Annotated in this window: 44 protein-coding genes, 1 tRNA gene and 1 pseudogene (1 of these 46 running past the window's edge); 21 read left to right on the plus strand and 25 right to left on the minus strand. The window is 71.2% G+C overall.

Features of this window, described 5'->3' with window-relative positions:
• The 3 genes and pseudogenes from G6O68_RS06720 to G6O68_RS33505 form a co-directional block, all read left to right on the plus strand.
• Positions 1-1,425 (plus strand): DUF3987 domain-containing protein (locus tag G6O68_RS06720; RefSeq protein ID WP_165246168.1); only part of this gene is annotated, 1,425 nt, incomplete at its 5' end.
• A gap of 108 nt (positions 1,426-1,533) precedes the next feature.
• The gene (locus G6O68_RS06725) at positions 1,534-2,703 is read left to right on the plus strand and encodes a CHC2 zinc finger domain-containing protein (RefSeq protein WP_165246170.1); all 1,170 of its coding nucleotides are present in this window, start codon (positions 1,534-1,536) and stop codon (positions 2,701-2,703) included.
• 376 nt (positions 2,704-3,079) lie between these two features.
• A pseudogene (locus tag G6O68_RS33505) lies at positions 3,080-3,787 on the plus strand (tyrosine-type recombinase/integrase); the annotation flags it as partial.
• Between the two features lie 341 nt (positions 3,788-4,128).
• On the opposite strand, the gene G6O68_RS06735 reads toward G6O68_RS33505, so the two are convergent.
• Positions 4,129-4,201, minus strand: a tRNA-Lys gene (locus G6O68_RS06735).
• A 194-nt stretch (positions 4,202-4,395) separates the two neighbouring features.
• Here G6O68_RS06735 and G6O68_RS06740 point away from each other — a divergent pair.
• Entirely contained in the window at positions 4,396-5,160 is a 765-nt protein-coding gene (locus G6O68_RS06740) for a UvrB/UvrC motif-containing protein (RefSeq protein WP_165246172.1), read from the plus strand.
• Positions 5,161-5,191: 31 nt separating this feature from the next.
• On the opposite strand, the gene G6O68_RS06745 is transcribed toward G6O68_RS06740, so the two are convergent.
• The gene (locus G6O68_RS06745; RefSeq protein ID WP_165246174.1) at positions 5,192-6,085 is read right to left on the minus strand and encodes a dihydroorotate dehydrogenase electron transfer subunit; all 894 of its coding nucleotides are present in this window, start codon (positions 6,083-6,085) and stop codon (positions 5,192-5,194) included.
• Positions 6,082-8,046, minus strand: a complete 1,965-nt coding sequence (locus G6O68_RS06750) for a pseudouridine synthase (protein ID WP_165246176.1) — start codon at positions 8,044-8,046, stop codon at positions 6,082-6,084. The genes G6O68_RS06745 and G6O68_RS06750 overlap by 4 nt, the downstream gene beginning before the upstream one ends.
• 707 nt (positions 8,047-8,753) lie before the next feature.
• On the opposite strand from G6O68_RS06750, the gene G6O68_RS06755 reads away from it, so the two are divergent.
• Positions 8,754-9,224: a nucleoside deaminase gene (locus tag G6O68_RS06755; protein ID WP_165246178.1), complete on the plus strand. Its 471-nt coding sequence runs from the start codon at positions 8,754-8,756 to the stop codon at positions 9,222-9,224.
• Between the two features lie 280 nt (positions 9,225-9,504).
• On the opposite strand, the gene G6O68_RS06760 is transcribed toward G6O68_RS06755, so the two are convergent.
• The 3 genes from G6O68_RS06760 to G6O68_RS06770 all read right to left on the minus strand — a co-directional run bounded on the left by G6O68_RS06760 (position 9,505) and on the right by G6O68_RS06770 (position 12,944).
• Positions 9,505-9,816 (minus strand): hypothetical protein, encoded by a 312-nt coding sequence (locus tag G6O68_RS06760; RefSeq protein WP_165246180.1) that lies wholly within the window; start codon positions 9,814-9,816, stop codon positions 9,505-9,507.
• 307 nt (positions 9,817-10,123) lie between these two features.
• A complete protein-coding gene (locus G6O68_RS06765) occupies positions 10,124-10,894 on the minus strand; it encodes a Calx-beta domain-containing protein (RefSeq protein WP_165246182.1) in 771 nt (256 codons plus the stop codon).
• Between the two features lie 1,420 nt (positions 10,895-12,314).
• A complete protein-coding gene (locus G6O68_RS06770) occupies positions 12,315-12,944 on the minus strand; it encodes a hypothetical protein (protein WP_165246184.1) in 630 nt (209 codons plus the stop codon).
• Between the two features lie 626 nt (positions 12,945-13,570).
• Between G6O68_RS06770 and G6O68_RS06775 the strand changes: the two genes are divergently transcribed.
• The 3 genes from G6O68_RS06775 (at position 13,571) to G6O68_RS32330 (ending at position 18,780) form a co-directional block, all read left to right on the plus strand.
• The gene (locus G6O68_RS06775; protein WP_240911085.1) at positions 13,571-16,510 is read left to right on the plus strand and encodes a zinc-dependent metalloprotease; all 2,940 of its coding nucleotides are present in this window, start codon (positions 13,571-13,573) and stop codon (positions 16,508-16,510) included.
• 94 nt (positions 16,511-16,604) lie between these two features.
• Positions 16,605-17,879, plus strand: a complete 1,275-nt coding sequence (locus G6O68_RS06780) for a hypothetical protein (RefSeq protein WP_165246186.1) — start codon at positions 16,605-16,607, stop codon at positions 17,877-17,879.
• Positions 17,880-18,309: 430 nt separating this feature from the next.
• Positions 18,310-18,780 carry a ribosomal protein L7/L12 gene (locus G6O68_RS32330; protein ID WP_206108034.1) on the plus strand — a complete coding sequence of 157 codons (471 nt, stop codon included), beginning with the start codon at positions 18,310-18,312 and terminating at the stop codon, positions 18,778-18,780.
• Positions 18,781-18,796: 16 nt separating this feature from the next.
• Here G6O68_RS32330 and G6O68_RS06790 read toward each other — a convergent pair whose 3' ends face one another.
• Positions 18,797-19,822, minus strand: coding sequence for an SDR family NAD(P)-dependent oxidoreductase (locus G6O68_RS06790; RefSeq protein WP_165246188.1), 1,026 nt, complete (start codon positions 19,820-19,822; stop codon positions 18,797-18,799).
• A 137-nt stretch (positions 19,823-19,959) separates the two neighbouring features.
• A complete protein-coding gene (locus G6O68_RS06795) occupies positions 19,960-20,127 on the minus strand; it encodes a DUF1559 domain-containing protein (RefSeq protein WP_165246190.1) in 168 nt (55 codons plus the stop codon).
• A gap of 434 nt (positions 20,128-20,561) precedes the next feature.
• Here G6O68_RS06795 and G6O68_RS06800 point away from each other — a divergent pair, with 434 nt between their 5' ends.
• Together G6O68_RS06800 and G6O68_RS06805 are read left to right on the plus strand one after the other, a co-directional pair.
• The gene (locus G6O68_RS06800; protein WP_165246192.1) at positions 20,562-21,416 is read left to right on the plus strand and encodes a response regulator; all 855 of its coding nucleotides are present in this window, start codon (positions 20,562-20,564) and stop codon (positions 21,414-21,416) included.
• 86 nt (positions 21,417-21,502) lie between these two features.
• Positions 21,503-23,305 (plus strand): diguanylate cyclase, encoded by a 1,803-nt coding sequence (locus G6O68_RS06805; RefSeq protein WP_165246194.1) that lies wholly within the window; start codon positions 21,503-21,505, stop codon positions 23,303-23,305.
• 26 nt (positions 23,306-23,331) lie between these two features.
• Here G6O68_RS06805 and G6O68_RS06810 read toward each other — a convergent pair whose 3' ends face one another.
• A complete protein-coding gene (locus tag G6O68_RS06810; protein WP_165246196.1) occupies positions 23,332-25,665 on the minus strand; it encodes a putative PEP-binding protein in 2,334 nt (777 codons plus the stop codon).
• Between the two features lie 408 nt (positions 25,666-26,073).
• Here G6O68_RS06810 and G6O68_RS06815 point away from each other — a divergent pair, with 408 nt between their 5' ends.
• On the plus strand, positions 26,074-27,198 hold the full coding sequence (locus G6O68_RS06815) for a 3-keto-disaccharide hydrolase (RefSeq protein WP_165246198.1): 1,125 nt from the start codon (positions 26,074-26,076) through the stop codon (positions 27,196-27,198).
• 85 nt (positions 27,199-27,283) lie between these two features.
• Here the strand turns inward: G6O68_RS06815 and G6O68_RS06820 are convergent, their stop codons facing one another.
• From G6O68_RS06820 to G6O68_RS06830, 3 genes are all read right to left on the minus strand, one after another.
• Positions 27,284-27,544 carry a hypothetical protein gene (locus tag G6O68_RS06820; protein ID WP_165246200.1) on the minus strand — a complete coding sequence of 87 codons (261 nt, stop codon included), beginning with the start codon at positions 27,542-27,544 and terminating at the stop codon, positions 27,284-27,286.
• 62 nt (positions 27,545-27,606) lie between these two features.
• Positions 27,607-30,207: a bifunctional serine/threonine-protein kinase/formylglycine-generating enzyme family protein gene (locus G6O68_RS06825; protein ID WP_165246202.1), complete on the minus strand. Its 2,601-nt coding sequence runs from the start codon at positions 30,205-30,207 to the stop codon at positions 27,607-27,609.
• Between the two features lie 103 nt (positions 30,208-30,310).
• Complete coding sequence (locus G6O68_RS06830) at positions 30,311-30,877, minus strand: RNA polymerase sigma factor (RefSeq protein ID WP_165246204.1); 567 nt, start codon at positions 30,875-30,877, stop codon at positions 30,311-30,313.
• 225 nt (positions 30,878-31,102) lie between these two features.
• Here G6O68_RS06830 and G6O68_RS06835 point away from each other — a divergent pair, with 225 nt between their 5' ends.
• Both G6O68_RS06835 and G6O68_RS06840 read left to right on the plus strand, forming a co-directional pair.
• Positions 31,103-31,474, plus strand: a complete 372-nt coding sequence (locus tag G6O68_RS06835) for a hypothetical protein (RefSeq protein WP_165246206.1) — start codon at positions 31,103-31,105, stop codon at positions 31,472-31,474.
• A gap of 97 nt (positions 31,475-31,571) precedes the next feature.
• Entirely contained in the window at positions 31,572-31,823 is a 252-nt protein-coding gene (locus tag G6O68_RS06840) for a PEP-CTERM sorting domain-containing protein (RefSeq protein ID WP_165246208.1), read from the plus strand.
• A gap of 66 nt (positions 31,824-31,889) precedes the next feature.
• Here the strand turns inward: G6O68_RS06840 and eno are convergent, their stop codons facing one another.
• The 7 genes from eno to G6O68_RS32335 all read right to left on the minus strand — a co-directional run bounded on the left by eno (position 31,890) and on the right by G6O68_RS32335 (position 39,043).
• Positions 31,890-33,185: a phosphopyruvate hydratase gene (gene eno / locus G6O68_RS06845; RefSeq protein WP_165246498.1), complete on the minus strand. Its 1,296-nt coding sequence runs from the start codon at positions 33,183-33,185 to the stop codon at positions 31,890-31,892.
• A 754-nt stretch (positions 33,186-33,939) separates the two neighbouring features.
• Positions 33,940-34,728: a serine aminopeptidase domain-containing protein gene (locus G6O68_RS06850; RefSeq protein WP_165246210.1), complete on the minus strand. Its 789-nt coding sequence runs from the start codon at positions 34,726-34,728 to the stop codon at positions 33,940-33,942.
• Positions 34,729-34,769: 41 nt separating this feature from the next.
• Positions 34,770-35,789, minus strand: coding sequence for a hypothetical protein (locus G6O68_RS06855; RefSeq protein WP_165246212.1), 1,020 nt, complete (start codon positions 35,787-35,789; stop codon positions 34,770-34,772).
• Between the two features lie 125 nt (positions 35,790-35,914).
• Positions 35,915-36,541: a hypothetical protein gene (locus tag G6O68_RS06860; RefSeq protein ID WP_165246214.1), complete on the minus strand. Its 627-nt coding sequence runs from the start codon at positions 36,539-36,541 to the stop codon at positions 35,915-35,917.
• Between the two features lie 72 nt (positions 36,542-36,613).
• On the minus strand, positions 36,614-36,838 hold the full coding sequence (locus tag G6O68_RS06865) for a hypothetical protein (RefSeq protein WP_165246216.1): 225 nt from the start codon (positions 36,836-36,838) through the stop codon (positions 36,614-36,616).
• A gap of 126 nt (positions 36,839-36,964) precedes the next feature.
• Positions 36,965-38,008, minus strand: coding sequence for a DNA integrity scanning protein DisA nucleotide-binding domain protein (locus G6O68_RS06870; RefSeq protein WP_240911086.1), 1,044 nt, complete (start codon positions 38,006-38,008; stop codon positions 36,965-36,967).
• A gap of 216 nt (positions 38,009-38,224) precedes the next feature.
• Complete coding sequence (locus G6O68_RS32335; protein WP_206108036.1) at positions 38,225-39,043, minus strand: hypothetical protein; 819 nt, start codon at positions 39,041-39,043, stop codon at positions 38,225-38,227.
• 456 nt (positions 39,044-39,499) lie between these two features.
• Between G6O68_RS32335 and G6O68_RS06880 the strand changes: the two genes are divergently transcribed.
• Positions 39,500-41,653, plus strand: a complete 2,154-nt coding sequence (locus G6O68_RS06880; RefSeq protein WP_165246218.1) for a hypothetical protein — start codon at positions 39,500-39,502, stop codon at positions 41,651-41,653.
• A gap of 99 nt (positions 41,654-41,752) precedes the next feature.
• Here the strand turns inward: G6O68_RS06880 and G6O68_RS06885 are convergent, their stop codons facing one another.
• On the minus strand, positions 41,753-42,013 hold the full coding sequence (locus G6O68_RS06885) for a hypothetical protein (protein WP_165246220.1): 261 nt from the start codon (positions 42,011-42,013) through the stop codon (positions 41,753-41,755).
• Positions 41,974-42,168, minus strand: coding sequence for a hypothetical protein (locus G6O68_RS06890; RefSeq protein WP_165246222.1), 195 nt, complete (start codon positions 42,166-42,168; stop codon positions 41,974-41,976). The genes G6O68_RS06885 and G6O68_RS06890 overlap by 40 nt, the downstream gene beginning before the upstream one ends.
• Before the next feature lie 137 nt (positions 42,169-42,305).
• On the opposite strand from G6O68_RS06890, the gene G6O68_RS06895 reads away from it, so the two are divergent.
• From G6O68_RS06895 to G6O68_RS06910, 4 genes are read left to right on the plus strand one after another with little or no spacing between them, the layout of a single operon-like run.
• Complete coding sequence (locus G6O68_RS06895) at positions 42,306-45,320, plus strand: DUF1549 domain-containing protein (RefSeq protein WP_206108037.1); 3,015 nt, start codon at positions 42,306-42,308, stop codon at positions 45,318-45,320.
• 52 nt (positions 45,321-45,372) lie between these two features.
• Positions 45,373-45,930 (plus strand): hypothetical protein, encoded by a 558-nt coding sequence (locus G6O68_RS06900; RefSeq protein ID WP_165246224.1) that lies wholly within the window; start codon positions 45,373-45,375, stop codon positions 45,928-45,930.
• Positions 45,927-47,399: a DUF1501 domain-containing protein gene (locus tag G6O68_RS06905; protein WP_165246226.1), complete on the plus strand. Its 1,473-nt coding sequence runs from the start codon at positions 45,927-45,929 to the stop codon at positions 47,397-47,399. Before G6O68_RS06900 ends, G6O68_RS06905 begins: the two co-directional genes overlap by 4 nt.
• 38 nt (positions 47,400-47,437) lie before the next feature.
• The gene (locus G6O68_RS06910; protein WP_165246228.1) at positions 47,438-48,025 is read left to right on the plus strand and encodes a hypothetical protein; all 588 of its coding nucleotides are present in this window, start codon (positions 47,438-47,440) and stop codon (positions 48,023-48,025) included.
• 13 nt (positions 48,026-48,038) lie between these two features.
• On the opposite strand, the gene G6O68_RS06915 is transcribed toward G6O68_RS06910, so the two are convergent.
• From G6O68_RS06915 to G6O68_RS06930, 4 genes are all read right to left on the minus strand, one after another.
• On the minus strand, positions 48,039-49,265 hold the full coding sequence (locus G6O68_RS06915; RefSeq protein WP_165246230.1) for a M14 family zinc carboxypeptidase: 1,227 nt from the start codon (positions 49,263-49,265) through the stop codon (positions 48,039-48,041).
• Between the two features lie 24 nt (positions 49,266-49,289).
• Positions 49,290-49,829: a hypothetical protein gene (locus tag G6O68_RS06920; protein WP_165246232.1), complete on the minus strand. Its 540-nt coding sequence runs from the start codon at positions 49,827-49,829 to the stop codon at positions 49,290-49,292.
• Positions 49,830-49,861: 32 nt separating this feature from the next.
• Positions 49,862-50,605, minus strand: a complete 744-nt coding sequence (locus G6O68_RS06925) for a hypothetical protein (protein WP_165246234.1) — start codon at positions 50,603-50,605, stop codon at positions 49,862-49,864.
• 429 nt (positions 50,606-51,034) lie between these two features.
• Positions 51,035-51,556 (minus strand): hypothetical protein, encoded by a 522-nt coding sequence (locus G6O68_RS06930; RefSeq protein WP_165246236.1) that lies wholly within the window; start codon positions 51,554-51,556, stop codon positions 51,035-51,037.
• Between the two features lie 110 nt (positions 51,557-51,666).
• Here G6O68_RS06930 and G6O68_RS06935 point away from each other — a divergent pair, with 110 nt between their 5' ends.
• The 3 genes from G6O68_RS06935 to G6O68_RS06945 form a co-directional block, all read left to right on the plus strand.
• Entirely contained in the window at positions 51,667-54,468 is a 2,802-nt protein-coding gene (locus tag G6O68_RS06935; RefSeq protein WP_165246238.1) for a PSD1 and planctomycete cytochrome C domain-containing protein, read from the plus strand.
• Between the two features lie 628 nt (positions 54,469-55,096).
• Entirely contained in the window at positions 55,097-57,082 is a 1,986-nt protein-coding gene (locus G6O68_RS06940) for an alpha/beta hydrolase family protein (protein ID WP_165246240.1), read from the plus strand.
• A 149-nt stretch (positions 57,083-57,231) separates the two neighbouring features.
• Positions 57,232-57,671, plus strand: partial view of a SpoIIE family protein phosphatase gene (locus tag G6O68_RS06945; RefSeq protein WP_165246242.1) — the start only. The gene runs 1,225 nt beyond the window's last position; only the first 440 of its 1,665 coding nucleotides appear in the window; the start codon lies at positions 57,232-57,234; its stop codon lies off the right edge, out of view.

Genomic DNA, 57,671 nt, shown 5'->3' on the forward strand with positions numbered 1-57,671 from the left:
ACGACGGACGACGCCTGGCCCTCGCTGGCGATCCGCCAGACTCCGGCCGTGGAAGCCTTCCCGCTGGACGTGCTGCCGCCGCCCGCCCGACACCTCGCCGAAGAGGCTTCGCGGTCGATCGGATGCCCGGTCGACTTCGCCGCCGGGGCGACCCTTGCCGTCGCCGCCGGGGCGATCGGTCGATCCGTCTCGCTGCTCTTGAAGCCGGGGTACTTCGCGTCGTCGTCCCTGTTCGTGGCCGTCATCGGCAAGGCGTCGTCCGGCAAGTCCCCGGCAGTGGAGCACGCCGCGAAGCCCGTCTACGCGATCGACCGCGACCTGACCATCGAGCACGCCGCCGCCGAGCTTCGGTGGAAGGCGGAGTGCGAGGCGTTGGGCCCGAAGCCGAAGGCGTCGGAACTGCCCCCGCGCCCGCGACCGCGAAGGATCGACCTGGACAACATGACGCTGGAAAAGCTGCCCGGCCTCCTGAGCGACAACCCGCGCGGCCTCCTGATGGTCCGCGACGAGCTGTCCGCACTCATGGGATCGTTCGGCCAGTTCAAGGGGGGGCGCGGGACCGACAAGGAGGACATCCTGTCGGCATGGTCCGGCAAGCGGATCATCAAGGATCGCGTCGGCGACGACAACGGCGTCCCCCTACGCTCGCCCCACCCCTGCCTGTCGATCGTCGGCGGGACCGTCCCGGCCAACCTGCCGGGGTTCATCGACCCGGCCCGGCCCGGAGACGGGTTCATCGAGCGGTTCCTTTTCTGCTGCCCCGACCCGTTCGACCTGCCGGAAGACGAGGACGAGGACGGCGTGTCCGAGATCGCGACGGCCGATTGGTCCCTCTTGGTCGGACGCCTCTGGGATCGTCCGATGGACGGTGAGAATCCGCAGGTCGCCTACATGACGCCCGACGCCAGGAAGGCCCGGAAGCGGCTGCGGAAGGTCCACGCCCGCGAGGTGAACGATCCCGGCTTCAACCCCTCGCTGGAAGCCGCGTGGGGGAAGCTGTCCGCCTACGCCGATCGGCTGGCCCTGGTTCTTGGACTCATGGAGCATGCGGGCGACCCGACCGCCGATCCGCTGGCCGTCCCCGACATCGCCGAACGCCACGTCGAGGACGCCTGGCGACTCACGACCTACTTCAAGAGCCACGCGCGGCGGGTGCACGCCGGGAGCGACCCGACAGGGGCCGGACCCGAAGCCTCCCAGGTCAATGCGATCGTCGAATGGCTTCGCGACGGCCGCCGCGAGACGTTCACCGAACGCGACGTGAGACGGGCGCGGCCGTGGATCACGGCCGATTCGCTGGCCAAAGCCCTGGCCCATCTCGCCAAAGCGAACGCTATCCGCTCACAAGAGACCCCGAGAGGTCCCGCCGGCCCCGGCCGCCCGTCGTCCCCGGTCTACAGCGTGAATCCCGACCTGCTGGCTTGACGAAATTGACGCAATTGCCAAAACCCCTGTTCGGACCGCATGGGGCTGGGGTTTCGTCAATTCCGTCAATTGCGTCGAGCGGTGGAACTTCAGAATGGAGGCGAATCCATGCCTTCCCCGATCGTCGTCCGCACCCCGACTGAACGTCTCGAATGGGTCGCCATCAAAGACCGTGTCGACCTGGTGGCCCTGGCCGTCGACCTACTCGGGGAGCCGCCCGGCCGTAGGGGAGGGGGCCGCCTGTGGTGGTGCTGCCCGTTCCACGACGACCACAACCCGTCGTTCGTCGTCGATCCCGGCCGGGGCCGCTGGAAGTGCTTCGGATGCGGCGAACATGGGGACGCTGCATCCCTGGCGATGAGGGTGGGGCGATCGAGCTTCCCCGAGGCCGTCCGGCGGGTGGCGGAGCTGTCCGGCCTGACGCCCTGGGAGTCGAGCCCCCGAGCCCCGACCGCCCCGAGGCCCGCCAAGGCCCCCGCGAGGCCCCCGGAGCGTCCGTCCGGCCTTCCCCCGGCCGACGCACTGGCGTTGGTGGAAGACGCCGCCGAACGCCTTTGGAGTCCCGAGGGGGCGCGGACCCTTTCCTACCTGCACGGTCGCGGCCTGGCCGTTGAGACGATTCGCGCGGCGCGCCTGGGGTTCGTCGCTACTGCCCGCATCCCCAAGAAAGACGGCGACCGATCCTATCGAGCCTCGGGAGTCTCGATCCCCTGGTATGACGGCGATCGGCTGGCCCTGGTCAAGATCCGCCAGCCCGAAGGGGCGAAGCCGAAGTACGTCGAAGCCTACCGCGACCGACCGAGAATCTACCCCGGCCCCGAGGCGATCCAATCCGGCCGTCCGCTGATCGTGGTCGAAGGCGAATTCGACGCCATCTTGATGGGCCAGCAACTCCACGACGCGGCCTCCGTGGTCACGCTGGGGAGCGCGTCGTCGCGGCCCGACCCGAGCATCCTTGAAGCGATGCTGGCCGCGCCGCGATGGTTCATCGCCACCGACGCCGACGACGCGGGGGACGGGGCCGCGACCGGCTGGCCGTCCCGAGCAGTGCGGGTTCGGCCCCCCGAGGGATGCAACGATTGGGGCGACGTTCACGCGAGCGGATTCGGCCGCATTCGCTACCTGTGGGGGCGGCACCTGCCCTTGTCCGTCGCATGGGAGGAACTGTCCGGCTGGCGCTGGGGACCGGCCCCGATCGAGCCGACCGAGGAAAACGACGACGGACCCGACGCCTACGCCGTGGCCGAACGCCTGGCGATCCAGTCCGAGGCCCCTTGACGGACCGTGCGTGATTGATGGACAAGGAAGGGCGGGAAACGGGACCGCTGCGAACGGCCCCGCCCCCTTGATTCGACCCTGGTACTAGCAGGAGACGAACCCGATGGCGAGTCTACGAAAACGCGGGAAGACTTGGTACTTCGCCTACGTCGATGCCGACGGACGGCGGATCGAACGGAAGGGATGCACCGACAAGCGGGCGACGGAGGACCTGGCCCGCGCCGCCGAGTCCGAGGCCGCGAAGATCAAGGCGGGATTGGTCGACCCTCGCGACCTCGCGCGGAAGGATCACGCCGCCCGGCCGATCGCCGAACACCTGGAAGCGTACCGCGCCCATTTGACCGCGAAGGGGGCGACTCCCAAGCACATCGCCCTGATGGCGAGCCAGGCCCGCCGCGTGTTCTCGCTGGCCGCCGCGTCCCGGTTGTCGGACCTGACGGCCGATCGCGTCCAGGATGCCTTGAAGGCCCTGCGCGAGGATGGTCTGTCCCTGGGGACCGTCAACAGCCACCGGACGGCCGCGCGTGCGTTCTCGGCGTGGGCCTGGAAGTCGGGCCGGCTGGCGTCCAACCCGCTTGCGAACGTAACGGGCTACAACGCCAAGGAAGACCGTCGCCACGATCGGCGGACCATCGGCGTCGATGAACTGCGGCACCTGATCGAAACCGCCCGCACCGGCCCCACCTGGCGGAACACGACCGGCCCCGAGCGGGCGCTCTGCTACCGGCTGGCCGTCGCGACCGGGCTGCGGTACGGCGAGATTCAGAGCATCCGGCCCGAATCCTTCGACTGGCGAGCGGACCCGCCCACCGTGATCGTCGCGGCCGGGTACACCAAGAACGGCGAACCCGCCGCGATGATCCTTCCCGACGACCTGGCGAGCGACCTGCGGCCTTACGTCGCGTCCGTGGCCGCCGGGGAAGCCGTCTTTCGACTGACCGACGACCGGGGCGCGAGCATGCTCCGGGCCGACCTGGAACGCGCCGGGATTCCCTACCGCGATGCGGGGGGCCTGGTGTTCGACTTTCATTCCCTGCGCTGCCAGACCGCGACCTTGCTGGACGCCGCCGGCGTGTCGCCGCGAGTCGCCCAACGCCTGATGAGGCATTCGACGCCCGGCCTGACCGATCGCTACACCAAACCCCGCGCCGTGGACATGGAACGGGCCGCCCTGTCGCTGCCCGCCTTGCGTACCGATCCCGACCTCCCCGAGGCGTCCAGTCTGGCCGCGACGGGAACGGACGTACAACCCATAAGCAAAGTCTTTGCCGCGCATTTGCCGCGCGCAGAGGACGGAATGAGTCGGATTCCGTCGGAGACTGACGGAACGACGACCGATGATGGGAAGTCGGGCGAAGTGGGTTTCGCCCGAGAAAAGACGGAGTCCGACGGGCCGGGGCGGCCTGTGACGGACTCGGTCGGAAGTGCCCCCCGATGGACTCGAACCATCAACCCGCTGATTAAGAGTCAGCTGCTCTGCCAATTGAGCTAGGAGGGCGTGTGGCAAGTGGGATTGATAGGAGCATCATGACGGGTGAGGGCCCGTTTTGCAAGGGGGTGGCGGCCGGGATTCCGGGAAATCGTCGGGCGGGGCGGCATGGATGCGGCGAGTAGGATTTCGGCGGGCGGCGGGCTATAATTCCTTAGGGGCGGTTGCGGGGCGGACAGGGATGCGCTCGGGGGGGCAGGCGGATGCGGAAGGATTTGGACGACGTCATCCAGGGGTGGCCCTACGATCCCGAGCCGGGCGAGGTCCTGGCTCGCGAGGTCCGCGCGCGGGACGGTCGCAACGTCTTGCAGATCCGGATCGAGCTGGGAGTGCTCCAGCTCGAGGTCGCCGGCCGGCCCGACGGCTCGCGGCCGCACGGGGCTTCGACCTACCTGGACTATCTCCGCTATCACGCCTCCAGCAAGGGGACCGACCAGGGGCCGAACTGGACGATGTCGCAGCACCATTGCGTCGAGGCCGACCGCGAGTTCGTGCAGTTCTACCACCGCCGGATGGCCTGGCTCTCGCTCCGCCGCTACGAGCTGGCGATCCGCGACTCCGACCACACCCTGTCGCTGATGGACTTCGTGCGTCGGCACGGCTCGGACGAAGATTACATCGCCTCGCACGAGCAGTTCCGGGGCCTCGTGCAGTTCCACCGGGCCCAGGCCCTGGCGGCGATGTCGCTGGAGCGGAGGCGGCCGGAGGAGGCGATCGACGCCCTCCGCGACGGCGTCGAACGGCTGCTGGCCCATCAGCGGTCGTGGTGGGAAGAGCGCGACGCGACCGACTCGCCGAACCCATCGCTGATCGAGCAGCTCCGGCTCAACGAGCAGGAGATCCGCCGCAACTTCGCGGTCGAGAAGACCCTGCGCGAGCAGCTCGACGAGGCCGTGGCGCGCGAGGATTACGAGCTGGCGGCCCGCATCCGCGACCAGATCCGCGCCCAGGCCAAGTCCCTCCGCTGAGAGGGAAAGGGCGTGGCGGCGGCCCTCGGCGTCAGTGCGAGGGCCGCGACCAGTCGACGCGGTGGGCGGGGAAGACCGGGCCTTCGACGCAGACCCGGCGGAGGTCGGGGCGGCCGTCGTCCTGGAGGATCGGGGTGACGCAGCTGAAGCAGGCCCCGAAGCCGCAGGCCATGTGGTTCTCCAGCGAGACGTCGCAGGGGATATCGTGGGCCTGGGCCAGCCTGGCGACGGCCGCGAGCATCGGCGGCGGGCCGCAGGCGACCACTTTCGCGGGCCGCTCGCCGGCCTGGATGCGATCCGCCAGCAGCTGGGTGACGAAGCCGAGGCGGCCGGCGGAGCCGTCGTCGGTGGCGATCTCGACGCCGATCCCGGCCCGCTCGAAGTCCTCGACCCCCGCCAGCAGCCCGGCCGATCGCACGCCGTAGAGGAGCGTGGCGGAGTCGACCGGCGTCTCGCTTTCAGGCTTCGGCCGATCGCCGTAGGACGCGCGGCCGAGCCAGTCCCGGCCCAGGGCCAGGAACGGCGTCTGGCCGATGCCGCCGGCGATGAAGAGGGCCGAGCCGGAGCCTGGGGAGGGGCCGAAGCCGTTCCCCAGCGGGCCCCAGACGGCGACCCGATCGCCGGGCTTGCGCCGCGAGAGCGCGGCGGTCCCCCGACCGATGACGAGGTAGACGACGTCGAACGAGACCGGCTCGCCCGACTCGTCGCGCTGGACCTCATAGAGGGCGAACGGCCGGCCGAGCAGGGGGTCGTCGGTCCCCTCGGCGGCACCCCGAACCATGACGAACTGGCCGGGGAGGATCCGCCGGGCGATCTCGGGATCGCCCAGGCGGAGGCGGAACGTGTCCCGCGCGACCTCCCGATTCTCCAGGACGGTCGCGGCGGGACGCATCAGGGCTCGGCTGGGGCAGCTGGCGTCGCTCATGCCTTGTCGCCCGGCCGCTTCCGCTTGACGCCCGCGGCCTTACGCAGGGGCCGACGCTTGGGCATGGGCCGCTTGGGGCCCTGCCCGGCGTCCGGCGCGTCGCTCGTCTCGCGATAGACCTTGGAGTCCAGGCCGATGATCCGACGCCCCGTCGGCAGGGAGGCCGGCGGCGGTCCGGCCGGGCGTGGCGGCCGACCCGGACCGCCCTGGGGACGCGGGCCGGGGCCGCCGGGGGGGCGGCCCGATCCGGCCGGGCGGGGAGGCCGCTGCGACGGCGGGCCGCCTTCGGGACGGTAGCCCTGCGGACGCGACGGCGGGCCGCCTTCGGGACGATAGCCCTGCGGACGGGGCGGCGGGCCGCCCTCGGGGCGGTAGCCCTGGGGACGCGGCGGCGGGGCCCCTTCAGGGCGATACCCCTGGGGACGGTTTCCCTGCGGGCGCGGGCCCTGGGGACGGCCTCCGGGCGCTCCCTGGCGGGATCGGCCCGAGGGGCGCGAAGGCGGGCCCCCTTCGGGACCTGCCTCGAAGTGGGAGCGAGGCGGGCGGACGCCGCTGGGCGAGCGGGCCGGCAGGGCCTCGCGGTTCGGCTCGGGACGGCCTTCAGGCCGGGGCCGGCGCTGGGAGGGGGGCGGGCCCAGGGCCTCGATGTCGATCTTGTGGCCGGCACCCCGGCCCTCGGCCGGGCGCGGGCCGGCGGGCGGTCGGTTCTGGCCGTAGGCCTGGCTCGGTCGGCCCTGGCCCGGTCGGTTCTGGCCGTAGCCCTGATTCGGGCGATTTTGGCCGTAGCCCTGGCTCGGTCGGTTCTGGCCGTACCCCTGATTCGGGCGATTCTGGCCGTAGCCCTGGTTGGGCCGGTTCTGGCCGTACCCCTGGGGCTTGCGGGGGGGGCGGGCGTCGTCCGCAAGGTCTCGCGGGGGGGAGATGGCGATGCCGGAGGCGACCTTGCGGAGCATGTCGACCTCGGTCCGCGAGAGCGCCCGGTGCTCGCCGACGGGGAGCCCCTTGAGGTTGATCGGGCCGATGGCGATGCGGGTCAGGATCATGACCTTGTGGCCGAACTTCGCGAGCATCCGGCGGATCTCGCGCTTCTTGCCCTCGGCCAGGACCAACTCCAGGATGGTGGCGTCGCCCTGGGAGCCGACGATCCGGCTCCGCTTGGCGCGGACCTTCCCTTCGGAGAGCCAGACGCCTTCGGTCAGCCGGGCGATGACGTCCGGTCCCGGGCTGCCGGCGACGACCGCGCGATAGACCTTCTCGACGCCGAACCGGGGGTGGGCGAGGCGGTTGGCGAGCTGACCGTCGTTGGTCAGGATCATCAAGCCGGTGCTCTCCTCGTCGAGCCGGCCGACGGTGTAGACGCGCTCGGGGACCTCGGGGAGCAGGTCGACGACGCGGGGACGGCCGGAGGGGTCGTCGTTCGTGGAGACGTAGCCCTTGGGCTTGTTGACGGCGAAGTAGACGTGGCGTTCGGCCTTGAGCTTCTCGCCGTCGACCGCGATGACGGCCGAGCCGGGGTGGACGCGCGCGCCCAGCTCCTTGACGGTCTTGCCGTCGACCGTGACGCGGCCCTGGAGGATGTACTCCTCGCAGGCCCGCCGCGACCCCAACCCGGACTGGGCCAGGACCTTCTGGAGGCGTTCGCCCTTCTCGTTCTCGGGCCCGGCCTGGTCGACGGGCCGTCGTGGCCGGTGGGGGCCGGGGCCCTTGCGGTCGCCCTGGCCGAAACGCGGGCCCTGGCCCGGACCCTGCCCCTGGCCGGGACGCGCGGGCCTGCGGTCGCCGTAGTTCGATTGCGGGCCCTGGGACTGCCCGGGCCGGGGGGGATTGCCCCCGTTGGAGAACCGCTTCGAGCCCGCCCCGGAGAGGCTCCGCTGGGGCCCGCCGGGCGGCTTCGGTCCGCCCCCTTCCTTCCGCGCCGGACGGCCTTTTCCGCCTCCCTGATAGGATCTTCGCTCCGCCATGGCCCACGCTCCTCGTCTTCTCAACTTGCACGGCAGCGAACGGGCCACCGGAACCGATTCGACCGTCCGCCGAGGCTGCTCGCCCTCGGGACGGCTGGATAGTCCTTCATCTTACGATTTTCCGCCCCGCTTCCACCAGCGCAGGCGTGGGATTGGATACGACTTTCGGATCGCTTTCGTTCGCCCCGATCTCCGGCCGTCCCGATCGCTTCGGCTCCGCCGATCTCCTGCCCGACCGACGAGTTGCGACCCGGCGGCCGTCGCCGGGGACGTCTCTCGGACCGTCGTCGGCGGAAGCGGCGGCGAGGCCTCGAAAAGGCCCCGGGGATTGGGTTCGATCGCGCGGCTCTGGAAACGAAGCCATTCGACGCAAGGCGTGTTTCCGGTTGGCTTTGAGTGGGAAAATCGGGGCCGGGGATTGGGTTCGTTCGGCGCTTTCGACGTGTTTTCGCGACGTCCCGCACGCGATTCCACCAGGACGGCTCCCGGTCCGTGGCCGCCCCGACCGCACGATGAGGCCGGGCGGCGTGGGCCGTCGATTCGCGGCCGGCGTCCCGCATTCGCGCGACGGCCCATCTGTAACATAGGACCTGTCGCGCGAATCGAGCGGGAGGGCGTCGCTCCTGGAGCGACGGCGCCTGGAACCGGCGTCGGCCGCGCGGTAGCCTGCCGGTCGAGGTGGGGGCCTCGGGTCGGGAGGGCCGCGCATGGATTTCATCGGGCGATTGATCGAGCTGGCCCGGGACAACGTCGAGGCGGGGGGGCGGCCGTTCGCCTGCCTGATCGTCCGCGACGGGGCGATCCTCGTCGAGGCGGTCAACCTCGTCGCCCAGACCCATGACCCGACCGCCCACGCCGAGATCTGCGCGATCCGCGAGGCGTCGGCCCGGCTGGGCACGGAGGATTTTCGGGGCTGCGAGTTCTACATCCTCGCCCACCCCTGCCCGATGTGCCTGGCGGCCATGTACTACTGCGGGCCCGACCGCGTGACGTTCGTCGCCACCCGCGAGGACTACGCGCCGTTCTACGCCGACGACCGCCGCTACTTCACGCTCGCCAGCTTCTACGACGAGATCGCCAGGCCCTGGCCGGAGCGGCTCCTGCCCATGGTGCACGAGCCCGACGACGCGGCCCTCGACGTGTATCGACTCTGGCGCGAGAGGAACGCTTCAGGGTAGGTCCAGGCCCGATCCGCGAAGTGGACGACTGGGGAGGAGGTCGCGCGGTGTTTCGGTTCCCGGCTGTGGATCCCCGGCCGGGCGAGCGTCCCGATCGACGTGCGGTCCCGCCCGATCCGGGCGTCGACGGCGAGCCGGCCGCCGACGCCTTCGGCGCTGTGGAGAGGATCGCCGCGTCGATCGCGACCGGGACGGCCGCGGAAATCGGAGCCAGCCCGGCTCGCGGGCCGATCCTCGGGAGAGGGGAGGTGGGGGGGCGAGGCCGAGGCCGGGCCCGCGCTCAGTCGGCGAGGTCCTCGACGCGGTCCGGGACGCCCCGGTCGAGGGGGCCGAGGTGGAGGGCGACGCGGACGCTGCGGAGGCAGTCGGCGGCGACCAGGAGGGGGCGGATGACGGCCAGGAGGGCCTCGGCGTCGGGGCCGTAGAAGTCCAGGGTGCCGGATTTCAGGTCGACGGCCAGCTCGTGGCCGTCGAACTCGCCGACGTCGGCGGTCTCGACCTCGGCTTCCAGGAGATCTTCCAGCTCAAGCAAAGGGTCGAGGCTCTCGTCCGGGTACTCGAACTCGACGATGACGGCCTGTTGTTCTTCCACGTCCGGCTTCCTTTCGTGCGATCGCCTCTGCGGCCCCGAAACGGGGCGGCGTCGAGTCTACCAGACGGGGTGCCAGGGGTCATCGACGCAATGGATGCCGGGCGAGGTCCGAGGACTTGCCGGGGACCGGATCGCGAGGGGGCGGCAAGGTGGAGGCGATGGGATCGGGGGGATTCGGGCCGATACGGTCCGGCCGAGCGAGGCGGGATGGATCAACACCGCGCCGCGCCCCGGCTCGGCGGCGGGCCGGCCGGCCGGGGGCGATCGGGCGTTCGGGTTGCTGGAGCGGGCCGGGGGGCCGCGGCGGTCAGGCCCCGTAGACCAGGGTGCCGGCGGCCGTCGAGCGGCTGAGCGTCGCGGTGCTGCCGCTGAGCCTGACCAGGAACTTCTTGTCGGCGGAGACGATCGAAGTGCCGAAGATCGTCACCGAGAAGGTCTTGGACGTCTCGCCGGGGGCGAAGGTGAGCACCTGCGACTTCGTCTGGAAGTCGACCCCGGCGATCGCCGTCCAGGCGGACGTGGCCGCCGAGACCGAGACTGAGGTGCGCTGCGCCTGGTTCAGGTTGACGGTGAAGTCCATGGTCCGGGAGCCGTTGAGCCCGCGCGTCATGCGGACGTCGGCGACCGTCAGGGCCGGGGCCAGGACCGCGTCGTCGTCGAGGGTCGTGCCGGTGCCGGTCTTCGTGAAGATGGTGGCGTTGACCGGGTTCGTCAGGTTCAGGTCGAAGATCTCGGTCGTCTCGACGAGCGAGTCGGGGATGATCGAGACCGGCACGGTCTTGGCGGTCTCGCCCGGGGCGAAGGTCAGCGTGCCGTAGGCGGGATTGTAGTCCGAGCCCGCCACGGCGGTCCGGTTGGCCGTGCCGTAGCTGACGGTGACGGGCTGCGTCGACGGCAGCATGAGCTTGACGGTGAAGTTCATCGTCGTGGCGCCGCCGGTCCCCTCCGTGATGCGGGGGCTGTCGACCGTGAGGTAGGCGGTCAGGAGCTGACGCTGCTCCATGGGCTCGACGTCGGGGCGGGTGGTCCGGGTGACGGCCTGGCGGCGGCGCCGGGCGATGAGGCGGTCGAAAAGCATGCGTTGCTCTCTCATCATCTTGGGGCAAGGATGTTGGAAATGCAGAGCTGTCCAGCGTCGCGCGGAATCGTGGCGGCGCAGGGCGGCTACCCGAACCATAGGTCGGGAGCCAGCCCGAGGGGTCGTTTTCTGAAATCGGGTTGGGTGGTTTGGGTGATGGAGCGGGCGTGAGGGCGAATCGCCTCACGCCTTGGGAGATCTTCGGTCGGACTGGGGGCCCGAGGCCAGGATCGCCGGGCGATCTCGCGTCGGGTCGTGTCGAAGGCCACGCTCAGGGTGGCCCGTCGGGATGCGAAGCGAATCTCGAACGACGAGTTCACATCCACGAGTTGACATGAAGCTAGCTTCGATCGGGTGGCCCGTCAACCCACCGGCACCTGATATCTATTTTTTTTCACAACCCTGCATGATGGCGGGCCGCGTCGCCCCGAATCGCAGTTCCATTCGTAGATGTGTGAACTTTCGCTTGCGGTGATGCGTCGGTCGTATGTCGCCTGCGCGTCTGAGGTTGGGCGTATCGACCTGGGGTCGTGCCTGGCTGATTTCAAGCCTCGATCCAGGGCGTCATGGTCGCAATCAGTCTTCCGCGAGGCGTCGACGAGGGGGGCGGAAGATCCGCACGGCTCGGGGCCCGTCCCGGAGTCGGGCGAGTCGAGGCCCGGCGCGGCCGAGGCCTGGAGGTCGCGACGAAGTCAGGATGGGTGCTGTATGATCATGTCGGGATGAATGTTCCGCGTGCTCGCGTGCGGCGGCCCGAGGGGCGGTGGAGTCCGGCCGTCCGGGGCTCGACCCACGTCGCCTTGCCGGCGCGACGGGCGCGGTCTCGCAGCCGTCGGGCCGGGGCGGTTCCGAGGGCCTCGCCACGCCGACTGACGCCCGGCGGGCTCCTTAGCGGTCGTCGAGGAGTCCGCCGCTCCCTGATCGTCCTACGGAGGCGTCGCGCGACGTCGGACGCCCTGGGCCGAGATGGGCCGATCGTCGATCCGTGATGGCGATGCGGGCCCATCGTCGCCCGATCCCGCCGCCTGGAATTGCAGGCGAGCTGGAGGGCCGGGAGGACTGCGGGGGGGCGGTCTCCGGCCTTCGGGATCGCGACGTCATCTGCCAGGTTCGAGTCGGCTCAAATCCACAAGATCGCCGCGCCCGGGGATGACGCTCGCCTTGCGGATTCCGCCGGGAGTTCCCTGACAGGGAGCTTCGCCTCGTGTGCCCCGGTTCGTCCGGGCTCGCACTCGTGCGCACGTCTTCGCGCAGGATGCGGCACCGGGCTGGTCATCGCGGGAAGTTGGAGAGACAGTCGACGGTCGGCGGGGCGGCGACGGAGTGATGGGAAGAAAGGTGGTGCCCCAATGAGAAACGGCACGCACCCAGGGGCCGGGTGCGTGCCGTTCGGAGAAAGCTCAATCGGCCGAGGCCGAGATCAGGCCTTGGCGGCCGACCGACGGGCCCGGACGATCAGGACCAGCGGGGCCGCGAGGCCCGCCAGGACGATCGACGACGGCTCGGGGATGACGGTCACCAGGCCGGCGATCGTCGAACGGCCGCCGTTGGTGGTCGACGGGTTGATGTTGACCCGGCCGGGGGTGAACGAGTCGCCCGAGAGGATCGAGTAGGTGACGGGGCCGATCACCGAGGCGATCGACTGGGACAGCGGCCCGTCGAACTGCAGGAAGGCCCCGCTGTTGTCGATGCGGATCGTGCCCGAGATCGTGCCGCTGAAGACGACGTCGGGGTCGCCGGTGGGGGCGGGGGACAGCTGGAGGATCGTCAGCGTGAAGCCCGTGACGATGGGGATGTTGACCGGGCTGGTGATCAGGCTGGTGTCGAACTCGCCGAAGGTGGCCTGCGAGGTCGGGTCGGCGTTGACGAGGTTCAGGCCCTCGCCGAAGAACTGCAGGAGGTTGCCGCCGCCGAGGTCGAGGGTGCTGGTGCCCGAGGCGGTGAACACGCCCTCGGTGCCGAAGATGACCTCAGCGGCCTGCGAGGCCGGGGCGACGGTCAGGGCCGCGGCGAAGGCGGCGATCAGCGAGAAGGAGCGGAGCGTTCTCATAGTGGTGCGTTCCTCAATGAATCCGTTGCGTGGTGCGTCCCTGAGAATCCAACCAAGACCGTGGTCCCGGCAAGCATGCAGCAATTGCCATGCCGCAGACAGGGGTTCTTGAGCACCTGCGTGCTGTCCTGTGCGGTGCGGTGCGAGGGCGTCACTATAGAACACTGTGGAGCCGTTCAATGTCAAGTATTATATGGATTTCAAGAATGTTTCGTTTCGCGCCGAGAACTGGCCGTCGAGAAAATGAAACATCGGGCGAAACCGGACCTTCCGGACGCACGAATCCGCACCCGCGTTTTCTCCAGATGCCCTGAAGCCTCCAAGCCCACCAGGTTTTGCAGCCTTCGACCTTGGGACGTCTCCCCTTGCCAACTCCTGGTGCCCGCCGCTCGGGCGAGGGGCCGGACCGAGATTTCGGGGCGACGATCGGGGCGGAAAGCGTTCCGGCCCTGGGCCCTCCGACGAACCGCGTCGAGTCGGGCGATTTTGCGGCGCGGAAGATCCTTGCAATGGGCTGGGACTGATGTCAAAGATCGGGGTCGGGCGAGAGGGGCGGCCTGCGCGATCCTTGAGGCCGCGCCTCCTTCGACCCTTCCCAATCCTCGGGCTTTCGACGGAGGAGACGCATGGACCTGCTGAGGCGTTTGCCGGGGCCCGCGTTCGCGGTGGCCCTGGTCGGGCTGATGGTCGGGACGGGGGCTCACGGCCAGGAGGCGGCGAAGCCGGCCGAGGCCAAGCCGGCGGAAGCCAAGCCCGCCGAGCCCAAGAAGTTCCAGGACTTCAACGAGCTGGTGAAGGATTCGAAGAAGTACGAAGGCTTCCTCACGCTCCACGAGAAGGAGCAGCACCTCTACGCCGAGATCAAGCCGAACCAGCTCGACCAGCCGATCCTGGCGCCGATCGTCATCGCGCGGGGCACCGCCAGCGCGGGCAACCCGCTGAACTTCGGCGACGAGTGGGTCCTCTCGTTCCGGCGGGTGGACGACAAGCTGCAGCTCGTCCGCAAGAACGTCCACTTCACGGCGGCGGCGGGCACGCCGCTGGAGAAGGCCGTCAAGCAGAACTACACCGACTCCGTGCTGATGGCCCTGCCCATCCTCAGCATCAGCCCCAACGGCGGGGCGCTCGTCGTGGACCTGGCCGACGTCTTCCTGAGCGACTTCGCCCAGGTCGGCATGGGCGCGTTCGACAAGGCCCGCTCGCGCTGGTTCAAGATCCGGGCGTATCCCAACAACGTCGAGATCCAGGTGGAGGCGACGTACTCGGGCGGCCGCTTCGGCTACTACTCCTACGGCGGGGCCTCGCCGATCGCCGACCCGCGCGGGATCACGATGGTGATCCACTACAGCCTGTGCAAGGCGCCCGACCCCGGCTACAAGCCCCGGACGGCCGACTACCGCGTGGGCCACTTCCTCAACGCCGTGACCGACTACAGCCAGGCGAGCCCGGACACCGACGCGAAGCGGATGATCAACCGCTGGCGGCTGGAGAAGGCCGACCCCAAGGCCAAGCTCTCGCCCCCCAAGAAGCAGGTCGTCTGGTGGATCGAGGACAACGTCCCGCTGGAACACCGGCCGTACGTGGAGCAGGGGATCCTGGAGTGGAACAAGGCGTTCGAGAAGATCGGCATCGCCAACGCCCTGGCGGTCCGCTGGCAGAACGACCAGGACGACTTCGAGCCCGAGGACGTCAACTACTGCACCCTGCGCTGGATCACGACCGGGTCGACGTACGCGATGTCGGGCCTGCGGAGCAACCCGCTGACCGGCGAGATGATCGACGGCGATGTGATCTTTGATGCGAGTTGGATCAAGACGTGGAAGGAAGAGTACGCGATGCTGGTGGGCGTGCCGACGCCCGTCGCCCGCGACGGCGAGCCGGCGGCCGTCGTGCCGCTGGCGATGGCCGAGGTCATCAGCCCGATCATGGCGAGCAAGCAGGGCTTCGGCCTCCCCCTGCCGCCGCCGGGATCGCCGCGCGAGGCGATCCGCAACGCCGCGGCGCTCGGGCTGCCCACCGCCCCGGGGGGCGGCGTCCCGCTGGCCCTCGACGTGGTGCCGGCCGGCTGGGACCCGATCCAGGCGCAGCTCCATCGCCGGATGGCCCAGGGCCGCACCGCCGCCTGCAACTACTCCGCCGCCAAGTCCAGCGAGATGCGGTTCGCCTCGCTCGCCCTGGCCAGCCTCGCCCTGGACGACAAGAAGGAGGGCGACGACAAGGACAAGGATCAAGACAAGGAGAAGAAGAAGGACGAGCCCAAGCTCCCCGAGGAGTTCCTGGGCCAGGCGATCAAGGAAGTGGTGATGCACGAGGTCGGCCACTCGCTGGGCCTGCGGCACAACTTCAAGGCCAGCGTCATGCTCAAGCCCGAGGAGATCAACGACACCTCGATCACCCGCGCGAAGGGGATGGCGGGGAGCGTGATGGACTACAACCCCATCAACGTCGCCCCCAAGGGCCAGAAGCAGGGGGACTACGCCTCCACCACCATCGGCCCCTATGACTACTGGGCGATCGAGTACGCCTACAAGCCGATCGACGGCGACGAGGCGGCCGAGCTGAAGAAGATCGCCGCGAAGTCGCCCGAGCCCGACCTGACCTTCGCCACCGACGACGACTTCGCCAACTTCGACCCCCAGGTCAACACCTACGACCTCTCCAACGACACACTCGCCTACGGCAAGCAGCGCATGGAGATGGCCGCCGAGCTGCTGAAGGATCTGGACGCCAAGGTGGTCCGCGACGACGAGTCGTGGAGCCGCCTGCGAACGGCCTTCGGCTCGTGCATCGGCCAGTTCGGCAACGGTGCGTACCTCGCCGCCCAGCACGTCGGCGGCCAGTCCGTCCGCCGCGACTTCAAGGGGACCGAGAAGGCCCAGGACCCCGTCACCCCCGTCGCCGGCGACAGGCAGCGCGAGGCGCTCAAGCTCCTTGTCGACAGGATCCTCGCCGACAAGACCTTCCAGTTCTCGCCGGCCTTGCTCCGCAAGCTGATCCGCGAGTCGTGGCAGGACAACGCGTCGTTCTCGTCCGGCAGCGCGGGCTACCCGATCTACAACGCGATCCTCAACATCCAGGAGATCGCGCTCGACGAGTGCCTCGCCGGGTCCACCCTCCAGAGGCTCCAGAACCAGGAGGCGCAGAGCGACCCCGGCGCGAACCCGCTGAAGATCGAGGAGGTCTTCCGCGCCTTCACCGACGGGATCTTCACCGAGCTGGCCCCGCCCGCCGAGGGCGCCACGGCCGCGACGTCGATCTCGACCATCCGCCGCAACCTCCAGCGCGAGTACGTCAAGCGGCTGAGCACGATGGTCCTGGGCCCCAGGAGCAACAACGATCTCGGGGCGTACTACGGCTACGTCATCCTGCTGGGGGGCTCCAGCTCCACGCCCCCCGACGCCAAGAACCTCGCGCGGCTGCACCTGGACGAGATCGGCCGCAAGATCGACGAGGCCGTCGCCCGCAAGGACGCCAAGATCGACGACACCACCCTCGCCCACCTCAAGGAGATGCGCCACCGGATCGACCAGGTCCTCAAGGCCCAGCTCAACGCCAACGAGCCCTGATCGACTCGGACGGACCTCGACGACCAACCAAGGGGCCCCGGCGAGATCCGTCGGGGCCCTTTCCCTTTCGGCCCCCTCTCGAGGGATTCAACTCATGGGATTCGCCGTCTCCTATCGCACGACGCGTCCCCTGGCCCCGGCCGAGGCCGACGCGATCTTCAAGGCCGCCGACGCGGCCAACCAAGGGCGGTCGTGGCTCGGCTGCGAGCCGGTCAGCCTCTTCGTCGACGAGGACGACGGGCACCTGTCGGGGGGCAGCAGGCTGAATCTCGACGCGCATTGGGACCACGAGGCGGATGAGCCGCTCCCGGAGGGCACCCTCCGCGACGTCATCGACATCCTCTGCCGCCTCGGCCGCGAGTACGGCGTCGACTGGACGCTCGGCCACGACCACGAGCCGGACGTCGGGTGCATCCGGGCCGGCGTCTGCGACGAGCGGGCGCTCGCCCAGATCGAGGCGTTAGCCGAGCTGAGCGAGAGCCTCGGCGAGCTCGGCGTGGACGAGGAAGACGTGAGGGAGCCCGCCTCGGGGGTGCCGACGCCTCCGCAGGGCCCTGCCCGGGCTTTCACACCGACTCCCATCCGTTCGAAGGATGGTCGAAGCGGCGACTCGCAGCCGGTCCCCCCGAGGATGCTGCCGAGCCAGGCGGACTTCTGCATCGTCTATCCGCCGCGCCTTCAGGCCTTTCGCGACATGCAGCCGTATGTCGACCGGTGGGAGGAGGAGTTTACCTTCGACTATAGTTTCCATCCAGGATTCGATGGCGGCGGCGTCTTGAGATTCCCGCTGCCGGAATCGCTCAAGGACCTGCCGAGTTCCCTCTGGCTGGGCACGTCTTACGCGTTGAACCCGCCTTACGGCCTGGTCCTCGGCAATCGAGCCGGCGAAGCCCTCGCCCATCGCGTGCGAAGGGCCGTCCGTGGTGAACGGCCCCCGGGCTGGGCCGTCAAGGCCGGGCTCGCCGAGGCGGTCCCCGAGATGAGCGTCGCGGTCACGGCGGAACACCTGGGCGCCTTGGGCGGGCAGAGGATCCTCCTCGTCGTCCCCAAGATGAAACGCAAGTCGCTCTCCTTCCTGGACCACCTGCCGGGATGGTTTGCCACCTTCGGCGTCCTGGTCGAAGGTCCCGCCCCTGAGGTTCTTCCACGTTTACGCGGCGAGATGTCCGATTGGTTCGCGGAACCAAGCCGTCCGATGTTCGCTTTCTCCGTGTCCGGCGGACAGGACGACGTCGGCTGGCAGCTCGCCGTGGCTTGTTACGTCGCGCAGTACTGGGAGATTGAGGCGCGCGGCCTGGATTCCATCCATCTGCTGACCGACATCGAAGACCGGCCGAACTTCCGGGCGAACTGGACCTCCAACAAATGAGCTGTTGAAGCGGCCAAACATGGAAGCCTTGTTCTTTGCAATGCAAAGTCAGGTTCCGCCTTGAATGACGCGTTTCCTTGTTTCTCAGGAGCCTTCGACCGGAGCGGGACGACGCTCGCGAGCCTGGCCGGTCGAGCCCGATCGTGCGACGAACTCGGCGACGCGCCCTCCCGGGAGCGCCGGCTAACGCCGCCGCCTCGCCTGCCCGGGGGCTTCGAAGAAAAGCTCTCCGCTTCAACGTGGGCGGAAGACGCCGGGCGCTCGCAGGACGCGGCGCATCGCGATATCCTCGACTTCGTCGCTCAAGGCCTCCCGATCAGGGCGCGGTCGGGGGGCGGAGCACGAGCTGTCCGCCGGTCGAGTCCCGCGCGGACGCGAAGGGTCGCTAGGGGGCGTCCCAGCCTGGGGACGATTCCGCGAAGGGGCAATCATGCCGCGATGTCCATCTTGCGATCGTGAGAACCCGGCCGGGGCCGAACGCTGTGAGGGCTGCGGGGCCCGGCTCGTCCCGGATGGCCTGGAAGATCGACTCCGACCGCTCCTGGCGCAAGGGCGGAACATCGAGGCGATCAAGGTGTATCGCGAGGCCACCGGCGTGGGCCTGAAGGAGGCGAAGGACGCCGTCGACGGGCTCCTTCGGGGTGACGAACTCCCGCAGTCGAACGCGAAGGTGATGGATATCGAGCCGACGCTCCTCGCGATGCTGAGGCGCAACGAGAAGATCGAAGCCATCAAACTCTACCGCGACCGGACCGGAGCCGGCTTGAGGGAGGCCAAGCAGGCCGTCGAGGAGGTCGCCCGGCGGAACGGGATCGTCCCGCAAGGGGGCGGCTGTGCGGGACTGATCGTCGCGGCCCTGGTGCTTTCCGGAGGCCTGGCGGTCGTGCTGGCGACGGCCTGAACGTCGCGGCCGGGCGTCAAAGCTCGTTGTTGCGGAGGGCGGCCTGGTCGCTCAGATAGGTGGCCCAGCGCGGGGTGAGGGCGGATCGGCTGTGCTTGCCCTCGACCTTCGCCTTGCCGATCCCGCCGGGGGCGGGGAAGACGAAGCGGTTCATCACGCCCATCATCTCGGCGAAGAGGCCCGGCGCGATGCCGTGAGCCTTGGCCATCAACTTGGCCGGCAGCGAGAGGATCGCCTCGGCGTCGCCGTGGCGGGCGGCGTCGACGATCTTCGACGCGGCGGCCTCGGCGCTCATGGAGAGGCCCGGCATCGAGTCGCCCAGAGCGAACCAGGCGAACTCCTTCTGGTACTGGCCCTTGAACGTCGCCTTGTGGATGCTCCCCGTACGCATCAGGCCGGGGGCGACCGTGGTGACGTAGATCCCGTCTTTGACCAGCTCGGCGCGGAGGCCCTCCGACAGGCCGACCAGCGCGAACTTGCTGGAGCTGTAGGGGAGCAGGTGGGGGGCCGAGACCTTGCCGCCGATCGACGAGATGTTGACGATCCGCCCCTCGCCCCGCTCGCGCATCGCGGGCAGGACGGCCAGGGTCGTGTAGAGCGGCGCCCAGAAGTGGGTCCGCATGGCGTCGTCGAAGTCGTCGAGGGTCGTCTCCTCGAACGGGCCGACCTGGATGACCCCGGCGTTATTCACCAGGACGTCGATCCGGCCGAAGCGGTCGAGGACCTCGGCGATCGTGGCGTCCACTTCGTCCTGCTCGCGGACGTCGCAGACGAACGTCGCCACCTCGGCGCCGAGCCCGGCGAGGTCGACGCGGGCTCGCTCCAGCTCGTCGGCGTCGCGGGCGAGGAGGGCCACCCGCGCCCCCCGGCCGGCGAACTCGCGGGCCGTGACCAGGCCCAGCCCGCGTGAGCCGCCGGTGATGAGGACCACGCGGCCGTCGAGCTCGATCCGCCTGCGATTGCGGACGAACGCCCGGGCGGCGACCGCCGCGCCGACGCCGGCCGCGGTCAGGACGAGGGCTTTCTTCAGGCCGCTGTTCATGACGACGACTCCAACCGGGACTCGCAAGAGCGACTTCGACTTCGAAGGAAACCGAAGCTTGTCATTGCAAGTCCGATGCCGTCCGAGTCGGCCCCGGGACGAGGAGGGCCCTCGTCCCGGGAGCGGGTCGATCGCGATCAGGAGCCGTCGGAGGAGACGACCTCGTCGCTTTCGCGGGTCCCCAGGCTCCGCCAGGTCATGCGGTTGACGGAGCCCTTGACGAAGCGGACGCCGCCGTCGGCCATGCAGGTCTTGACGCCGCCCGAATGGTCGCTGCCGGTCTCGTAGCGGACGCCGGCGTCCATATTGCAGCCCGCACCACAATCGCCGGAGAAAACTATTGGCAACGGGATGGCTGGATCCGAGGAGGATTTGTCGAGGAGGTCCGGCCCCCGCGCCGCCGGGGGGGGGCTGGACAGGGCGCCCCCCGAACTTCTACATTACCGGGAGACGAAGGGCCGCGAACGCGGGCCCGAGGAGGGGGCCGCGATCCCGAGGGCCCTCGACGAGGAACTCACGGAAGGGACGTCGGCGCGACGACGCCCGGGGACCGAGGGCCGTGCCGGACGTCCCGCTTGGACGACGTCGGCCGGACGACCTACCCCGGCGCCATGTCGTGTCGATGAATCCCTTGTCACGACCGAGGCGGCGCGGGACAATGGGCCCGAGCCTCCGCCGGCGTCCCGGGCGACGCCGCCGGACCTCCTCGCTATTCCGTACGTCCTTTCGAGTTATGCCCATGCCGCGCACGGTTCTGATCGTCGATGATGAGCGCGACACCAACGACATCCTGGCCAGCTTCGTTCGGTCTCGCGGCTTCGAACCGATCCAGCTGTACGCCGGCGCGCAGGTGAAATCCGCCATCGCCGAGCATAAACCCGCGCTGATCCTGCTCGACGTCATGCTGCCCGACCTCGACGGCTTCGCGATCTGCGACGCCCTCAAGCGCGACCGCGAGACCAACCTGATCCCGGTCATCATGGTGACCGCCCTGCAGGAGGACCACCACCGGGTGGCCGGCGTGAGGGTGGGGGCCAACGGCTACCTGGCCAAGCCGTTCACGCCCGAGGGCCTGTTCAAGGCGATGGACGGGGCGATGGCCTGGCACGAGGAGCATCGCAAGCGCGGGACCTCCGGCGAGATCAACTTCGACATTCGCAGCGAGCTGACCTACCTGCAGCAGGCCAACGACATGCTGGCCGATCTGTTCGCGCACACCCCGCTGACCGACCGCCAGATCAAGGACCTGAAGCAGGCCGTGATGGAGATGGGGGGCAACGCGATCGAGTGGGGCCACCGCAAGAACGCCGACCTGGTCCTGCGGATCACCTACCGGATCGACCCCGAGGGCATCGTCCTGATCATCCAGGACCAGGGGCCGGGCTTCAACCCGGGCGACGTCCCCCACGCCGCGTCCGACGAGGACCCGATCGGCCACATCGACCTCCGCAACGAGCTGGGCATCCGCGAGGGGGGCTTCGGGATCATGCTGGCCCGCGGCCTGGTCGACGACTTTCGGTACAACACCCGCGGCAATGAGGTCACGCTCATCAAGCGGTTCGACTCCCCGGCCGACGGCGCGACGTCTCGCTGACCCGGCCCCATCCTCCGAGCTCCCGGACCCGCGGCCGGCGATGCGTCGGCCCGGGCGGCGCCCTTCGCCGGCGCCAAGGGGTCGACATGACGGTCCGTGATCTGGATTCCGGGCGGGGGGGCGCGCCGATCGAGGCCGCCGCGGTGCTGGTCGTCGACCCCGACCCGGCCGAGCGCGTCCGCGTCGGCCGGCTGATCGCGGCCGACTCCGGATGCCAGGTCCGCGACGCCGGGACCCCCGAGGAGGCGCTCGCCTTCCTCCGCGCGGGGGGCGTGGCGGCGGTCCTGGCCCCCCTCCCCGGCGGCGACGCCGCGGGCGGCCTGGACCTCGTCCGCTCGATCCGGCGCGAGCGGCCCGAGGTCCCCGTGGTCCTGATGATCCCCGAGGACGACCCCGGAGTCGAGTTCGCGGCCGAGGCCGTCCGCCTGGGGGCCGTCGCCTGGGTCGCCAGGGAACGGCTGGCGTGCGAACTGCAGCCGATCCTGGGCCTGGCCCTCCGCCCCGAGCCTCACGCCTCGCGGCGGCGACGCGGCCCGATCGGGCTCGTCCGCCAGGAGTCTCGGTTCGTCCTGCCGGCGGACGACGCCGAGGCGACGGCCGCCGCGCTCGACCTCGTCCAGGAGCAGATCGAGGCCCTGCGCCGCTGGGACGGCGTCGACGTCCTTCGGATGCGGATCGCGCTGGTCGAGGCCCTGCGCCACGCCCGACGCGGCGACTCCGGCCGGCCCGACGGCCGCCGGACGTCCCTGACGGTCGTCCACGAGCCCGGGCTCTCGCGGTTCACGATCCGCGACGAAGGTCGGGGGCCCGGAACCGACCTCGCCGCCGAGGCGCCGCCCGGGCCTTCGGCGAGCGGCCTGCTCCTGATGCGTTCGTTCATGGACGAGGTCCGCTTCCACGCCGACGGCGAGGGCGACGGGGTCGAGCTGGTCAAGCGCGCGGACGACGACTCGCCCCCGCCCCCCGAAAGCGACCCGATCGACGGCGGCTTCGCCCGACGTCTGCTCGACGCCCTGCCGGACGCGGCCTACTTCGTCGACCCTTCCGGGCGGATCCTCTACTGGAACCCGGCCGCCGCGCGGTTGATCGGCTACACCCGCGAGGAGATCTCCCGCTCGGCGGCCTCGGCGGACTTGCTCGCGTACACCGACTGGTCGGGCGCCTCGCTGGCCCGGGAAGACTATCCCGGCTTCCGCGCCATGCGGGCCGGCCGCCCCGTGGAACTGCTCGTGTTCGTCTGTCGTCGCGACCATCGCCGGGTCTGGGTCGAGGCGCGCGGGGCCCCGGTTTGCGACCTCGCGGGGGGCGTCGCGGGGGCGGTGGTCGTGCTCCGCGACGCGACCTCGACGATCGCCGTCGAGGAGGCTCTGCGGCAGGCGCGGCGGGCGGCCGAGAGCGACCCGCTGACCGGCCTGGCCAACCGCCGCAGCCTGGACCGGATGCTCGACCTGCACTTCCAGATGCTGGAGCGCGAGGGCCGGCCGTTCAGCCTGATCATGGCCGACCTCGACCACTTCAAGGCGATCAACGACGGCTGGGGCCACGACGTGGGCGACCGCGCGCTCCTCGCCTTCGCGGCGATGCTCCAGAACCAGAGCCGCAGCGAGGACCTGGTGATCCGATTCGGCGGCGAGGAGTTCGTCATCCTGCTGCCGGACCACACGCTGGCCGTCGCCGCGCGGATCGCCGAGCGGCTGCGGGCCGCCACGCCGACCGCGGCCCCGCCGGAGATCCTCCACCGCCCCTTCACCGCCAGCTTCGGCGTGGCCCAGGCCGCGGCCGGCGAGCCCGCGCCCCGGCTCATCCGCCGCGTCGACGCCGCCCTCTACCGCGCCAAGGCCGAGGGCCGCGACCGCGTGGCGGTCGACGGAGCGGCGGGGGGATCCTGAGCGACGCCTCGTCCTGCGGCAGACACTCAGGGCGCGGCCGGCAGGAACGGCCCGAGGGCCCGCGACACGTCGGCGGTCGAGCGCGCCCGCAGCAGGAGGCCCCGAAGCTCGGCGCGACGGTCGGGGGGGAGCGGGGCGACCAGCTCGCGCACGTCGCGGACGCGGTCGACGGCGACGCTCAGCGAGTCCGCCCCGAGGGCGGCGAGGATGAGCGCCCCGGACGGGTCGGCGGCCATCTCGCCGCAGGCGGAGACCGGCCGCGCGGCGTCGTGGGCGGCGTCGATCACCGAGGCGATGATGCGGATCAGGCCGGTGTGCAGCACGTCCTCCCCCCGGGCGCCGACGGGGTGGTCGCGGTCCTGGCCCAGGGCCGAGGCGATCAGGTCGTTGGTCCCCAGCGAGAAGAAGTCGACCCGGTCGGCCCAGTCGGCGATCAGGGGGGCGGCCGCCGCGACCTCGATCATCGCGCCGACCGGGACGTCGCCCTCGTGGGCCAGCCCCTCGCGGGCCAGCTCGCACCGGGCCTCCCGGATGGTGTCCAGGGCGAAGTCCAGCAGCGCCGAGCGGTCGACCAGCGGCACCAGGAGCCGCACCGGGCCGTTCGCCGCGGCGCGGAGGATCGCCCGCACCTGCTCCTTGAACAGCCTCTGCAGCGCCGGCGCCTCCAGGACCAGCCGCCAGTCGAGCGACTGCGAGGACGACGACGCGGCGACCGAGCCGTGGGCGAGCTTGTCCGGCCGGAGGTCGAACGTGCGGATCGTGACCGACCGCCCCTCGACGGCGTCGACGAGCTTGCGGTAGATCTCGACCTGTTCCTCCTCGGTCGGCAGCGTGCGACGGGCGAGGAAGATCATCTCCGAGCGGTAGAGCCCCACCGCGCCCGCCCCCGCGCCCACCACCCGCCCGGCCTCGCCCAGCAGGTTGACGTTGGCGTCCACGCGGGGCGAGGCGCCGGCCGAGTCGGCCCGCGCGTCCGGTTCGGTCGCATCGGCGAGGGGCGTCGCAAGCCGCAGGGGGGCGGGCGTCGCGGCCCCCGCCGGTTCGGCCCCGCCGTGGGGCGGGGGGCAGGGGCCGCCGCATCCCGGGGGGGGGTCGAGGATCAAGGTCCCCTCGCCGCCGTCGATGGCGACCCGGCGGCCCGACCTGACCTGTTCGAGCAGGCCGGGGACCTGGCCCAGCATCGGCACGCCCAGGCTCCGGGCCATGATGCCGGCGTGGCTCTGCGGCCCGCCGTGCTCCACGGCGACGCCCGCCAGGTGGTCGAGGTCGACCGAGAACAGGTCGAGGACCGAGGCCTCGCGGGCGATCAGGACGAGGCGTTCGCCGGCGACCACCTCGGCCGCGTCGCGCGGGCGGAGGTGCCAGAAGATCCGCCGGAAGACGTCCTTGATGTCGTAGATCCGCTCCTGGAAGAACGGGTTGGTCATCCGGGCGAAGGTGGCGACGTACTTCTCCAGCGTCCGGGCCACGGCGGCCTCGGCCGCGTCGCCGGCGTCGAGCCGGGCGTCGAGGTCGCGCTCGACGCTCCGGTCCTGGAGGATCATCAACTGGGCCTGGAGGATGGCCCCGTGGTCCTCCCCCACCAGCAGCGAGATCCGCCGGCTGAGCCGGGCGATCTCCTCGCGAGCCGCCTCGACGGCGACGGCCAGCCGGGCCTTCTCGGCCGCGGGGTCCTCGGCCGGGCCGTCGGGCAGGGGGCCCAGCCCGGCCTGGTCGTCGATCACGTAGGCGAGGCCGACGCCCCGGCCGGGCGAGAGCCCGCGTCCGCGGAGCGCCGGCGCGGGCTCGGGATGGGCCGGCGGCTCGGGCGTCTTCGAGGCCCCGGAGGCGGCCACCTGCTCCAGCAGCCGCGCGCCGGTGACCAGCGGCGCGAGCTGCGAGGCCACCGTCACCAGCATCCGGATCTCGTTCGGCGAGAACGGCCTGCGCTCCCGCGTCTGGACGACCAGCACCCCCTCGACCGCCCCCGCCTCGATGATCGGCACGCCCAGGAACGACCGGAACGGATCCTCCCCCAGCTCGCGGAAATACTTGAAGCGGGGGTGGAGCGACGCGTCGGCCTCCATCACGGCCGCCATCCGCTCGGCGACCAGGCCCGTCAGCCCCTCGTCGAACCGCATCCGCACCGTCCCCACCGACGAGGGGTCCAGGCCGACCGTCGCCGCCAGCACCAGGTCGCCCCCCTGGGGGTCGATCAGGTAGACGGAGCAGACGTCGGTCCGGAACCGCCCCTGGATGAGCTGGACGGTGTTCGCCAGCGTCTCCTGAGGGTCGTGGGAATGCGAGACCAGCTGGCTGACCTCTTCCAGGGTCAGCAGCAACGAGCTCTCCTGATTCGCGGCGATGGCGGCGTGCTTCATGTCGAAAAGTCGGGCGTCCGGCGTGCCTCGCCTGTCGTGAAAGGGGGGGACGTCGCCGTCCCCGGGACGCGGAAGCCGACAAGGTGAGCAAGAAACGTGCCGCTAGCCCCGGCTCACCCTCCCGAAGGCCCAGCGTGCGGGCGGGGACGCCCGGGAAAGCCATCCCGGCTCGGCGCGGAGCCCGGCCGCGAGGCAGGACTTGCGCGAGACGTGGGCACTCCCGGGGCGAAGGCCCGGTCGGGATTCTCGCCGGGGGGTCGATTCGAGGACCAGAGGGGGTATACTCGTCCTCGTCTCCATTCCGTTCCGCCCGGAAGTGACGCGGGCCGGCGGTGACCCTCGGCGACGGGTCGTGGTCGCGGCGGGGGCCCGTCCTCGCGCCGACCCTGGATCGAGGACCTCCGCATCATGATCGCGCGCACCATCCGGCTCGGCCGCTTCGTCCTGGGGGGCTCGGCGGTGGTCGCGGCCTCGCTGGCGACGGCCGGGGATCAGCCCCGAATCGCCTCGATCCCGACCCCCAGCGGCTGGCGCCAGCACGACGTCCAGCGTCCGAAGCCGACCGTCGCCGAGCCGGCCGAATGGTCGCTCGGCACCCCCGCGCCCCCGGACGCCGTGGTCCTCTTCGACGGCCGCGACCTGGGCGCCTGGCGATCCGCCGACGGCGGCCCGGCCGGCTGGAAGGTGGCCGACGGCGCGTTCGTCGTGACGCCCGGCAAGGGGGCGATCCGCACGAAGGAGGAGTTCGGCGACGTCCAGATCCACCTGGAATGGGCCTCTCCCAACCCGCCCAACGGCAACGGCCAGAACCGGGGCAACAGCGGCCTCTTCCTGATGGGGGCGTTCGAGCTCCAGGTGATCGACTCGTACAAGGCCGACACCTACGCCGACGGCATGGCCGGCGCCCTTTACGGCCAGTACCCGCCGCTCTACAACGCCGCGAAGCCCCCCGGCGCGTGGCAGGCGTACGACGTGGCCTTCCGCGCCCCTCGGTTCAGCCCCGACGGCGCGCTCCGCGAGCCCGCCCGGGTCACTGCGTTCCTCAACGGGGTGCTCGTGCAGGACAACGAGTCGCTCGTCGGCGGGACCTCGTGGCTGGAGGCCGTCGCGTACGAGCCCGGCGTCTCGACCGGCCCGATCCAGCTGCAGGACCACGGCCACCCGGTCAAGTTCCGCAACATCTGGCTCCGCAAGCTCCCCGAGCGCCGGCCCCCCACCGAGGCCGAACGCCAGGTCCCGAAAGTCGTCGAACTCCCCGCCGCCGACCTCGACGCCCTGGCCGGGACGTATGTGGAGCAGTCGAACGAGCCCGGCCTGACCATCCGGGTGAGCCGGCAGGACGACCACCTCTTGATGAAGCTCCCGTTCCGCGCCACGCCCCTGCGGATCGTCCCCGTCGCCCCGCTCCAGTTCGTCCTCCCCTACACCCAGGGGGGCCTGGCGTTCCAGAAGGACGAGGAAGGCAAGCCGACCGGCGTCTCCCTCACCATCGGCGACGGCGCGCCGCGGCCGATGCGGCGGGTCGAGGATTAAACGAGACGACGCCCCCTCCACATCCGGCGGGGGCGTCTTCTGGTTCGTCCTGGCGGGAAGCCGCTCCGGAGGCGGAGGCCGCCGGTCAGGCGCAGGGCATGTCGAACGAGTTCGTGGCCACCCTCCTGTTGAGGATGTCGCTCTCCGCCGAGGTCATCGCCGTCCATTCGGCGGTGACCTCGGTCACGAACTCGTTGTGCTCAACCTCCAGGCCTGCCAAGGGCTTATTAGCCAACGATTTGGAGCAGGAATACCCGCGATTGCAGCGGCTGACGACCGTCCAGTAGCCTGCGGGTCGCGTGCCGTCCGCTGGGTGGTAAGTCCAGGTGCAATAGCCTTTGCTCATCGCTCGCTCCTGATCGGATGGTGAGATGGCCACGGAGGGCCGAACTTGAAAAAAGCCATGGGTCAAGGCGTTGCGTCGTCCACCAGGGTCCGCGCCAGGCGGAAGCCGGAGGGGATCATCGGGGGCGTCGCGGGGCCTGGGGGGTGCATCGGCTCGCAGGTGAGGCCTATCGGGGACTGGATGCCCGACATCCCGCAGAGGGAGACCTGGTTCTGCCGCCCGAACGGCTCTTCCAGGGGGCCGTCGAAGTGGCACTGCTCCAGGCCGTTGCCGATCGCGTCGAACAGCCCCAGGTCGTTCGGCTTCAGGCGCCCCACGGCCTGGACGCTGGGCCGTCCCAGGGTGTCGGCCGTGAAGGCGTAGTACGGGATCAGCTCGTCGACGTCGCCGAAGTAGCAGGGCGTCGAGGTCCCCGCCCGGGCCGCCAGGAGGTACTCGCCCGTCGTCGGCGGCCGATAACCCCGGGTTGCGACGACTTCCGACGCGAGCGGGACCGTGTGGGCGTCCAGGCCGAGGGCGAACGTCGGCGGCGCGCCCGAGCCCGCGCCGAAGGCGTTCGCGAACGCGGCGGCGTCCAGGAAGCCGACCCCCAGGACCGGCTCGTCGTCGGCGAGCACGTGGCCGTACCCGGGACCGGGGAAGTCGGGGTCGAAGGTCCGATAGAGCCGCCAGGGGACCTCGGTGTCCGTGATCTCGAACCGGTGGCCGGTCGCCTCGTCGAAGATCGCCACGAAGGTGAGGCCCGAGGGGTCGACCCGCCATGAGAAGCCCGGGCGATAGTCGCGGCTCGCCAACTCGCGGTCGACGCCGGCGATCCAGGCCGCGAACCCCGAACGCTTCAGGAGCCACTTGGAAGCCCCGTGCACCCCCGGGTCGGGGTCGTCCCGATAGAGCGACCGGGCCAGCTCCGCGGCCGTCCACCGATCCGCCTCGGTCCACGAAGGATCGGGGACCTCGCCCAGCGCCAGGAGCAATTGGCGGCGGGCCGCCGGGGGGGTGGACGGGTCGGCCGCCAGCCCGACGATCGCGGCGGGGGGGACGCTCGCGGGGCCCAGAGAGTGGACGAGCAGCGATCGGGCGGAGGGGTCGTCGAGGTCGGCCAGGATCTCGGCCCCGGCCCGAGGCTCCCCGAGGAGGGCCATGGCGACGGCGGCGTTCGCGCGACGCCTCGCGGCGGCGAGGGGCTCCTCCCCGGCGGCCTCGGGGCGTCGCCGCGAGGCTTCCGACGCCAGCAGCCTCGACAGGTCCGGGACCGTCGAGGCGACGAGCCTCGCGATCGGCGCGACGTCCTTCGGGGGGAGCGTCAGGAGGCGGTCGACCGCGTACGCGGCGCATTCGGGGCGGACGGTGGCGAGGGCCAGGGCGGCGTTGAGCTTGCGGGTCGGCTCTTCGGCCTCGAACATGGCCGCCAGGCGAGGCGCCACCAGCGGGTCGCGCGGGCTCCGCTCGCGGACGACCTCGGCGGCGTCGGCGGGGAGGGCCGTCTCCATGCGTCCGATCCATTCCGAGGCCGCCATCGCGCGACGCTCCTCGACGATCCGCCCCCCCTCGGCCGCCAGGGCGACCGTCAGGCCCGCCAGCGTCGCGCCCGCGAGTTTCGAGCGATGTCGGCTGAGGAAGAAGAACGCCTTCCGGGCCCGGGTCGCGCCACGGACGGGCCGGCCGTCGGCGAGCCGCTTCAGGTCGTCGGCCATCTCGGCGGCCGAGGCGTAGCGGTGCCCCGGCTCCTTCCTCATCGCGGTGTCGACCACCGTGCACATGGCGCGGGACGGCCTCTGGCAGGCTTCCCGCAGCGAGGGCGAGGGGAGGGTGCTCTGGAGCAGCTCGAAGATCTCGCCGCGCGAGGCGGAGGCGTACGCCCGCCGGCCGGCGACCATCTCGAACAGCACCCCGCCGAGGCCGTATACGTCGCTGGGCCGGCCGATCTCTTTGCGCGAGCCCCGGACCTGCTCCGGCGCCATGTAGGCGACCGTCCCCACCGGGCCCTCCCGGAGCGAGGCCGAGGCCTCGGGGTCGTCCAGGAACGAGGCCAGGCCGAGGTCGGCGATCTTGGGCCGGAAGTCGGGAAGGTCGCCGTCCCCGCCCTCGCCGACCCGGGCCAGCAGGATGTTCCCCGGCTTCAGGTCGCGGTGGCAGAGGCGCTCCTGGTGCAGCCGATGCACCCCGTCGGCGACCTGCGCCATCAGCCTGGCGGCCCATTTCTCGTCGGCGCGCCACCCCTTCGGCCGCCCTTGCAGCCAGGAGGCCAGCGAGCGGTCGCGGCAGTACTCCATGACGAAGTAGGGGCGGCCGGCGCCGTCGTCCTCGCCCGCCTGGACCACGCGGACGACGTTCGGATGGTCGTCGATCCTCTGGAGGTTCCGCGCCTCGCGCAGGAACTCCAGCCGGAGCAGGGGGCTGCCCAGGACCAACTCCGTGGGGACCTTCGCGGCGCGATCGCAGCGGAGGTCGGGGTCGTGCACGCGGTAGACCCGGCCGAACGTCCCCGCGCCCAGCTCTTCCAGGATCGGGAACTTGTCGATCCGCCCGGCCGCGGGGGGGGCCTCGCCCGGGCTGCGGAGGATCCCCCGCGCGAGTTTGCCGAAGGCGTCGAGGTCGAACGACGAGGGGTCGGCGCCTGCGGCCTCCGTCTCGATCTCGTCGGATTCGTGCGGCCGGGTCATGGCGTTGATCCTGGAACGAAGGGGCCCGACCGGATGGATGCGCCGCCGCGGATTCGCGGGACTTGGACACCCGGATTTTCCCGTGCGTCCGGGGCGGGCATGGTCAGGAGAGGTCGAGCGTACCGCCCTGCGCCGCGTAGGCCGCGCGGAGCCGTTCCAGGGCCCGACGGCGGAGCCGGCGCACATAGCTGTCGCAGACGCCCGTCCGGGCGGCGATCTCCCCGCTCGACTTCCCCTCGACCAGCGTGAGGGCCAGGATCTCGCGATCCTGGGCGTCGAGCGACCGCATCGCCCGCGCCAGCGCCTCCTCCCGCGCGGCCCGTTCGAGCTTGCCGCTGGGCGTGGTCCCCGGGTCGGCGACCTCGTCCCCTGCGATCAGGACAGTCGCCGCGCCGCCGCGTCGCAGCGCCTTCCTTTTGCGCCACGCCAGGGCGACCTTGCGGACGAGGATGGTCCGGAGCCAGGCGGCCTCGGCTTTCTCGGACGATGCCGGACCCGCTCCCCGGGCGCGGGCCTCCAGCGCGGCGACCCACGCGTCCTGCGCGTGGTCCGAGGCGGTCGTCGCGCCGTCGCCGCGGGAGCGGCCCGCGCGCCTCGCCAGCCTTCGCACGAAGGGATCATGCCTCGCCAGCCGTTCCGCCGCGGCGAGGTGAGTCGATGGATTCTTCACGGTCGAGTCCCGGTTCTCGAGGTCACGGCATCCAGGACTGAGGTGGGATGGCCCGCGGCCACCGTCCGACGATCCTGGGTCGGAATCCATGCCCCAGGATAGTAACCGTTAAGAAGATTTCAAGATCGAGCGTCCCGCACGTCCGCGGATCGGCCCCGATCCGCGACGGACGATGCGGCGCCGGGACCGGCGTCGGCCCCCGAACGAGGCACCAAGGAGATGGTCATGAGACGAACGACCTGCTTGATGGGGATCTTCATCGTCGCGGCGACCTCGGCTGCGACGGCGCGTGCGGAATTCATGGTGCGGGACGTCCGCTCGACGGGGTCGATCGCCAGCCTCGACGAGGCGGACGCGCTGCTCGGCGGCGCGGGGGTGCTTCGCGAGGCCACGGCGACCCGGGCCTTCCTCGACCTGTTCGACGCCGCCGCGGACACCGGCGAGGGGAGGGGAAGGTTCGGCAACGACCTGTCGTTCCCCGGCGACGTCGCGGGGGTGGCCGGGAGGGAGTCGCGGTCCGCGCGACGGCCTCGATCGTCGTCGGCGCGGCCGGGACATACACGTTCGGCGTCAATTCGGACGACGGCGTGCGGCTGAGGATCGACGCGGGCGCCGGGTTCCAGGACGTGATCGTCGACCCGGCGGTCCACGCGCCGTCCACCATTTCGGCGTCTTCACCTTCGCCGCGGCTGGCGTGTACGCGCTCGACCTGGTCTTCTTCCAGCACGGCGGCGAGGCGACGCTCGAGCTGTTCGCGGCGGCCGGCTCGTTCGGCTCGTTCAACGAGACGACCGCCTGGCGGCTCGTGGGCGACGTCGCGAACGGCGGCCTGGCGACGACGTCCGGCCCGACCGCCGTCCCCGAGCCGCCGGCCCTGGCCCTGCTCGGCCTGGGGGCGGGGGTCGCGGGACTCGTCGCGCGGCGCCGAGGGCCGCGCCGCTCCTGAGGCCGGATCGGATCCGCCGCCGGCGCGGGGCGAGGGCCCGGCGCCGGCGGCCGTCATCAAGGGGGGTCAGCCGCGGACCTTGGGGCCGGGGCCGTAGACGGCGTCCTGGCCGAGTTCGCCCTCGATGCGGAGGAGCTGGTTGTACTTGGCGATGCGGTCGGAGCGGCTGGCGGAGCCGGTCTTGATCTGGCCGGCGTTGGTGGCGACGGCGATGTCGGCGATGGTGGCGTCCTCGGTCTCGCCCGAGCGGTGGCTGATGACCGACGTGTAGCCGGCGCGGTGGGCCATCTCGATCGAGGCCAGGGTCTCGGTCAGGGTGCCGATCTGGTTCACCTTGATGAGGATGCTGTTGGTGGCCCCCTCGGCGATGCCGCGGGCCAGGCGCTCGGTGTTGGTGACGAAGAAGTCGTCGCCGACGATCTGCACCTTGCCGCCCAGCTCCTTCGTGAACTCGGTGTAGCCGGCCCAGTCGTCCTGGTCGAGCGGGTCCTCGATCGAGATGATCGGGTACTTGGCGACCCACTCGGCGAACAGCTCGATCATCTGCCGGCTGGAGTACAGCTTGTCCGGGGCGGACTTCCAGAACTTGTAGCCCTTCTTGTCCCCCTCGTCGAACAGCTCGGAACTGGCGCAGTCCAGGGCGATGGCGATATCCTTGTCGCGGCCGGGCTCGTAGCCGGCCTTGGCGGTGGCGTCGAGGATGTACTTGATGGCCTCTTCGTTGTCGAGGTTGGGGGCGAAGCCGCCCTCGTCGCCGACGTTGGTGTTGTGGCCGGCCTTCTTCAGCACCGACTTGAGGGTGTGGAAGATCTCGGCGACGACCCGGATGCCCTCGGAGAAGCTCTTGGCTCCCACGGGCATGATCATGAATTCCTGGAAGTCGATCTTGTTGTCGGCGTGCTTGCCGCCGTTGATGATGTTGGCCATCGGCACCGGCAGGACGTGGGCGTTGGCCCCGCCGATGTAGCGGTAGAGGGGCAGTCCGTGGGCGGCGGCGGCGGCCTTGGCGGCGGCCAGGCTGACGCCCAGGATCGCGTTGGCGCCGAGGTTCCCCTTGTTGGGGGTGCCGTCGGCCTCGATCATCGCGCGGTCGAGGCCGATCTGGTCGGCCGGGTCGCGGCCGACGACCACCTTGGCGAGCGCGCCGTTGACGTTGGCGACGGCCTTCTGGACCCCCTTGCCCAGGTAGCGCTTCTTGTCGCCGTCGCGCAGCTCGACGGCCTCGTAGATGCCGGTGCTCGCGCCGGAGGGGACGGCCGCGCGGCCGAGGGTGCCGTCGGCCAGGACGACGTCGACCTCGACGGTCGGGTTGCCTCGGCTGTCCAGGATTTCGCGGCCCTTGACCTGCGCGATCGCGGCGATCGACTGACTCATAAACGTTCCTCGGATTCCTGAAAAAGTTCGATTCCGGTCCGGGCGCCCCCGCTCGTCGCGAGGCGGGCGCCGTCGCCCGGCCCGCGCCGAAGCGGTCGGTCGCGGGGGCCGTTCGGCCTCGCGAAGGGCCCGTTTCCGGTCGCGGCCTCGCGGGCCGCATCCTGTTCGGCCGGAGATCGAGCGGGTTCCGGCGGAGCGCCTCGGGATCGCGACGGGCGGGGGCCCGATCGACGATCGCGCGGTCCGGGCGCCTTCGCGATCGCGGAAGGCCGGATCGGGTGCGCCGTTTGGTTCCCCTTTTTATCCGACAACCACGCCGAACGGTCAAGACGCTGGTCGCCGCGTCGCGGCGGGCGAGCCGCGTCGACTTCGCGATTCCCGTGCGGCCTGTCGGTCTGAGGCGAGTGCGGGCGGCCCCCGCCCCTCGGATGCGAAGGGGTCGTCAAGGGGGTGGTCGTCTCCTGGAGAGGAGGCGAGGGCCGCCGCGCGGTGCAGTTCCACGGCGAGGGTTCTCGCGGAGCGTCCCGTCGTCGCCCGACCGAGCCGGGTCGCAGGACCGGCCGGGGGGTCGACGAGGCGAGCGTCCGGAGCGGGGGCCGTCGGCATGGGGCCGAGGGACCGCGTTCCCGACGCTCGTGACGGCGTCCGCGGAGGGGGAGAAGGCCGTCGGGGCGAGGGTCGCTCCCGACGGCTCTATGGGTATCGGCCGGGTCGTCGCGGCGGCTTGACCCCCGCCGGGGATTCAACCGCCCGGCGGGCCTCCGACCCGCAGCAAGGGCACGACGTACCGCGACAGGAAGCGCGGCGAATCCGGGCCCAGGTGGCCGCCGAAATAGCCCGAGAGGCTCATGGCGGGGGTCCAGCGGACCTGGCGGAGCTTGGCGTAGGCCTCGACCCGCCGGGGGGCGTCGGCCGGGCCCGGCGTGCGGAAGCCGACGAGCCCCGCGCCCCGGCCCCAGACGCGGTCGGACGTGCCGAAGACGCCCGTGCCGACCCCCAGGAAGAAGACGTCGAGCGGCGACCAGAAGACGACCAGCTCGCGGCGGACGCGCTCCAGGGCCCGCGTCAGGTCGTATCCCGGGGAGAGGGCGGGGGCCAGCAGGACGGCCCGCTCCACGTCGGCGGCGTCGAGCCGCTCCAGGGCCTGGACCATCACGGCGCAGCCGCCGGACTTGCCGACGAGGAAGATCGGCGCGTCGGGGCGTCGGGCCCGGAACAGGCGCACCGTCTCGGCCACGTCGCCGGCGCGGGCGGCGCAGTCGGCGGCGTTGGTGAGGTCGGCGTACCACCGGCCGACGCCGTGGCCCCAGCGCACGACCCAGGTGGTGTAATCCAGCCCCGCCCGGCGGACGGCGCCGGCCAGGGCGCGGCCGCAGAGGTCGAACCCGCCGATCCCGTCGGCCACCAGCACCAGGCCCTCGCAGGGGACCGCGGGGTCGGTGATCGCCTCGACGGCCGCGGCGGGCGAGGTCCGCCGCCGCGGGCTGGGGCTCGCGGGGGGGCGCGGGGGTCCTTTGCGTAGCCAGCTCATGAAGCTCCCTCGCCCCGGCGGGCGGTCGCGCTCGGTTCGGTTCAGTCGTGCCAGGGGCGGTCGCGCTTCCGCGTCCGCTTCAGGGCCTTCACGGCGATCTCGACGTCGTCGGCCACCTGGAAATCGAACATGCCGGCGATGATGAAGTCGGCCCCGGCGGCGTAGGCCTGCTGGAAGCCCACCTGGGGGGGGATCGCGCCGGCGGCCATCACCTTGAAGGCCAGCCAGGGGCGGTCGACGGCCCGCATGACCTCGATCGTGCGGCCCGGGTCCACGCAGAAGATGTTGTCGTGGTACTTGTCGTGGTCCTGGCTGTACTCGCGATACCAGCACCATTCGTCGCGGGCCTCGGGGGGCGAGGCCGACCAGTAGGCGTCCGGGTGGAACGTCTTGACGTAGTAGTCGGGATTGAAGCCGCGCTCCTCGCTGGCGATCGTGGTCAGGAGCGAGTGGCTGCCGACCCCGGCCGGGACGCCGGCGGCCTTGATCGCCTCGACGATCTTCGCCACCGCGTCGAACTTCTCGTTCATGATGCAGCGGTCGGTGTGCATGCCGTGGGTGTAGAGCGCGGCGGCACCCCGGCCGACCAGCTCCTGGATCTGATCCTTGACGGCGGCGATGTCCGCGAAGTCGGCGTCGACGCAGAGGATCGCCCGGATGTTCCCGCCGCGCTCCTTGTTGTAGCGCTCGACGTACGGGTAGCAGCCGGGGTTGAGCTGGATCGCGTCGATCCCGGACTTCTCGGCCAGGGCCAGGGTCTCGAAGATGCGTTCGTCGGTGTTGTACTCGCGGAGCAGGCGGGAGACGTAGAGCAGGTCGCGGCTGTGGGCGTAGCCGCCGATGAGGTTCCCCCCCAGGATCAGGCGGCCGAGGGCGAGCGGCCCGAGCTTCCCCTTGGGGAGCGGATCGCCCGCATAGACGGCGCGGGCCGGCGCGGCGGCCGGTCCCTCCTCCACGGCCGCGCCCAGGATGCGCTCTTCTCGACTCAGCAACGCCCCGGCTGCGGTCGCGCCGAGGAGGGCCGAATTGAGGAAACCCCGACGGTCGGTTCGTTCCGCCATGGTCGAACCTCCTGAGAGTGCGGGCGGGAGGGAGGCCCGCGGAGGGGGGATCGCCGGCGATGCGGGCTGGCGACCTGAATTCTACCACGCCCCGGCGGCGCCCACCAACGGGTGCGCCGCTCCGATCAGAACCTCCGGGGGCCGAGCCCTTCCGCTTTTCCTTCGATCTTCTCGATCGTCCGGCGCCGCCGGTTCTCGTCCAGGGACGCCGCCAGCCGCAACGCCGCATCGGGGTCGTCGGGGGCGATCACCAGCGCCGCTCGTTCCAGTTGACGCCGCCGCTTTCGATTGGCCGCGTCCCGGCAATCCTTCAGGAAGGGCGCGAGGACCCGGTCGCGAAGCTCCCGCCGCGTCGGGGACAGGGCGTGGACGTGGAACAGGAGGGCGTCGGCCCGTGAGGCGGGGCTCGGCTCCTCGACGATGGTCCTGATGACCCGGGCGACGGCCTCGAGCAGCACGCGGTCGATCCGCTCGCTCGCCTCGCGTCCGGGATCGCTCCGGTTGGCGAGCGCGGCGACGGGCCAGGCGACGACCGTCACCGACCGGTTGGCGCCCTCGACGGACCACCCGTCCTCAAGCGAATCGGCGATCAGGCTGAGGAACGTCTTCGGATCGGGCGCATGCCGGGCGACCGAACTCAGGGCCTGGCACCGATACCAGGGATCGCCGATGTTCCGCGCGATTCTCAGCGCCTGGTCGTTATTCCAGCCCGCCATCCGCGCGGCGTGATCACGGTCGTTGGTCGCGGACATGGTTCGCGGACGCCCCTCGCTCGGGTTCGGACCTGGCTCGTTTCTGATGAGGGGATGGCGCCCGCCGAGGGCTCAGAAGTCCGCGTCCGGCTTGCTTTTCGCGTCGTCGGCCAGCCCGCAGTTCGCGCGGAGGCGATCGAGCGTGTAGTCGTCGAGGTAGGTCGCCACCGCGCCGCAGTCGAGGCACGCGGTGGCCGAGATCGTGGCCCAGCGCCACCAGCGGTACTGGAGCCCCCCGTGGAGGGTCCCGTGCTGCAGGCGGCCGCCGCCGCAGGTCGGGCATCGGCTCGGTTTCATGCGATCGGTCTCCGGGGCCGATGACCAGGGCGGCGACGCGGTCCGGCGTCCACGCCCCTCCTCTCCGGCGATTCGTGAAAGCCGCGGTGATCTGGGGCGGGGGACCCGGTCGGGAAAACGGCCGGCTCAGCCCGGCCGAGACGGGGCGGACGGCGCGCCTTCGGGGGGCTTCTCGGGGGCCTTGGCGGGCCGGTCTCGTTCCCGCTCGCGCTCGCGTTCTCGGGGGCGAGGGAGTTCGCCGGGCTCGGTCTCGGCGTCCTGCCACTTCATGGCGCGGGCGTGGCGCATGGGGGCGATGCGGAGGATGACCTCGCCGTCCTGGAAGATGCGGACGGTGCCGTTGGACTGGCTGACGACGACGGCGACCGCCTTGGTGACGCTGGTGATGGCGGCGGCGGCCCAGTGCCGGGTGCCCAGCCCCTTGGGGAGCGTCAGGCCGGCGACCGGGGCGTCGATCAGCCGGCAGGCGGCCTCCACGGTGCCGTCGCGGGCGACGACGAACGCGCCGTCCATCTGGGCGATCTCCTTGATCGCCTCGCGGACCTTCGGGTCGCGCACGTTGCGTTCCTTGCGCTTGTAGCCCTTGAACGGGTCGAAGCCGAGGGGGCGGGTGCGGACGAGGACGTTGCGGGCGTCGCCGACGACGATGAGCGAGCCGACGGCCTTCCCCTCGCGGCCTTCGCGGCCGATCTCGACGGCCGTGTCGACCACGGCCTTGAGGGTGTCGAACGGGACGGAGGTCTCCAGCGCCCGGAGGTCGCGTGCGGAGAGCCGCTCCAGGTGCTCGCCCAGGCGGATGACGCTCATCGAGTCGAGCGCCTCGGCCTCGAAGCCGGAGTAGACGACGACCACGCGGGCGCCCGCCTTGACGTGGTCGTAGGCGACGGCCTCGATCAGGGCGAGCGTGATCCGCTCGGCGATCGCCGCCTCGCTCGGCTCCAGCTCGATCGCGATCAGGCCCGCCTCCCGGACGGCCTCGATCTGGCGGTCGGACGAGCTGGCGATCAGGAAATCCACCCCGCCGTTGGCCACGGAGCGGACGAGGTCCCACTCCAGCGGCCCCTCGGGCATCACCAGGACGGCGGTCGCCCCCAATCGTTGCGCCGACCCCGAGGCGATCGACAGGATCGGCAGCGGGGCGGTCCCCTTGGAGGTGTTGGGCGGGGTCACGGAAATCCTGCCTCGATCGGTCGGACGGGTCGGTCGGGAGTGGAAAGAACGACGCCCGGAAGAAGCTTCCGGGCGCGAGGCGAGGACGCGGTCGGCGCGGCCGGCGGGATGGTGAGAGGGGGCGACGGCGTTCGTGCTCGTCCTCCCCCTCATCCGCCCTTCGGGCCACCTTCCCCCGCCGGGGGGGAAGGACTTGAGGTTGCGGCCTCTTGGTGGTCACTCGGCCTTGGGGGCCTCGGCGGGGGCTTCAGCCTTGGGGGCCTCGGCCGGGGCTTCAGCCTTGGGGGCTTCGGCCTTGGGGGCCTCGGCGGGGGCTTCGGCCTTGGGCTCCTCCTTGGGGGCTTCGGGCTTAGGTTCCTCGGCCTTGGGGGCTTCGGGCTTGGGCTCCTCCTTGGGTTCCTCGGCCTTGGGGGCCTCGGCCGGGGCGGCGGCCGGGGCGGGCTTGTCCTTGCGGACGGCCTCGATGTGGCGGTTCAGGATGGCGGCGCGCTGGTTGTACCAATCCTTGAGGCCGGCGTTGGGGTTCACGATCCGGACGTCCTGGACGTAGTTGACGCCCTCGATCTTGCCGAAGCCGGTGAACCACGCGCCGAGGACCTCGGGGCTGACGGCGTAGGGCTTCTTGCCGTCCTTGTTCTTCAGGGTCTTGCCGTCGTCGGCGTAGCCCTTGATGAGGATGTCGAGGATCGGCGGCGGGTCGATCGAGGAGTCGACCAGGCCGGCGTCCTGCGCCGCGACGATCGCCTCGGCGACGGCGTGGCGGGCGGCCTCGAGCTTGGCCTCGACCTCGGGGGGGATGGTCGGCGGGGCGGTGTCGGCGGGGGTCTCGGCCTTCGGGGCCTCGGCCTTGGGCTCCTCGGCCTTGGGGGCCTCTTCCTTCTTCGGCTCCTCGGGCTTGGGAGCCTCGACCGGGGCTCCTGCCTTCTCAACCTCGACCTTGGCCTCCTGGGCGAACCCGCGGCCGAGGCCGACGACGCCCAGGGACACCACGAGGCCCGCGGACCATGCAAGCAAGACGTTGCGGCGCAACACCATCGTTCTCCTTTGATTCGGCTCGTCGCCGGTCGCGGCGCGGCGGTGGGATCCGTCCGCGCCCGGGGAATCCGTCGTTCCCGAGGTCGACTTCGTTTCAATCCCCGCTTCCAGTACGTCCCGGCGGAAACATCCCGCCAATGTAACGGTCGAATTTCCCCGACGCCAGGGGACGGCGGGCCCGCGAAGCCCCCGAATCGACGGCGATGGCGGTCGGCGAGCCGGCTGCGAGACGCGCGTCGGGCCGGGGATCTTCGCTGGATTATCCAGTTTGCCCGGTTTCGATCTTCTTGCGCCGGTCCTCGGGGTGGGTTGAGTTATGCCAAGGGGGTCGGATTGCCGAAATGAAGGGAGGAAGCCGTTTGGTCGCGAGATCAGGACGAGTCGCGATCGTCGCCCGGTCAGGTTTCAGGGAGGGATGCGATGGGACGCTCGCCGTCGGACACCAGGAGGAGCCTGATGCGTCGGGTTCGGCCCATCATGGAAGACCTGGAGCAGCGTCGGGTCATGACCGCGACCCCGCAGGCCGTGATGGCCGGCGGGTCGGGGGTCGATCCGATGACCTACGCCTCCGCCCCGGTCGTCGCGCCGGGCGCGACGGGAGAGGACGCGCCGATCCTCTACACGACGACCGCCGGGCCGGGCGAGATGCAGCCGATCTCGACGGGCGAGGTCCCATACGACCCCCGCATCGCCGAGACGGGGGCCCCGGTCGTGGCGAGGGCACCTCGGGGTCGGACGGCGACCCCGGCCGCGGCCACGCGGGCGACGCCCGGGGTCTTCTCGAACAACTTCCAGCAGTTCTCGTACACGACGCCCCGGGGGACGCGGGTCACGCTCTCGATCCAGGGCCGGGGCAGCCTGGAGGGGACGTTCGTCGACTCGGCCGGCGCCCTCAACCTGCGCTACGACCTGAGCAACGCCTACACGAAGATCGTGTCGAACGTCCACGGCGGGACCGGCCGCGCCGACCTGGCCTCGGTCATGAGCCGCGACCAGGCGGAGAGCGGGGCGATCAACAGCCTGAGCGGGATCGGCTCGCCGTTGATCGGCATGATCAACCTCCGCCAGTTCGACCTCGTCCCCGGCGGCACGGTGAACGTCACGGCGGGCATCGGCGTGCTGGGGCTGCGGTCGGCGGGGCCGAACTCGCAGATCCAGCTCCGCGCCCTGCCGGAGAGCGTGACGCTCGACGCCTCCGAGCGGAGCGACACGACGGGCAACACGCCGACCTACAACAACAGCCTGGCGAACATCATCGACGTCGAGTCCAGCAACGGCACCGACTCGAACAACATCCAGAATCAGGTCGTCAGCGACGTCTTCTTCGTGCAGTCGCTGGCCGGCTCCGACGGCGAGTTCATCTCGGCGGGCGACTTCGCGCTGCAGTCCGACACCCGCGACCCCGGCCCGCCGCCGCCGCCGCCGGGCGTGGTGCTGACCATCGACAACATCCGAGGGAACCTGCCGGTCGTCCCCGACCTGCAGACCGACCCGCGGATCTTCGGCTACGACCCGGTCACGGGCCGCGTGCTGCGGTTCCAGGTGAATCTGAACCAGGGGACCGGCGTGGTCGACACGGCCTTCGCCCCGATCGCCGTGGCGGGCGCGCCCGAGGACGTCGGGGTGGCGCTCGGGAAGGTCGGCCGCCGCCAAGTGCTGGTGGTGAACACGGGGACGACCGCCTCGGTCTACGACGCGACCTACGGCACCGGCCTGGGCTCGTTCACCGTCCCGGCCGGGTTCAGCGAGACGGCCTCGACCGACTCGCTCACGGTGATCGGCAGCACGGCGGCGAACCAGCTCCTGCAGGTCGACCTGGCGTCGAGCCTCGCGGCCGGGACGGTCGTCGCCCCGCCGGCGAACCCCGCACCGTACACGCCCCCCGCCGGCGTCTCGCTGCTCGGCGGGATCACCGGCCTGCCGGGCTCGTTCCAGGTCTATTCCACGGTCGGGGCGGCCTTCAACACGCTCCAGCCGCTGCAGGACCAGCTCGGCTACCTGAACGTCGCGGCCGTGACCACGACGACCGACCCCCAGGGCGGCCTCAATCTGGTGAACCGCTTCAGCACGACCCAGCTCCAGGCGTTCGCGCCGGGCGGGAACTACACGCCGATCCCCGGCGGCAACCCGAACGACGTCGGCACCTCGGTCGGCAGCATCGACCGCAGCATCGCCGTGAACACCGGCCTCGCCAACGGCGCCTCGGCGCCGAACACGATCCAGCTCTTCAGCCAGCAGACCCAGACCCGGCGCGGGACGGTGGTCCTGGACTACGGCAACCAGCTCTCCGACCTGAGCGAGGGCTTCCGCCCCGACCTCGCCGGCTCCGTCCTGATCGACGTCCAGGGGACGATCCAGTCGATCCGGGGGACGACGGCCGACGGAATGGTGCTGAACAACGCGGGGCTGCTGAACCTCGTCTCGTTCCAGCAGGTGACGAACTCGGCGATCGTCGGCGAGCCGGTGGGGCACATCCGCATCAACCGCCGCGACAACGTGACGATCTCGTCGACGGCCCGCTCGGTGGCCGGCCGAGGCGGCGTGACGTTCGTCCCGGCCCTCCAGCAGATCGGCCCGCTCTCGCAGACCTTCGACCGCCCGCAGCCCTGAGCCCGGGCCCTCGACCGCACGCGAAGCGCAGGCCGACGGCCTCGATCCCGACCGGGGACCGAGGCCGTCGGCGTTTCGAACAGCGGCTTCACAATCGGGTCAGTACGGCGACATCGTGCCGTCCGCGTGGGTGATGTAGCGGGCGCCCCCGTAATTGATGAGGTAGCCGGCGGGCGTGCCGTAGTAGCCCCCCGGGATCTGGTATCGCCGGGCGACGGGGGCCGCGTAGCGACCCGGCCCGAAGCCGCTCCGCCCTCGGCCCCGACCCCATCCCCAGTCGCCCCGGTTGCGGACGGGGTACGACCCCGGCTGGGCCGGGATCACCCGACCGCCGGGCGCGCCCGGGTCGTAGCCGGGCACGAGCCGACCCCCGGACGGCCCGGGTCGATCAGGACGCGACCCCCCGGGCGGCCCACGTCGATCACCCCGCCGCCCTGCGCCCGCGCCTCGACCCCGCCGGCCGCCAGGCCGAACGCCGCGACGGCCGCCATGAAGACAGTCCTGGAAGCATTCATCCGATCAACTCCTCGATTCGAAACCTGCGGGCGGGCGATCCTCGGCCCGCTTCCTCGGGAGGGGTGTCTCGCAAGCCTCGTGCCGAGCTTACCCCCTCGCCAGGCCCCTCCGGAGGGGCTATGATGACGAAGTCTTCATGGATGCAGGATCACGGCTTTCGGGGGCGTTCGACATGGCCCGATTCGCCATCATCGCGGGGCTGGGATTCGTCGCGGCCGGGCTCGCCGCGCGGGGCGACGACGTCCTGCCCTCGCTCGACCGCCGCATCGACTTCGAGGCCGAGGTCCGCCCGCTCCTGACCGCCCGTTGCGCGGCCTGCCACGGCCAGCAGACCCAGAAGTCCGGCCTCCGGCTCGACCGCAAGAAGCCCGCCCTGCGCGGCGGCCACGAAGGCGCGGCCATCACCCCCGGCGACGGCGAGGGGAGCCTTCTCGTCCAGCTCGTCACCGGGCTCGACGAGGACCGCATCATGCCCCCGAAAGGGGGCCGGCTGACCGCCGACGAGGTGGCCCTCCTCCGCACCTGGATCGACCAGGGCGCCGAGTGGCCCGAGGAAGGGGACGACCCGCGCTCCTGGTGGTCGCTCCGCCCGCTGGCCCGGCCCGCCGTCCCGGCGTCTCCCGCCTTCGCCGACGCCCCCCCCGCGCGGAACCCGATCGACGCCTTCCTCCGCGCGAAGCTCGCGGAGAAGGGACTGAAGCCCTCCCCCGAGGCCGATCGCCGCACGTTGATCCGCCGGCTCGCCTTCGACCTGACCGGCCTGCCGCCGTCGCCCGAGGAAGTGGCCGCGTTCGTCGCCGAGCCCGACCCGCGGGCTTATGAGAAGCTCGTCGACCGCCTGCTCGCCAGCCCGCGATACGGCGAGCGCTGGGCGCGGCACTGGCTGGACGTGGCCCACTACGGGGACTCGCACGGCTACGACAAGGACAAGCCCCGGCCCAACGCCTGGCCCTATCGCGACTATGTGGTCCGCGCCTTCAACGCCGACAAGCCGTACGACCGCTTCGTCGCCGAGCAGGTGGCCGGCGACGTGCTGTTTCCGGACGATCCGGCGGCCGTCGCCGCGCTGGGGTTCCTGGCCGCCGGGCCCTGGGACTTCGTCGGCCACGCCGAGGTGTTCGAGACCAAGTCCGACGGCAAGGTCGCCCGCCACATGGACCGCGACGACATGGTGGCGGTGACGATCAACTCGTTCCTCGGCCTGACCGTCGGCTGCGCCCAGTGCCACGACCACAAGTTCGACCCGATCGCCCAGGAGGACTACTACCGCCTCCAGGCCGTCTTCGCCGCCGTCGACCGCGCCGACCGGCCCTTTTACGACGACCCGGCCGTCGCCCGCCAGGCCCGCGACCTGCTGGCGAAGGTCGAGGAGGCCGATCGCGAACGGAAGCGGCTGGCCGACGCGGTCGCCGCCCAGGCTGGGCCCGCGCTCGCCGAGCTGGACGGCCGCATCGCCTCGGCCGGCTCGCCCGCCGCCGAGCGTCCCGAGTACGGCTACCACAGCGCCCTGGCGAGTCGCGACGACGAAGCCCGATGGGTCCAGGTGGACCTCGGCCGCACGGTCGCGATCGCCAATGTCGTCCTCTGGCCGTGTCGCGACGACTTCAACGGCATCGGCGACGGCTTCGGCTTCCCCGAGCGCTTCAAGGTCGAGGCGTCCGACGACCCGGCGTTCGCCCAGGGCGTGACGACCCTCGCCGACCGCACCGGGGCCGACGAGCCGAAGCCGGGCGTCGCCCCCCGAAGCTTCGAAGCGAAGGCCTCGGGACGCTACGTCCGCGTCACCGCGACCCGGCTGGCCGAGAGGCTGAACGACTACAATTTCGCCCTCGCCGAGCTGGAGGTCCTCGACCCCTCCGGCGCCAACGTCGCCGCCGGCGCGAAGGTCGCGGCGCTCGACACGATCGAGGCCCCGCCCCGCTGGCGGGCCGCGAACCTCGTCGACGGGATCGCGCCCGGACGCCAGTCGGCGGACGTCGAGCGGCTCAGGGCCGATCGCCGGGCCCTGCTGGCGAAGGCCGTCGACCCGGCCGTCCTCGAAGCGCAGGCGAAAGCCGAGGAGGCGATCCGCCGGCTCGATGCCGAGAAGGCCGCGCTCCCGGCCCCGAGGAAGGTCTACGCCGCCACGATCTACGACGGCGGCGACGCCCCGTTCCGCGGAACCGGGCCCGACGGCGGCCGGCCCCGGCCGATCTTCGTGCTCGATCGCGGCAGCGTGGACAAGCCCGGCAAGGAAGTCGGCCCCGGGGCCCTGAACGTCTTCCGCGAGCTTCCCGGCGAGCTGGCCGTCTCGCCCGACCGCCCCGAGGGGGAGCGTCGCGCGGCGCTGGCCAAATGGCTGGTCGACGACCGCAACCCGCTGACCTGGCGGGTGATCGTCAATCGGGTCTGGCAGTACCACTTCGGCCGGGGGATCGCGGCGACCTCCAGCGACTTCGGCAAGATGGGCCAGACGCCGACGCACCCCGAGCTGCTCGACTGGCTGGCCGCCGAGTTCCGCGACGGCCGCCGGTCGCTCAAGGACCTGCACCGTCTGATCGTGACGAGCGCCGCGTACCGCCAGGCTGCGGCCGGAAACGCCGAGGCCGAGGCGGTCGACTCCGAAGACGCCTACCTCTGGCGCTCCCCTCGCCGCAAGTTGGAGGCCGAGGCCGTCCGGGATTCGGCCCTCGCCGTCTCGGGCCTGCTCGACCCGTCGATGTACGGCCCGGCCTTCGCGGAGTTCGTGATGGAGCGGCCCGAGCACTCGCCGCACTATGAATACGACCTGATGCGTCCCGACGACCCGTCGATCCGCCGGCGGTCGATCTATCGGTTCCTGGCCCGCTCCAAGCCCCAGCCGTTCATGACGGTCCTCGACTGCGCCGACCCGTCGATGCAGGTCGACCGGCGGGGCGAGTCGGTCTCTCCGCTCCAGGCCCTGGCCCTCTATAACAACGGGCTGATGCTCACGTGCGCGAAGGCCCTCGCCGCCCGCGTCGAGCCCGCCGGCGACCGCCGCGCCCAGGTGGCCGAAGCCTTCAAGCTGGCCCTCGCCCGCGAGCCGTCGCCCGACGAGCTGGCCGGCCTGGATGCGCTCGCCGCCGAGCACGGCGTCGCCAGCGCGTGCCGGGTGATTTTCAATATGAATGAGTTTGTGTTCGTGGATTGAGGGCGGGCGGCCAGGCCGGATTCGGTCGGCACCGAGGAGTTCGTCGGGGGCGATGATGACCGAGACGGCCGAGAAAACAGCCGTACCGCCGAAGCCCGGCCCGAAGTCGTCCAACTGGAGGCGAGCCGTCCGGGTCGCGCTCGTCGGCCTCTCGCTCGTCGTCGCATGGACGTGGATCAAGTCGGGCGTCTACGGGGCTTATACGCGATCGTTCGTCGACCAGATGAATCAAATCGGGCGGACCTTGAAGCCCGGCCAAGTTGGGACGGTTCGCGTGCCAAGCTTTCTGGCCGACGAGATCATCCTGCTCGCTCCCTATAGCCCATGGGGGCCGGCGGGTGCGATGCAGAGCAACGAAGAATGCCTCCTTCTCTGGTTGAAGCACCGCCGCGTTGTGACGATTGTCACTTTCCCGACGTCGTCCCTCCGGTTCGTGATGGATGGGGACTCGAATCCACCGAAGTGGAGGATCGACCCACACGGCGAGATCCGCGTGGAGGTAGTTCACAACCCCAGCTCCAAGGGGTGGTCGGGCGCGACCCTGCGTCTTCCCGGCCCCAACAACCTGGGCCGCGTCATCGAGACATCACATGAGGTTGACAAGCCATGAACCGACGTGATTTCCTGTGGCGGAGCGGGGGGGGCCTCGGCGGGCTGGCGCTGGCGAGCTTGCTAGGGGTGGACGGGCTGCTGGCGGCGGACGCGGTCGGGGGCGGGTTGAAGCTCCGGCCGGACGGGGGGCTGCATCATGCGCCGAAGGCGAAGCGGGTGGTGCAGCTGTTCATGGCCGGCGGGGCGAGCCACGTCGACCTGTTCGACTTCAAGCCGGAGCTGATCAAGCGGCACGGGCAGCCGTCGAGCTTCGGCGAGAAGGTGGAGACGTTCCAGGACGGCCTCGGCCCCTGGCTGCGGCCGATCTGGGACTTCAAGCCCTACGGGCAGTCGGGCAAGATGCTGTCGGACGTCGTCGCGCCGCTGGGGGCGGTGGTGGACGACATCGCGTTCATCCACAACATGGTCGGCAAGACGGGCGTGCACAGCCAGGGGACGCTCTTGCAGACGACCGGCTTCAACCGGCCGGGGTTCCCGTCGATGGGGAGCTGGGTGTCTTACGGGCTCGGGCGGCTGAGCGACGACCTGCCGTCGTTCATCGTCCTCCCCGACCCGCGCGGGCTGGCCTCGAACGGGTCGAAGAACTGGGACGCGGCGTTCCTCCCCTCGCGGCACCAGGGGACCGTCGTGAACCCCGGCGCGAAGACGCCGATCGCCGACCTGTTCCCCGACGACCGCGTCGCCTTCGCCGGCCGCGCGGGGGACGACGCCGGCGTGGCCCTTTTGAACCGCCTCAACCGCGCCCACGCCGACGCCCGGCCCGGCGACGACCGCCTCGAAGGCCGGATCCAGGGCTACGAGCTGGCCGCCCGCATGCAGCTCGCCGCGCCCGAGGCGCTCGACATCTCCAGGGAATCGCCCGAGGTCCTGAAGCTCTACGGCCTGGATCACATCCCGGAGTCTTACCCTGCCAAGATCAACGCGGAGGAGGAGACGGCCGTCTTCGGCCGCCGCTGCCTGGTGGCGCGTCGGCTGCTGGAGCGGGGCGTCCGGTTCGTGCAGATCTGGAGCGGCAACGACAACGGCTTCCCGCGCCGGAACTGGGACTCGCACGAGAACGTCGAGCAGGACCACGGCCCGCTCGCCATCGGGATGGCGCGGGGGGCGTCGGCCCTGATCCAGGACCTCAAGCGGACGGGCCTGCTGGACGACACGATCGTCCTCTGGACCACCGAGTTCGGCCGGATGCCGTCGAGCCAGGGGGGGAAGGGCCGCGACCACAACCCCCACTGCTTCACGAGCTGGATGGCCGGCGGCGGCGTGCGGCCGGGCGTCTCGTACGGGCCCAGCGACGAGACCGGCTTCAAGCCCCTCGACCGCGAGCACCCGACCGAGGTCTACGACCTGCACGCGACGATCCTGCACCTGCTGGGGGTCGACCACACCCGGCTCACCGTCCGCAACAACGGCGTCGACCGCCGCCTGACCGACGTCCACGGGCACGTCATTCGCGACGTCCTGGCCTGATCCGCACGAATGAGACGCAGCAGCAAAGGGGCGAACCCGTGTCCAGGATCGACGACGAGCAGTTCCAGGCGTTCACGAGGACCACGCAGATCATCGTCGGCTCCCTGGCGGCCGGGGTGGTGATGTTCTGGGTGATCGTCACGGTCGTCCTCTCGGACGGGGGCGGTCCGAAGCCGGCGGCCGGCGGCGGGGCGGCGGGGCCGCCGATCCTCGGCCTGCCGCTCCTGACGGCGGTCTCGGTCCTCTTCGGCGCGGTCAGCGTCGTCGCGTCGATCCTCGTCCCGAAGCTCATCGTCGACGGCGCGATCGGGCAGATGGCGAAGGGGATCCGGCCCGACTCCACCACGTCGGCCCCGACGGGCGCGAAGCAGGTGGACCCCGAGAGCGAGGCGGACAAGCTCCTGCCCATCTATCAGACCCAGCTCATCATCGCATCGGCCCTGAACGAGGGGGGGGCGTTCCTCGCCGGCATCGCCTACATGATGGAAGGCCACGCCGCGGCGATCCTGGTCGCCGGCGTCCTCCTGGCCCTCCTGCTCAGCCGCTTCCCGACGGCCGAGCGCATCCAGGCCTGGATCGCGGCGCAGCTCGAACGCCTGGCCGCCAAACGCCGGGACGACTTCTGAGCGGGGCCGACCGTCAGGGCCGGACGGCCTCGAAGTAGGCGTCGAAGGCGCGCGCCAGCTGGCCGCCGTAACGCTCCCAGTGCGCGGCCGAGGGATGGTCGTCCAGCCCGGCGATCCAGTTGCAGTTCAGCTCGTGGACGGCTGCGTCGACGCCGTACCGCAGCAGCCAGCCCTCGCCGAGCGTCCCGGCGTTGCGGAACTCGGCCGTCGTGCTCCCTTCGGTGAACCAGGTGTGCTGGCGGAGCAGCGCTTCCAGCGTCTTCATCCGCGCCAGGTGGCGATCCAGGCCCTCGATCGGCGGCCGGCTCACGTGCAACTGGCCGTTGCCGTCGTTGTGCAATTCGAGCGCCAGGTGCGGCGGCGTCCCGCGCCGGATCATGGCCTCCAGCCAGGATTCCAGGGCGTGGTTCTCGGGCGCGAGCACCGGGTCGGCGGGGCCGCCCCAGTCCCGGTTCAGGTCCTTGCCGCGCACGTTGAACCGGGTGCGGCCTCGCGCGACGCCGTCCTTGTTGGCCATCGGCAGCACGTAGACGCAGTAGCGGTCGAGGTAGGTCTTCGCCTCGTCGTCCCCCGCGAGCAGGCGGGCGACCAGCCCCTGGACGACCCAGTTCCCGCCCGACTCCCAGGGGTGGGCCCGCGCCCGGAGGAAGACCCGATAAGGAGCGTCGGGACGGCCGACGCGGACGATTTCCAGCCCGCGCCCCTCGGCCGTCTTCCCGATGTTCTCGACCTCCACGAGCGGGCTCGCCGCGATCGACGCCAGCCAGCGGTCCAGGTCCGAGATCCGATAGGGCTCGACGCGCGCGACGTACAGCTCGGGCCCGGGCATCGTCACCGACAGGCGGACCCGGTCGCCGGGGAGCCGCTCCAGCGGGACCGGCCTCCACGCCTTGCCGTCGGTCGAGACGACCGCCGCCTTCAGCTCCTCCGCGATCGTGGCTCTGCGGCCGTTGTAGACATTCTCCAGGTTCCGGAACTCCAGGGTGAGCGAGGCGCCCGGTCGCGCGTGGATCCGGAAATGGAAGTGCCCCGCCGCGCGGTTCGGCGAGGTCCGCTCATGGTCGTAGACGAGGTTCACGAGGATCGCCCCGTCGGGCCCGAACTCGTACCAGAGCGGCGAGGCGTTCTCGAAGCTGGTGTCGATGAACTCGAACCCCGCCTCCTCGGGATGGGCCGCGCCCTCGAGCGTCGCGAGGATCGCCAGGAGTCCGAAGGTCCGCAAGGGGCTCGTGAATCGCATCCGGCCGTCTCCGGGTCTTCGGGCTCAGGTGGGGGTGCCGCCGTCGATCCACGGCCGGGCGGTCCAATCCGCCGGCGCCGAGGCGGCGGCCTTGGCCAGCCGGCGCGACAGGCCGCCGGAGAAGCTCCGGGACATCCGGCCGATGGCGGCGTCCGACGGGGCGCCGTCGGGGCCGACGTCGTCCAGGTCGCGCGAGTTCGGCTCCCAGGAGGCGGCCTGCTTCAGGGGGCGGGCGGTGAGCCAGCCGCGATGGACCGCGAGGATCAGCGAGTCGCCGATCCGAGCGGCGGGGACCTTCGCGAGCTTGAGCAGGTCGTTCATCAGGATCGCCACCAGGCCTTCCGCGACCGCGCGGTCCGGCTCGCCCGGCAGGCGGGCCAGCAACCTCGCGACGTCCGACGGATGATCGCCGCCGGCCAGGGCGATCTCGCAGAGCAGGGGGTGGGGGCGTTCGGCCGCCAGGATCCGCGCGTCGGCCCACGCGACGGCCGCGTCGACCCCGAGGAGGCCGACCTTGAGGGCGATCCGCAGGGCTTCCGATTCGTCGCGCAGGGTGGGCGTCATCCGGGCGATCGTACGGCGGCCGGGGGGCCTCCTCAAGGGGCGGCCCCGCCCTCGCGACGCGCCTGGTGCAACGCCAGTGCCAGCCCGGCGCGGGGGCTGAGGCCGCGGGGCGTGAAGCCCAGGGTGCGGCCCGCCTCGTCGCCGTACAGGCATTCCATGACCGTACGGGTCAGCGACTCGTCCAGGTGGGGTTCGAGGACGCTTCGGGTGTATTCGAGGTCGTCGGCGTCGAGCGTCGGGGCCTCGCAGCCGGCGTCGGCCAGCGCCCGGCCTTCCTGCGCCAGGAACTCGCGGAGCGTCTTCGCCTGGCCGTGGCGTTGGACGTGGGCCGCGCGGTGGATCGGCGTCAGGACGGCCTCGCGGACGGCGCGGGCCGAGGCGGGCTCGCTCGACCAGAGGACGCCCGCCAGCCAACCGCGACGGATCGCGGCGGGCGACCCGGCGGCCCAGGCGTGCTCGCACGCCCAGCGGTTCGTCCAGCCCCCGCCGACGTCGTCCGCGACCACCAGGCCGATCCGGTACTCGCCCGGCTCGTCCGCGAGGAGCGCGGCCGCCTCATTGACCGCCTCGGCCGCCAGGCGGTCGGCGTCGAGGCCGATCAGGGCGTCGATCAAGGCCGGGACGTGGTCGCGCGCCATTGGGTTCAGGGCGACCAGCGGGGCCGCCTCCGGGTCGTCCCGCATCATGCGGACGTAGGGACCGAAGCGGGCCGGTCCGCGCGGGATGCGGTACAGCTCGCGCTGGGCGGCCAGGAGAGGGATGAATTCCAGGTTCATGGTGGGCCCTGGCAGGGAACGTATCATGGCTTACGCATGTCTTCCCTTCCCCCCCGGCCGGGGAAGGTGGCCGAAGGCCGGATGAGGGGGATCATCAAGGCGGATGTCGCGAGGAAGCTCCGGAGTGCCGGCCCGCTTGCTTGATCCTCCGGATGCCTCTCGTGCTGGTCCTCCCCTCATCCGGCCCTCCGGGCTACCTTCCCCGGCCGGGGGAGAAGGATTTGTTTGCGGTCTTCCCCCCTCGCGGGGGAAGACAGACCGCGCAGCGGTCAGATGAGGGGGGGACGCTCGCGAAGAGCTTCGGAGTTCGAGGCCTCGCCCGCACGGCCGACGGCCCCGGGGAAGACTCGCCGGGACTCCACCGGCCATCTTGCTCGTCCCCCCCATCCGGCCCTTCGGGCCACCTTCCCCCGCCAGGGGGGAAGGACGTCAGGATGTCGCCCCGGAAGGCCCCCGACGGTGGGGTCGAAGGTCGATCGACCATCGGGCCGGCGTCGAGGCGGTCGCGGCATCGAGGGCGCTCCTCAGGTTGGCCGCCACCTCTTCTACGGTGATCCCGAGGTCGTCCGCGTCCGCGAGTTCGTGGCGGGCGCACCAGGCGACCTCGCAAAGATGGCCGTCCGGGAGACGACCTTCGTGGGCCATCCGATTGAGGATCCACGCCACCTCGGCGGTCGGCGCCGGTTCTCGCCGCATGCGATCGGCGAGGATCGTCAGCACCAGGCCATCGACGGCACCCCGGTCCGGCTCGCCCGGGAACTCGTGGAGCAGGTCCATGACGGCCCTCGGGGTGCGTCCGCTGGCGAGGGAGACGTCGCAGAGCCGCTCGTGGGGTACGTCTTCCCGGAGGATCCAGGCGTCGGCCCAGGCGACGGCGTCGCGGACGTCGCAGAGGCCGAATTCCAGGGCCTCGGCCAGCGCCTCGGCCTCGTCGCGTAATCGCGCCATCATGGACGCCCCCAGCCGATGCTCGCGAGGTCGACCCGGTATAACCGGCGAGCCTCAGCCGTTATGATGTTGGAGAACGGTTGAATGGGCCACCCGGTTCCTTCAGGAGCGTCATGATGCGGACATGGATCGCAGCCGCAGGGTTGCTCTGGGCGACTTCGGCGGCGGCCGAGGACGCCGCCTCGGCCAACGCCAAGGCCGAGGCCATCCTGGCGAACTCCTGCGTGCGATGCCACGGGGCGGACTCCCGGAAGGGGGGGCTGGACCTGAGCCGGCTCGCCTCGTCCCTGGAGGGGGGCGAGAGCGGCCCGGCGATCGAGCCCGGGAAGCCGGAAGAGAGCCTGCTCATCGAGAAGGTCGAGGGGGGCGAGATGCCTCCCAAGACCCCGCTCAAGCCCGAGGAGGTCGCGATCCTCCGCGCCTGGGTCGCCTCAGGCGCCGCCTACTCCCGCGAGCCGCTCGCGCCGCCGAGGGCCGGGGCCGACTGGTGGTCGCTCCGGCCGATCGCCGCGGTCGAGCCGCCGAAGCTGGACGCCGCGTCCGAGGCCCAGGTTCGCACGCCGGTCGACTCGTTCATCCTGGCGAAGCTCCAGGAAGCCGGCCTGACGCCGGCCCCCGAGGCCGACCGCGCGGCCCTGATCCGGCGCGTCTCGTTCGACCTGGTCGGCCTGCCGCCGACGCCCGAGGAGGTCGCGGCGTTCGTCGCCGACCCCGACCCGCTGGCCTACGAGAAGCTCGTCGACCGCCTGCTCGCCAGCCCGCAGTACGGCGAGCGCTGGGGGCGTCACTGGCTGGACGTCGTCCGGTTCGGCGAGAGCGAGGGGTACGAGACGAACATGCCCCGGCCCAACGCCTGGCCGTACCGCGACTACGTGATCCGGTCGTTCAACCGCGACACTCCGTTCCCCCGCTTCGTCGCCGAGCAGCTCGCGGCCGACGCCCTCCCCCCCGAGCCGGGCGACGACTGGCTCACCCAGGCGGCCACCGGCTTCCTGGTGGGGGGCACCCACGACATCGTCGGCAACCTGGCGATCGAGGGGATGAAGCAGCAGCGGGCGGACGACCTGGACGACATCATCACGGCGACCTCCACCGCGTTCCTCGGCCTGACGGTCAATTGCGCCCGCTGCCACGACCACAAGTTCGACCCGATCCTCCAGAAGGACTACTACGGGATGCAGGCCGTCTTCGCGGGGGTCAACCACGCGTCGCGGCAGGTCGAGGCGTCCGACGTCGAGGACCGCCGGGCCCGCGCGGCCGAGGTCCGCGAGGAGGTCGCCAAGGTCGACCTGGAGCTGGACGCCCTGGAGCCGCTCGCCCGCCTCGACGCCGACGCGCCCGCCCGGCCGATGGTCGACCCTCGGCGCAACGTCGAGCGGTTCGCGCCGGTGAAGGCCCGGATGGTCCGCATGACGATCCTGGCGACCGCCGACCCGGCCGAGCCCTGCCTGGACGAGCTGGAGGTCTATTCCGCCGGCGACTCGCCCCGGAACGTCGCGCTGGCGACGGCGGGGGGGGAGGCCTCGGCGTCGTCCGAGTACCCGGGCGCGGCGATCCACAAAATCGCCCACCTGAACGACGGCCTCCACGGCAACGGCCACAGCTGGATCTCGCAGTCGACCGGCCGGGGCTTGGCGACGGTCGCCTGGCCCGAGCCGGTGCTGATCGACCGCGTCGTCTGGGGCCGCGACCGCGAGGGGGCCTACAAGGACCGCCTGCCGGCCCATTACATCATCGAGGCCGCCGAGGCGCCCGGCACCTGGCGCGTCGTCGCCTCGTCGCTCGACCGCGCGGCCTACCAGCCGGGCTCCGCCGAGACGCCGGCCCCCGCGCCGGCCGACCCCGAGGCCGCGGCGCGTCGCGAAGCGCTCCGCAAGCGGCGGGCCGAGCTGGCCGCCGAGCTGGCGACGCTGGGCGACACCATCGCCGTCTACGCCGGCATGTTCACCCAGCCGGGACCCACGCACCTCCTGCGACGGGGCGACCCGATGCAGCCGGGCGACGAGGTCTCGCCGTCGGCGATCGCCGCTGTGAAGCCCGCGATCGGCTGGGACGCCTCCCCCGGCGCGCCCGAGTCGGAGCGTCGGCTGGCCCTGGCGCGCTGGATCGGCGACGCGGCCAACCCGCTGCCGGCCCGGGTGATGGTCAACCGGCTCTGGCACTACCACTTCGGCCGGGGGATCGTCGCCACGCCCAGCGACTTCGGGTTCAACGGCGCGCCGCCGTCGCACCCGGAGCTGCTCGACTGGCTCGCCTCGCGCTACATCGCCGAAGGCTGGAAGCTGAAGCCGATCCACCGGCTGATGGTCCTCTCCGCCGCCTACCGCCGGTCGTCCCGGATCGACCCGGCGGCCCGCGAGGTCGACGCCCAGAACCGCCTGCTCTGGCGCATGACCCCCCGCCGCCTGGAGGCCGAGGCCGTGCGCGACGCCGTGCTCGCCGCCAGCGGCCAGCTCGACCCCCGGATGGGGGGCCCCGGCTACAACATCTGGGAGAAGAACTCCAACTACGTCGCCATCTACAAGCCCCGCGCCGAGCTGGGCCCGGACGCCTTCCGGCGGATGGTCTACCAGTTCAAACCGAGGAGCCAGCAGGACCCGACCTTCGGCTCGTTCGACTGCCCCGACGCCGCGCTCGTCGCCCCGCGCCGGAACACGTCCACCACCGCGCTCCAGGCGCTCGACCTGCTCAACAGCGGCTTCGTCGTCCAGCAGTCCGAGGCCTTCGCCCGTCGGATCGCCGCCGAGGCCGGGCCCGACCCGGAGAAGCAGGTCGAGCGCGGCTTCGCCCTCGCCCTGGCCCGGCAACCCACCGCCGCCGAGCGCGCCGCCGGCGCCGCCCTCATCCGCTCCCACGGCACCCCCTCTTTCTGCCGGGCGCTTTATAATGCGAATGAATTCGTTTACGCTCCGTGAACGAAAGCTTTCGGGCGGGCGGCGAAATTGGCTTCGTTTGGCTTCGTTCGCGCCCCTCCGGAGGCCGAGAACGGTCGGCGCAAATTGTTGGCTTTGAGGAATTTGGGTTTGGATTCGGGAGCCCGAAAATTGGGTTCGTTCGGCGCGTTTCGCAACACTCCCCGCACACCGCCGCCAAATCGCAAGGGAAAGCCTTCGGGTGCCATGGGTTCCCCGAACCCGTGGCCCGGCCGGGGATCTCGGCGACGGCTCCGGTGCGGCCCGACGCCGATCCACGGGTTCGGGGAACCCGTGGCACCCGAACTCGGGCCTCTCAAGCATCCCGCTCCGGTGGCGTCGAGTGAGGGGAGCCCGTTTCGCCCTTCTTTCGCGTGCCCGTCCGCTGCGTCGGCGAGGCTCCGGCCCGCAGCCTTGGAGAAACCGTGGCGCCCCGGAGCTTCGCCTGGACATAGGGGGGGACGGGCGTCGAGCCTGGATTCGCCTCACTTCGGATCGCCTCGCTTCGACCGCGCCAGGACCTTTGTCGAACGCCCCCCGCGCGGAGCATCCCTTAGGTAGAGGATGCATCGGGACGCCGGGACGCGCACCGGCCGCCGCGAATTCGCCACCCTCTTGGGAGTCCTGCGACATGCATCGAGCCGCGCCGTTCCTCGTCCTGCTGGCGATCGCGACGTCCGCCCTCACCTCGGCGCAAGAGCCGACGGTCTCCGTGCCGGACACGATCCGGGCCGAAGGGGTGCCGGCGATCCCCCGGTCGATCGCCTCGGCGCTCAACCGGTATCAGAACATCCGAGGGGCGGGCTTCCAGGGGTGGGACCGCGACAAGCCCCGGGCCCTCTACATCACGACCCGGTTCGCCGATACGATGCAGGTCCACCACGTCCCGGCCCCGGGCGCGGCGCGTCGGCAGCTCACGTTCTCGCCCGAGCGGGTGCTCGGCGTCTCGCCCCGGCCGCGGAGCGACCAGTTCCTGTTCGTCATGGACGAGGGGGGCGCGGAGAACTACCAGCTCTTCCTCCAGAACCGCGCCGGGGGCGAGCCCGTCCGGCTGACCGACGGCAAGAGCCGGCACGAATCGGCGAAGTGGTCCCCCACCGGCGAGCTGCTGGCCTGGAGTTCCAACGCCCGCAACGGCAAGGACATGGACCTGTACATCGCCTCGCCGGCCGACCCCTCGTTCCGCAGGCTGCTGAAGGAAGTGTCGGGCCAGTGGCTCGTGAGCGACTGGTCGCCCGACGGCAAGACGCTGGCGGTCGAGGAGTACATCTCGATCACCGAGTCCTACGTCCACCTCGTCGAGGTCGCGACCGGCGCGGTGCGGACGATCACCCCGAAGCCGGCCGAGGGCGAGCCCAGGGTCGCCGTCTCCGGGCCGAAGTGGTCGAAGGACGGCAAGTCGATCTTCTACACGTCCGACAAGGAGAGCGAGTTCCGCCGCCTCGCCCGCCACGACCTGGCGACGGGCAAGGAGACGTGGTTCACCTCGGACGTTCCCTGGGACGTCGAGGAATTCGACCTGTCCGACGACGGCCTGGTCGTCGCCGCCTTGACGAACGAGGACGGCCTGAGCGTCTTGCACGCCTTCCAGGCGGCGACCGGGACGCGCGGTTACGCCCCGCAACGGTTCCTCGGCCGGGCTTCGGGCCTGGAGTTCCGGCCGGGTTCGCATGAGCTGGGGTACACCCTGGATTCCGCCCAGGCTTCCTCGGACGTCTTCTCATTCGATCTGGATCCCTCGAAGGAGACCGGCCGCGTCGGCAAGCTGGAGCGCTGGACCGAGAGCGAGGTCGGCGGCCTGGACGCCTCGACGTTCGTCACGCCCGAGCTGGTCCGCTACCCGACGTTCGACGGCAAGGAGATCCCGGCGTTCGTCTACCGCCCCGCCGCGAAGTCCGACAAGCCACGGCCGGTCCTGATCCAGATCCACGGCGGGCCCGAGGCCCAGTTCCGCCCCGGCTTCATGGGCCGGCTGAACTACCTGATCAACGAGCTGGGGATCGTCCTGATCGAGCCCAACGTGCGGGGGTCGGACGGCTACGGCAAGTCGTACCTGAAGCTCGACGACGGCTTCCTGCGGGAAGACTCGGTGAAGGACATCGGGGCGCTGCTGGACTGGATCGCCGCGCAGCCCGACCTGGACAAGTCGCGCGTGGCCGTCTCGGGCGGGTCGTACGGCGGGTTCATGTCGCTGGCGGTGCAGACGAACTACAACGACCGGATCAGGTGCGGGATCGACGTGGTGGGCATCTCGAACTTCGTGACCTTCCTGGAGAACACCCAGGGTTACCGCCGCGACCTCCGCCGGGCGGAGTACGGCGACGAGCGCGACCCGAAGATGCGGGAGTTCCTGGAGAAGGTCTCGCCGCTGAACCACGCCGAGAAGATCAAGACGCCGATCCTGGTCGTCCAGGGGGCCAACGACCCCCGCGTGCCGCTCTCGGAATCCGAACAGCTCGTCGCCAAGGTGAAGGAGAACGGCGTCCCGGTCTGGTACGTCGTGGGGAAGAACGAGGGCCACGGCTTCGCCAAGAAGCCGAATCAGGACTACCAGCAGGCCGTGGACGTGACCTTTTTGAAGACGTTCCTGCTGGGCGAAGGCGGGCCGGCGCGCTGAGCCGGGGCCGGGATCGGCGCGCTGATCCGGAAAGTCACGGATCATTCGGCATGACGTTTGTAGTATAATTCTGAACGAAGATCAGCCGCGGCGGCGCGAGCGACGCCGGCGCGGGGGGGCGGGTTCGTCGCGTGTCGGGGGCCGTGTCCATGTTTTTCGGGGAGAGCGTCGGCGCCACGCTGGAGATGGTGCGCCAGGGCCGGACGGAGCGGGTGATCGAGCTGCGGGGCAACGACCTGCACATCGGCCGGCATCCGCTGGTCGGCGTGCCGATCGACCACCCCAAGGTGTCGCTCTACCACGCGCGGATCGAGCGGCGGTTCGACGGCTCGTACCGCGTGGTCGACCTGATGAGCAAGAACGCGACGCACGTGGACGGCGTCCGGCTGCGGCCGTTCGAGCCGACCGAGGTGCGCGAAGGGTCGCGGATCCGGATCGTCGACTACGAGTTCATCTTCCACGAGCCCGCGGCGCGGGTGGGGGGGCCGAACGAGGTCGCCCGGTCGACCGTGCTGGGGGCGGTGGACGACCTCAGCTCGTCGGGCCTGGTCCAGCGCGCGGCCGACCCGGCCGAGGCGCTCCGGGGGGT

Origin of the sequence: Paludisphaera soli, from assembly GCF_011064595.1 — a bacterium.
GTDB lineage: Bacteria > Planctomycetota > Planctomycetia > Isosphaerales > Isosphaeraceae > Paludisphaera > Paludisphaera soli.

Bases quoted from the DNA above. Each gene is read 5' to 3' on its own strand.
- G6O68_RS06725 (WP_165246170.1), top strand. From the start codon at position 1,534: ATGCCTTCCCCGATCGTCGTCCGCACCCCGACTGAACGTCTCGAATGG.
- G6O68_RS06740 (WP_165246172.1), top strand. From the start codon at position 4,396: ATGCGGAAGGATTTGGACGACGTCATCCAGGGGTGGCCCTACGATCCC.
- G6O68_RS06745 (WP_165246174.1), bottom strand. From the start codon at position 6,085: ATGAGCGACGCCAGCTGCCCCAGCCGAGCCCTGATGCGTCCCGCCGCG.
- G6O68_RS06750 (WP_165246176.1), bottom strand. From the start codon at position 8,046: ATGGCGGAGCGAAGATCCTATCAGGGAGGCGGAAAAGGCCGTCCGGCG.
- G6O68_RS06755 (WP_165246178.1), top strand. From the start codon at position 8,754: ATGGATTTCATCGGGCGATTGATCGAGCTGGCCCGGGACAACGTCGAG.
- G6O68_RS06765 (WP_165246182.1), bottom strand. From the start codon at position 10,894: ATGCTTTTCGACCGCCTCATCGCCCGGCGCCGCCGCCAGGCCGTCACC.
- G6O68_RS06770 (WP_165246184.1), bottom strand. From the start codon at position 12,944: ATGAGAACGCTCCGCTCCTTCTCGCTGATCGCCGCCTTCGCCGCGGCC.
- G6O68_RS06775 (WP_240911085.1), top strand. From the start codon at position 13,571: ATGGACCTGCTGAGGCGTTTGCCGGGGCCCGCGTTCGCGGTGGCCCTG.
- G6O68_RS06780 (WP_165246186.1), top strand. From the start codon at position 16,605: ATGGGATTCGCCGTCTCCTATCGCACGACGCGTCCCCTGGCCCCGGCC.
- G6O68_RS32330 (WP_206108034.1), top strand. From the start codon at position 18,310: ATGCCGCGATGTCCATCTTGCGATCGTGAGAACCCGGCCGGGGCCGAA.
- G6O68_RS06790 (WP_165246188.1), bottom strand. From the start codon at position 19,822: ATGAACAGCGGCCTGAAGAAAGCCCTCGTCCTGACCGCGGCCGGCGTC.
- G6O68_RS06795 (WP_165246190.1), bottom strand. From the start codon at position 20,127: ATGGACGCCGGCGTCCGCTACGAGACCGGCAGCGACCATTCGGGCGGC.
- G6O68_RS06800 (WP_165246192.1), top strand. From the start codon at position 20,562: ATGCCGCGCACGGTTCTGATCGTCGATGATGAGCGCGACACCAACGAC.
- G6O68_RS06805 (WP_165246194.1), top strand. From the start codon at position 21,503: ATGACGGTCCGTGATCTGGATTCCGGGCGGGGGGGCGCGCCGATCGAG.
- G6O68_RS06810 (WP_165246196.1), bottom strand. From the start codon at position 25,665: ATGAAGCACGCCGCCATCGCCGCGAATCAGGAGAGCTCGTTGCTGCTG.
- G6O68_RS06815 (WP_165246198.1), top strand. From the start codon at position 26,074: ATGATCGCGCGCACCATCCGGCTCGGCCGCTTCGTCCTGGGGGGCTCG.
- G6O68_RS06820 (WP_165246200.1), bottom strand. From the start codon at position 27,544: ATGAGCAAAGGCTATTGCACCTGGACTTACCACCCAGCGGACGGCACG.
- G6O68_RS06825 (WP_165246202.1), bottom strand. From the start codon at position 30,207: ATGACCCGGCCGCACGAATCCGACGAGATCGAGACGGAGGCCGCAGGC.
- G6O68_RS06835 (WP_165246206.1), top strand. From the start codon at position 31,103: ATGAGACGAACGACCTGCTTGATGGGGATCTTCATCGTCGCGGCGACC.
- G6O68_RS06850 (WP_165246210.1), bottom strand. From the start codon at position 34,728: ATGAGCTGGCTACGCAAAGGACCCCCGCGCCCCCCCGCGAGCCCCAGC.
- G6O68_RS06855 (WP_165246212.1), bottom strand. From the start codon at position 35,789: ATGGCGGAACGAACCGACCGTCGGGGTTTCCTCAATTCGGCCCTCCTC.
- G6O68_RS06860 (WP_165246214.1), bottom strand. From the start codon at position 36,541: ATGTCCGCGACCAACGACCGTGATCACGCCGCGCGGATGGCGGGCTGG.
- G6O68_RS06865 (WP_165246216.1), bottom strand. From the start codon at position 36,838: ATGAAACCGAGCCGATGCCCGACCTGCGGCGGCGGCCGCCTGCAGCAC.
- G6O68_RS32335 (WP_206108036.1), bottom strand. From the start codon at position 39,043: ATGGTGTTGCGCCGCAACGTCTTGCTTGCATGGTCCGCGGGCCTCGTG.
- G6O68_RS06880 (WP_165246218.1), top strand. From the start codon at position 39,500: ATGCGTCGGGTTCGGCCCATCATGGAAGACCTGGAGCAGCGTCGGGTC.
- G6O68_RS06890 (WP_165246222.1), bottom strand. From the start codon at position 42,168: ATGAATGCTTCCAGGACTGTCTTCATGGCGGCCGTCGCGGCGTTCGGC.
- G6O68_RS06895 (WP_206108037.1), top strand. From the start codon at position 42,306: ATGGATGCAGGATCACGGCTTTCGGGGGCGTTCGACATGGCCCGATTC.
- G6O68_RS06900 (WP_165246224.1), top strand. From the start codon at position 45,373: ATGATGACCGAGACGGCCGAGAAAACAGCCGTACCGCCGAAGCCCGGC.
- G6O68_RS06905 (WP_165246226.1), top strand. From the start codon at position 45,927: ATGAACCGACGTGATTTCCTGTGGCGGAGCGGGGGGGGCCTCGGCGGG.
- G6O68_RS06915 (WP_165246230.1), bottom strand. From the start codon at position 49,265: ATGCGATTCACGAGCCCCTTGCGGACCTTCGGACTCCTGGCGATCCTC.
- G6O68_RS06920 (WP_165246232.1), bottom strand. From the start codon at position 49,829: ATGACGCCCACCCTGCGCGACGAATCGGAAGCCCTGCGGATCGCCCTC.
- G6O68_RS06925 (WP_165246234.1), bottom strand. From the start codon at position 50,605: ATGAACCTGGAATTCATCCCTCTCCTGGCCGCCCAGCGCGAGCTGTAC.
- G6O68_RS06930 (WP_165246236.1), bottom strand. From the start codon at position 51,556: ATGATGGCGCGATTACGCGACGAGGCCGAGGCGCTGGCCGAGGCCCTG.
- G6O68_RS06935 (WP_165246238.1), top strand. From the start codon at position 51,667: ATGATGCGGACATGGATCGCAGCCGCAGGGTTGCTCTGGGCGACTTCG.
- G6O68_RS06940 (WP_165246240.1), top strand. From the start codon at position 55,097: ATGCATCGAGCCGCGCCGTTCCTCGTCCTGCTGGCGATCGCGACGTCC.